The following is a 57,671-nucleotide window of genomic DNA, read 5'->3' as shown; positions in this document are numbered from 1 at the left end:
GAATTCGCGCGTGTTCACGACCATGCCGGGCAGGCAGTAGAGCGGCACGCCGTCGCCCCCGTCTTGCAGGCAGACGGCGTCGTGCGCGCCTTCGAAGCGTTCGCGCAGCCGCTGCGCCAGGTGCGCGAGCGTGGGGGACTGCATGACATCGGCCAGGCTCGCCTGCGCACCGCCCGGCACCTGCCTGCGCAGGCGGGCGACCAGCTTGAGGCACAGGATGGAATCGCCGCCGAGCGCGTGGAAGTTGTCGTCGCGGCCGACGTGATCGACGCGCAACACCTCGCTCCACACCTTCGCGATCGCTTCCTCCAGGGGGCCGCGCGGGGGCGCGCTGCGGGCCTCTGCGCGTTCGGCGTCCCCGGGAACGGCAGCGGGCAGCGGCAGGGCACGGCGGTCGAGCTTGCCGTTGGGCGTGAGCGGCAGCGCGGGGATGGGCAGGATGTGGTCCGGCACCATCCAGGCCGGCAGCGCCGCCTGCAGCTCAGCGTGCAGTTGCGCCTGCAGCGCGCCGGGATCGGTGGACGCAACGGCATCGGCGGGCACCACGTAGGCATGCAGGGCCATCGCGCCATCGGTTTCGCGAGCCCGCGCGACCACCACCGCATCGGCCACGCCGGCGCACTCGCGCAGGCGCTGGGCGACCTCCGCGGGCTCCACGCGCCATCCGCGGATCTTGACCTGGTCGTCCGCGCGCCCGAGGAATTCCAGCGCGCCGTCGCGACGCAGCCGCACGCGGTCGCCCGTGCGGTAGAGGCGCGTGCCGGCCTCGAAGGGCGAGGCGACGAACCGTTCCGCCGTGGTGCCGGGTCGGCCGGCATAGCCGCGCGCGAGCCCGCGCCCGGCCAGGTACAGCTCGCCGGGCATGCCGGGCTGTACGGGCTCCAGGCGGGCATCCAGCACGTGGGCCCGGATGCCCGGCAGGGGCCGGCCCAGCGGCAGCGCGGTGAACCCGCGCGGGCCCTCGTCCGGCGGCGCCGCGGGATGGGTGAGCACGCCCACCGTGGTTTCGGTGGGGCCGTAGTGGTTGAGGATGCGCAGGCCCGGGCGCAGCGCGCGCACGGTGCGCAGCAGTTCGTCGTCGGCCGTCTCGCCGCCCAGCACCAGGGTATGGCGCGGCAGCGCCGCGGCGGGATGGCGCGCATTCAGCAGGCCGCGCAGGTGGCTGGGGACGATCTTCAGCACATCGGCGCCGCAGCGCTCCATGCCGGCCGCGAACGCATCGGGGTCGAACGCCTCGGCCGTGGAGGGCAGGTAGAGGCAGCCGCCCGAGCACAGCGCGCCGAACAGCGCGGTGTGCCCCAGGTCCGCGCCCACGGTGGAGACCATCGCGAAGCAGCGGCCCGCACCCAGGTCCAGGCGCTGGAGCACGCCCTGGGCGTAGTTCGCCAGCGCGCCGTGGGGCACCACCACGCCCTTGGGCCGCCCGGTGGAGCCGGAGGTGTAGATCATGTAGGCGCCCTGCGAGGGGTGCAGCGGGCGGACCGAAGGCGGCGGCACGGTGGCCGCCGTGCCGGACGCAATGAAATCCATGCGCCACTGCGGCACGCCTTCCGGGGGGTGCGGGAGATCGCCGATCAGCAGGGCGGCGCCGCAATCGTGCAGCAGCTCGTCGCGCCGGGCAGGCGGCAGCGCCGGGTCCAGCGGCACGCAGACGGCCCCTGCCCGCATCGTCGCGAGCCAGGCCAGCACGAACTCCGGGCCGCGCTCCAGGCACACGGCCACGCGGTCTTCCGCATTGATGCCGTGCACCTCCAGACGCTGGGCCCACTCGGCGCTCGCGCGATCGAGTTCCGCGTAGGTGATCGTGCTCCCGCTGGCGGTAATGGCCGGGGCCGCAGGATTGCGCAGCGCGGCGGCGGCGAAGGCGTCCAGCACGCTCGCGCAGGGCCATGCGGTCTCCTCGCCACGTAGTTCCGGCACGGGCGGCAGCGCCGCCTGGCCGATGGCCGGGATGCCGCCATCGGCCGCCTGCCGCGCCAGCAGGCGCAGCCCGTCGGACAGGCGCAGGACGGTGTCGCGGTCGAACAGGTCGGCCGCGTAGGCGATGCCGAACGAAAGGGTGTCGCCATCGTCCAGCACGTCCACGCTCAGGTCGAAATGCACCTCGTCCACGGAGATGCTCCCTGCCGCCGCGGCCTGCTTCTGCGCCCCGCGCGGTGCGGCCTGCTGCTGGGTGGACTTGACCTGAAACAGCGGGTGCAGGCCGGGCACGCGCGGCACCGAGAGCGCGTCCACCAGCATGTCCAGCGGCACTTCCTGGTGGGCCTTGGCCTCCACGAAGCGGTCGCGCACGTGCTCCAGCCACTGCGCAAAGGACCAGGCCGGATCGGCCTGCAGCCGCAGCACCAGCACGTTGGTGAAATGGCCCACCACGCCGGCCAGTTCGGGCCGGTCCCGCGTGGTGGTGGGCACGCCGATGCACAGGTCGTCCTGGCCGCCCAGGCGGTGCAGCAGCAGCCCGAGCAGGGACAGGCAGACCAGGTAGGGCGAGGCCGCATGTGCTCGGCCCAGCGCGCGCAACGAGGCGGACACGGCCTCGTCCAGCACCGCCGTGACCATGCCGCCCTGCGTGCCGCGCCGTGCGGTGCGCGGCCGGTCCAGCGGCAGCGCGGTCGCGAGCGGCGCGTCGCGCAGGCGTTCGCGCCAGTGGCCTATCTGGCGCTGCAGCTCTCCGGCTTCCATCCAGTGCCGCTGCCAGGCGGCGTAATCCGCATAGCCCAGCGCTGCCGCGCCCGGCGCCGCCGGGCCTGGCGCCGCTTCGCCCGATGCGGCGAGCAGCGCGCGCAGTTCGGACAGCAGCAGGCCGATGGACTGCCCGTCGGCAGCGATGTGGTGCACGCACAGCACCAGCTCGGGCGCGCCTTCGGGGAAGACATGCAGGCAGGCCCGGAAGACGGGGCCGCGCTCCAGGTCGAAGGGCTCCATGGCGAAGGCCTGGGCCTGCGCGGCCAGGGCCTCCTGCGCCTGCGCGCGCGGCATGTCCCATGCGCGCACCGACCAGCCGAAGCGCTGCTGCAGGTCTTCCCGCTGCACCGGCTGGTCCTGCGCGTCGCAGCCGAAGCAGGTGTGCAGCGCGGCGTGGCGCGCCACCAGCGTGGCCAGGGCACGGTGCACCGCGGCGGCATCCGGCGCGTCCGGCACATCAGGCAGCGCCATGCGGCCGGCGAGGTTGTAAGCGGGCGACGCGGGATCGCGCTGCCACGCGAGCCACAGGGGCCGCTGGGCGTAGGCCATGGGGGCTTCGCCGGCGGCGGCCCTGGGCACCACGGGCAGCGCCTCGAAGCCGATGCCGCTGGCACGCAGCCGCTCCAGGAACACCTGGCGCTTTTCAGGGGTGAGGGCCGCGAAGCGGCGCGAGAGCTCGTGCATTTCGGTGGTCATGCGATGGTCGTCTTTCCCGTTCGTGATTCAGAGTTCCAGTTCCCCCAGCAGGGCGTCGATGCGCCGGGCCGGGTCGCTGGCCGCGGCGGCGCCGTCCACCTGCGGCGCCGCGCCGTCGGCCGCGAGGCGCGCAGCGAGATCGGCGAGCACCGGCACCTCGAACACCGTGCGCAGCGCCACGGTGCGCCCCCAGGCCCGCTGGATGGCGGCGACGAGCTGCACCGCCAGCAGCGAGTGCCCGCCCCGCTCGAAGAAGTGGTCGTGCCGGCCGATGGCATCGACCTGCAGCACCTCGCGCCACAGCGCGGCCAGAGCCGACTCCACGCCGTCGCGCGGCGGCTCGCCGGGCGCACCGGACCCGGGCAGGGCCTGGGCGGCTGAAGGCAGGGCCCGGCGGTCCACCTTGCCATTGGGCGTGAGAGGCAGCCCGTCCGACACCAGCACCGCGGCCGGCACCATGTAGTCCGGCAGGGACTCCCCGAGGCGCTCGCGCAGCAGGGCGATGTCGATCGCGAGGCCGGGCTGGGCGCTCACGTGGGCGACCAGGCGCGCACCCCCCGGCCCCTGCTCCGCCACCACGACGGCCTCGCGCACTTCCGGCTGGGCCAGGAGCCGGGTCTCGATCTCGCCCAGCTCGATGCGGAAGCCTCGCACCTTCACCTGGTGGTCCACCCGGCCCAGGTATTCCAGTTCGCCATCCTCGCCCCGGCGCACGCGGTCGCCGGTGCGGTAGAGGCGTTCCCCGGGAGTGCTCGGCGAGGGGTGCGCGACGAAGCGCTGCGCGGTCAGCGCGGGCTGGCGCAGGTAGCCACGGGCCAGGCCCGCGCCGCTGACGAACAGCTCGCCCGGCACCCCGGGCGGCACGGGCCGCAGGTCTGCATCGAGCACGCACAGGCCGAGGTCGGGAATCGCCGTGCCGACCGGGCTGCGCTGCGGCTGCAGGTCGGCCCGGGTGATACGGCGCCAGGTGACGTGCACTGTGGTTTCGGTGATGCCGTACATGTTGACCAGCTCGGGCCGCGCGTCGCCGAAATGCGCGATCCAGGGCCGCAGCCGCTGGGGATCGAGCGCTTCCCCGCCGAAGATGACCACGCGCAGCGAAAGCTCCGGCATGCCGGCCGGCGGCGGTTCGTAGGTGGAGGGAAGGCCCACCAGTTGCCCGAAGGCGGACGGCGTCTGGTTGAGCACGGACACGCGCCGCGTGCGCAGCAGCGCCAGGAAGTCCTGCGGGGAACGGCTCGCCCAGTAGGGAACGATGACCAACTGCCCGCCCGTACAGAGCGCACCGAAGAGCTCCCACACGGAAAAGTCGAAGGCGCAGGAGTGGAAGAGTGTCCAGACGTCCTCGGGGCCGAAGCGGAACCAGCCGTCGGTGCCGCGCAGCAGGCGCACTACCTGGCGATGGCACAGCTGCGCCCCCTTGGGCCGCCCCGTGGAGCCCGAGGTGTAGATCACATAGGCGAGGTGGTCGGGATGCACCGCCACATGCACTGGCGTGTCGGGCCAGGCGCCGGTATCGCACTGCGGATCCACCACGGCCAGGCCCGCAGGCAGCGGCGAGGTGTCCCACAGGCCATCCTGCGTGACCACGCAGGCCATGCCGCTGTCGCCCGCCATGTAGGCGATGCGTTCCGGGGGATAGTCGGGGTCCAGCGGGACATAGGCCGCGCCGGACTTGAGCACGGCCAGCAGCGCCACCACGAGGTCGATCCCCCGGCCAAGCGCGACGCCGACGCGGGCTTCAGGCCCGGCGCCTGCGGCGCGCAGCCGGTGCGCCAGGCGGTTGGCGCGTCGGTCGAGCTCGCCATAGGTCAGCGCATCGTCCTCGAAGCGCAGCGCGACGGCGTCCGGGCGCAGGCGGGCCTGGCGCTCGAACAGGCGGTGGATCGTGTCGTTGCCGTCCACTGCCACGGGAGCCGGGGCTTGGAGTGCGTCCGGCAGGGCCAGCACATCCAGCGAGCCCAGCACGCGGCCGGCATCCTCCGCCAGCGCGCGCAGCCCGCGCACCAGCTGGTCTGCCAGCATGCCGGCCGCAGCGGCATCGACCCGCCCGGGGTCGTGCCGCAGCTGCAGCGTCAGCACCGGCTCGAGCAGCGCCAGCAGCGTGACCGGGTAGTGCGTTTCCTCGCGCTGAGCGGCCACCTCTGCCTCCAGGCCCGAGGGCAGCGCGTGCAGGGCGCCATCGACGGGATAGTTCTCGAACACCAGGAGCGTATCGAAGAGCCCGGCGGCATCCGTGCCCATCCACCGCTGGATATCGTAGAGCGGCGTGTGCTCGTGTTCGCGCATGTGCAGGCCCTGCGCCTGCAGTTCCCGCAGCCATTCGCCCACGGCCGTGCCGGACCGGGGGGTGCAGGCCATGGGCAGCGTGTTGATGAACAGGCCCACCGCACGCTCGGCCCCCGGCAGCTCCGCCGGGCGGCCCGCCACGGTGGTGCCGAAAACCACCGTTTCCTGGCCGGCATGGCGCTGCAGCACCAGGGCCCAGGCCGCCTGCACCAGCGTGTTGAGGGTGATGCGCTCGCGCCGCACGAATCCCTGCAGGCGCGCGGTTTCCTCCTGCGTGAAGGACTTCTGCACCTGGCCGGCGTCCGGCCGCGCGGACCCTCCATCCCGCACGGAGGGCGCGGAAGGTGCGGGGCGTGGCAGGCACCGGGCCAGGAGGGTCGGCTCTTCCACATCGCCCAGCGCCCCGGTCCACCAGGCGCGGTCCGCCTCGGCGTCGCGGTGCTGGAGCCAGCGGATGTAGTTCCTGTAGCGGCCGGCCGGCGCTGTATCGGGCTCGCCAGCATAGTGGCGCAGCACTTCGGCCATGAGTTGCGAGGTGCTCCAGCCGTCCAGCAGCACATGGTGCATGGTCCAGATGAAGTGGTGGCCATGCTCGCCGGTGCGCACCAGCGCGAAGCGGATGAGTGGTGGCTGCATGCCGGGGAACCCGGCTGCCAGCTCCTCCTGCGCCACCGCGTCCAGAAGGGCACGCATATCGCGCGCGTCGCGTACATCGCCGCGCGCATCGATCTCCCGCCACGGCAGCCTGCCGGCACGGGCCACCCACTGCAGGGGCCGGGCGCCCTGGGACAGCACGCCGCTGCGCAGCACCGCGTGGCGCTCGAAGGCCGCCTCCCAGGCCGCGTGCAGCCGGTCCGTGTCGAGGTGGCGGAAGTCGATGCGCAACTGGTTGCGGTAGGCGGCCGCATCCGGGTCCAGCAGGGTCTGGAAAACGAGGCCCGCCTGCAGGGGCGATAGCGGGTACAGGTCTTCCACCTGTGCCCAGTCCAGCCCGAGCGCGTCCAGGCCCGCCTGGTCCAGCCCCGCGAGCGGGAAATCCGAGGGCGTGGCGCCCTGCGGCGCCTGCGCGCAGTGGTCGATCAGCGCCCGCAGCTCGCGCTCGAAGTCCGCCATCCAGCCGCGCACCGCGGCGGCATCGTGGCGCGCGCCGCTGAACAGCACATCCATCGACAGCTCGCCCGCGAGCACGCGGCCGTTGACGGTGAACTCGTGGGTGAGTGGAGCGCCGGCATCCACGAAGGGGCCGGCCGGCTCGGGCGCCAGCGCCCAGCCGCCCGCGCCTTCCTGCGGCCGGGCGTCGAACTGGCCCAGGTAGTTGAACACCACCTGAGCGCGCTGCAGCGCCTGCAGGGCTTCGCGCTGCTCCGGCGTGCCGAAGTGGCGCAGCGCACCATGGCCCACGCCGTGCCGGGGCACGGCGCGCAGGTTTTCCTTCACGCGCCGCACGGCGTCGCCCAGCGGCCCCCGCGCGTCGAGCGCCACGGGGTAGAGCGAGGTGAACCAGCCCACGGTGCGCGACAGGTCCACCGCGGGGTCGAGGTCCTCGCGGCCGTGGCCTTCGATCTCCACCAGCACGCGGTCGTGGCCGCTCCAGCGGCACAGTGCGCGTGCGAGGGCGGTGAGCAGCAGGTCATTGGCCTGGGTGCGGTAGGCCGCGGGTGCCTGCGCGAGGAAGGCCTCGGTGGCGCGCCGGTCCAGGCGGATGGAGACGGACTGCTGCTGGGCCGCGGTGCGCGGGCCTTCGGGCCGCGCGCACGGCAGCTCCGCCGGGCAGCCGGCCAGGGCGGCCCAGTGCGCCAGTTCGTCGGCGTGGTCCTGCCCGTAGCGCTGCAGCACGGCTGCCCACTCGCCGAGACCGCTGGAGGCCGGCGGCAGCGCGGCCGGTGCGCCCGCGAGGCAGCGGGCGTAGGCCTGCTGCAGGTCGTCCAGCAGGATGCGCCAGGACACCCCATCGACGATGAGGTGGTGCATGGCGAGCAACAGCCGCGCATCGCCGCCCGGCAGGGCGACGGCGACGGCGCGCAGCAGCGGGCCGCGCTCCAGGTCGAGGCTGGACTGCGCCTGCTCGCACAGTGCGCTGAGCTGGGCGGGGCCGTCCGCCGCGCGCACCCACAGTACGTCGTCCCATTCGGACAGGGCCGTGGCGGTGTCCTCATAGCGCTGCGTCCATACCTCCCCTGTCGCGCCCTGCTGCCGCGTGTAGCGCAGGCGCAGCGCATCGTGCCGCTCCGCCACCGCGCGCAGCGCGCCGCGCAGGGCCTGTGCCTGCAACGGAGCGGGGCTGCGCAGCAGCACGGCCTGGTTCCAGTGGTGGCGGGCCGGCATCGGCATGGCGAAGAAGTCGCGCTGGAACGGCAGCAGCGGCACCTCGCCGCGCGCCGGGCCGGCGGGCCGGGCCTCGCCGGAAGGCAGGCGCTCCACGACGGCCGCGAGCTGGGCGATGGTCTGCCGCTCGAACAGCTGGCGCGGCGTGGCGCGCCAGCCGGCCAGCCGCAGCCGGGCCACGATCTGCAGGCTGAGAATGGAATCGCCGCCCAGCTCGAAGAAATTGTCGTCGCGGCCCACCTCGGCGCGGCCCAGCACCTCGCACCAGACGCGGCCGACGGCCTGCTCGGCTTCACCACGCGGCGCCCCGCCCGCCTGGGAGGCCGCGGCCTCGGGCGGCTCGGGCAGCGCCTTGCGGTCCACCTTGCCGCCGGGGCCCGTGGGCAGGCGACCGAGCACGACGATGGCCGACGGCACCATGTAGTCCGGCAAGCTGCGCTCCAGGTGCGCGCGCAGGGCGCCTTCGTCCAGCGCGGTCCGTGTTGCGGGCACGGACGCCGGCACCGGGGCGACGTAGGCGACCAGCCGCGTGCCCTGCGCGGTTTCGCGCGCCACGACCACGGTCTCGCCCACGCCCGGCGCCGCCCGCAGTGCGGCCTCGATCTCGCCCGGCTCGATGCGGAAGCCCCGCACCTTCACCTGGTGGTCCGTGCGGCCCAGGTATTCGAGCTGGCCGTCCTCGCGCCAGCGCACCCGGTCGCCGGTGCGGTAGAGGCGTCCACCGCCGCCGGACGGATCGGCCACGAACCGCTCCGCCGTGAGGCCGGGCCGGCCGCCATAGCCGCGCGCCAGGCCCGTCCCGCCCAGGTACAGCTCGCCGGGCACGTGGCGCGGCACGGGCTGCAGGTCGGCATCCAGCACATGGGCGGTGCGGCCCGGCATCGGCTGGCCGATGGGCGCGTAGGCCTGGGGGAAGCAGGCGAGCGCATCCACCTTCCAGAGCATGGGCGTGACCACGGCCTCGGTGGGCCCGTAGCCGTTGATGAGCAGGCGCGGCCGCAGGTGGCGGCGCACGGCATCGAAGCCTTCCCGCGGCATCGCTTCGCCGCCGAAGGAGATCAGCTCCAGCGCGGGCGCATCGCCCCCTGCCCGCCCGGCCCAGTCGGCCAGCTGCCCCAGGTAGGCCGGCGGAAAGCCCGCATGCGTGATGCCGCGCGTGCGCAGGGCCTCCAGGGTCTCTTCGGCGGTCCAGAGGGTGTCGTCGCGCAGCACCACGGCGGCGCCGCAGGTGAGCCCGGTGAACAGCCGCTCGTGCGCGCCGTCGAAGGCGAAAGAGAGGAAGTGCAGTTCGCGCGTGCCCGGCCCCATCTCGTAGCAGGCGGCGGTGTCCACGCAGTGGGCCGCGAAGGGGCCGTGCTCCACCAGCACGCCCTTGGGCAGGCCGGTGGAGCCGGAGGTGTAGATCACGTAGGCCAGCTGGCGCGGGCCCACGGGCACATGGGGGCCGGTGTCGCACGCGCCGGGTTCGTCGTCGCTGGCAACACAGGCCACGCCGGGCGGCAGCGGGATGCGTCCCACCAGCGCGCTTTCGGTGAGCAGCAGCGCCATGCCGCTGTCGCGCGCCATGTGGGCCAGGCGCTCGGCCGGATAGGCCGGGTCCAGCGGCACGAAGGCCGCGCCGGCCTTGAGGACGGCCAGCAGGGCGGCCACCAGCTCGGGCGAGCGCGACAGGGCGACGCCGATGCGCCGCTCCGGCCCGGCGCCCAGCGCAGCGATGCGGCGCGCAAGGTGGTTGGCCCGGCGGTCCAGCGCGCGGTAGCTCCAGGCAGTGTCCCCGGCCTCCACGGCCACCGCATCGGGCTGCCGCCGCGCCATGCGCTCGAACAGGCGGTGCACGGGCTCGGCATGGGGCTGCGCGCGCGGGCAGTCGCCCCATTCGTGCAACTGGCGCGCCTCGCCACCGGCCAGCAGGGGCACGTCGCCCACGCGCGGATCGCCGCTGCCTTCCAGCACCTGCTGCACGGCCGCGAGCACGGCTTCGTAGTGGCCCGCCATGCGGCGCACCGTGCCGGCTTCGAACAGTTCGCGGGCGTAGTGGAACTCCAGCCGCAGGCCGCCCTGACCGTCCTCCACGGCGCCCAGGATGAGCTCGAACTGGGCGGTCTGGCCCGGGATGTCCCAGCGCTCGAGCGCGAGGCCCGGCAGGCCGCCCAGCGCGCGGTGGTCGTGCTGCTGGTAGTTGAACATCACCTGGAACAGCGGCGGCGCGGCCAGGCTGCGGCCGGGCTGCAGCGCCTCGACCAGTTGGTCGAAGGGCAGGTCCTGGTGGGCCTGGGCTTCCAGGGAGGCGTCGCTCACCGCGTCCAGCGCGGCGGACAGCGGCGTGCGGCCATCGACCTGCAGGCGCAGCACCTGGGTGTTCACGAACAGGCCGACCAGGCCCTCGGTCTCCACGCGGCCACGGTTGGCCACCGGCACGCCCACGCGCACGTCGTGCTGCCCGCTCCAGCGGTACAGGGCCGCCTGGAAGGCCGTGAGCAGCGCCATGAACGGGGTGATGCCGCGCGCCTGCGCCGCGGAGCGCAGTGCCCGGACACGGTCCGCGGGCAGGTCCCAGGCATGCAGGGCCGCCCGGTAGCGGCCGTCGGCACGGCGCGGATGTTCCGCGGGCAGTTGCAGCACCGGCTGCTCGCCGCCCAGCCGGGAGCGCCAGTATGCAAGCTGGTGCTCCTTTTCACCCGCCTCCATCCACTTGCGCTGCCAGAGGGCGTAATCGGCGTACTGCAGCGCGGCAACGGGCTCCGCAGGGGCGCCCTCGCCCGCATGGCGGGCGCGGTAGCGCTCCGCGAACGATTCGACCAGCACGCGCAGCGACCAGCCGTCCGAGACGATGTGGTGCATGGCGACCACGAGCCGGTGCTCCTCCACGCCCGTGCGCAGCAGCCAGACCCGCAGCAGCGGGCCCTCGCCCAGGTCGAAGGGCGTCTCGCAGCAGGCGCGGGCGGCGGCCTCGGCGCGCGCGCACCGCTCGGGCTCGGGCAGGTCCGACAGGTCGATCCGGTGCACGCCGAACTCCACGGATGACAGCACCTGCTGGTGGGGATGCCCCCCGGCATCGGCGCGGAAGACCGTGCGCAGCGCGCCATGCCGCGCGATCACGTCGCGCCAGGCAGCCTCCAGCGCGGGCAGGTCGATGGCGCCCCGCAGCACGAACGCCCCGGTAATGTGGTAGGCCGAGCCCTGCGGCTCCATCTGCCACAGGAACCACTGGCGCATCTGCGCATACGACAGCGGGGCCTGTCCCGGCTCCGCCCCACCGTCCTGCGGCTCGCGCGGCAGGATGGGGAACTGGCCCATGGTCAGCCCTTCTTCGTGCATCTTCGCGTAGGCGGCGCGGCGCTGCGCATCGGTCAGCCCCATGAAGCGCCGGGCCATCCGGGCCTGCGGGGAAAGTGCATCCATATCGCTCATCCGGCAATCTCCATATCGTCGAGGAAGGCATCCAGGCGCGACAGCGCGTCTGCCACCGGGCGCTGCGGGCGCGCGGCATCCACGCACTTCGCCAGGTCCGCCAGCACGGGGTACAGGAAGACGTCCCGCACCGAAATCTCGGCCTGCAGGCCCGAGCGCACGCGGGCGACGAGCTGCATGGCCATCAGCGAATGGCCGCCCTGGGCGAAGAAGTGGTCGGTGCGGCCGGCGCGCGGCAGCGCCAGCAGTTCGCACCACATGCGCGCCAGCGCCTCCTCCACCTCGCCCTGCGGTGCGGCATAGTCGGCCGCGGAAGCGGGCTGCAGCGAAGGCAGCGCCTTGCGGTCCACCTTGCCGTTGGCATTCAGCGGCAACTCCGGCAGCACCGCGATCTGCGAGGGCACCATGGCCTCGGGCAGTTCCGCGGCGAGCCGCGCGCGCAGCGCCTCGCCGTCCAGGGTGGTGCCCGCATGCAGGCTGCAGTACGCCACCAGCGCCGTGCCCGCGGGCGTGGACGCGGCCACCGCCACGGCTTCGCGCACGTCGGAGCAAGCCAGCAGACGCGCCTCGATCTCGCCCAGCTCGATGCGCTGGCCGCGGATCTTCACCTGGTGGTCCAGCCGGCCCAGGTATTCCAGGGCACCATCCTCGCGCAAGCGCACGAGATCGCCCGTGCGGTAGAGCCGCGCGCCCGGCTCGAACGGGTCGGCCACGAAACGTTCGGCCGTAAGGCCCGGCCTGGCGGCGTACCCGCGCGCGAGCCCGGCGCCGCCCAGGAACAGTTCCCCCGACGCGCCCGCCGGCACGGGCTGCATCGCGGCATCGAGCACGTGGGTGCGCAGCCCGGCGATGGGCCGGCCGATCGGCACCGGGCCGCGCTCCTGCGCATGGCAGGTCCAGTGCGTGACGTCGATGGCGGCCTCCGTCGGGCCGTAGAGGTTGTAGAGCGCCGCACCGGGCAGGCGCTCCAGCACCTGGCGGCGCGCCTCGGCCGGCAGCGCCTCGCCGCTGCACACGATGCGACGCACGCTGGCGCAGGCGCCCGCGCCCAGCTGCGCCAGCAGGGCCTGCAGCATGGAGGGCACGAAGTGCAGTGTCGTCACCGCATGCCGCTGGATGAGCGCCTGCAGTTGCACGGGCTCGCGGTGCGCGCCCGGGGGTGCCACCGCCAGGCGTGCGCCCACGGCGAGCGGCCAGAAGAATTCCCACACCGACACGTCGAAACCGAACGGCGTCTTCTGCAGCACCGTGTCGCCCGGGCCCAGGCCGTAGGCCTGCTGCATCCACGCGATCCGGTTCGACAGCGCGCCGTGGCGGTTGGCCGCGCCCTTGGGCCGGCCGGTGGAGCCCGAGGTGTAGATCACGTAGGCCAGGTGCTCGGGATGCAGTGCCACGGGCGGGCACGCGGCTTCCGCGCCATCTTCAGGCGGTGCATCCTCCAGGGGCAGCAGGACCACGGGCTGCGCCATCGCCGCCGGCAGGCAGGCGCGGTGGGCGGCATCGGTCAGCACCAGCGCCGGGGCGCAGTCGCCGAGCATGTAGGCGATGCGGTCCGCCGGCAGCTCGGGGTCGAGCGGCACGTAGGCGCCACCGGCCTTCAGCACCGCGAGCAGCGCCTCCACCATGTCCGTACCGCGCGCGAGCGCCACGCCCACCAGCGTCTCCGGGCCCACGCCGCCGGCGCGCAGCCGCTGCGCGAGGCGGCTGGTGCGCGCGTCGAGCTGCGCATACGTCCACTCGCGCTCGCCAGCCACCAGAGCGGGCGCATCGGGCGTCAATGCGGCCTGGCGCTCGAACATCCGGTGCACGGGCAGGTCCATGTCCACGGCGCTCCCGCCCGCCGACCATGCCTGCAGGCGCGCACGCTCGGCATCGCCGAGCATGGCGACCTCGCCGACGCGGCGCTCGGGGTCGTAGGCCAGCGCATCCAGCATGCGTTCGTAGTGGCCGGCGATTTCCGCCATCTCCTGCGGTGTGAACTTCGCCGCGTCGTAGCGGAAAGCGGCCCGCAGCCCGCCGTCCGGGTCTTCCATGGTCTCCAGCGTGAGCCCGAACGGCGCCGCGCGCAGCCCGGGATCGACGCGGCGCACGGCCAGCCCCGGCCAGCCCGCCAGGGGCCGGCCGCCCTCGCCCAGGTGGTTGAACATGCACTGGAACAGTCCGCCGCCTGCGTGGCCGCGCTCGGGCCGCAGCACCTGCGCGACGTGCTCGAACGGCAGGTCCTCGTGCTCTCGGGCCTCCAGGGCGGTCGCATGCACCTGCGCCAGCAAGGCAGAGAGCGGCATCTGCGGTGCGGGCCGCGCCTGCATCACCACCGTGTTGATGAAAACGCCGGCCATGTCGGCGGTCTCCGGGCGGTTGCGCCCCGCCACGGGCACGCCCACGCGCTGTACCGCGTGCCCGGCATGGCGGAACAGCACCGCATGGAAGGCTGCCAGCAGCACGCAGAACAGCGTGGTGCCGTGCGCGCGGGCGCGTTGGCGCAATGCCTGCGCCAGCGGGGCGGGTACGGCCAGCAGGTGCTGCGCGGCCACGGTCTCCGGTGCGGGAGCCCCCTGCGGCGAAGGAGACGCAGCGCCCCGGCCGATCTGCAGCACGGGCGCTTCCTCCGCGAGCTGCCGGGTCCAGTAATCCCGGTGCCGTGCGGCCTCCGGCCCCTGCAGCCACTGCCGCTGCCAGATCGCGAAATCCACGTAGCGCAGCGCCGGGGGCGCATCGGACGGCGCACGGCCCTCCAGCGCATCCGCATAGCCTCGTGCCCATTCGTCGAGGATGCGCTCCACCGTCCAGGCATCGGAGGCGATGTGGTGCATCATGAACAGCAGCCGGTGCTCACGCGGGCCCAGCCGGGCGAGCGCGCAGCGCAGCAGCGGGCCGCAGCGCAGGTCGAAGGGCTCCGCGCACACCTCGCGCGCCAGCGCCTCCAGCCTGGCATCGCGATCGGCCGGCGCCCACCCGGAAACGTCGGTGCAGGGCAGCGGCACCTCCCGCGCGGGCTCCACGCGCTGCCAGGGCATGCCATCGTCGCCTTCGCCGAAGACGGTGCGCAGGCCCTCGTGGCGCCGCACCAGGGCCTGCAGCGCCGCATGCAGGGCGGCGGCATCCAGCGGGCCGTCGAAATCCAGACCTCCGCCCACGTGGTAGGCCGTATTGCCGGGATCCATGCGCCAGAGGAACCACTGGCCCTGCTGGGCCCAGGACAGGGGCGCCTCGGCCCCCTCCGGCACGCCGCTGCGCGGCAGCGCATCCACGGCGAGCACTGGAGGCGGCTCCGCCCCGCCGGGAGTGGGGGACCTGCCGCTCAGCCGCTGGCGCAGCAGCGCCTGCTGTTCGGGAGAAAGGCGCGCGCGGCGCTCGGAAAGAAGAGGACTGTCGCTCATGTCAATCGGCCTGCAGGGAAACGGAAGAAGGTGCGGCGCCGCGCTCGATGTCCTCGATCAGCCGCAGCTCCACAAGCTGCGCCAGGTCGGCGATGCGCGGGGCCTTGAAGAAGGCCGCGGGGTGGATGTCCACCGCATAGGCCTTGCGCACGCGGGCCAGCAGGCGGATCGCCAGCAGGGAGTCGCCGCCGAGTTCGAAGAGGTTGTCGTCGGCGCCGATGCCGTCGATGCCCAGGGCCTCGGTCCACAACGCCGCGAGGTTGTGCTCCAGCTCGCCCTCCGGTGCACGGTAGGGCGTGGACAGCACCGGGCGGGGGTGCGCGGCGCCGCCGCCAGAAGACGCCGCAGGATGCGGCGCGGCCTCCAGCGCATCGACGAGCCCGTCCAGAGGGCGCAGGCGCTGCGCGAGCGGCGTGACCGACACCAGCGTCTGCGGCTGCAGCGGCCCGTTCACCACCCGGTCGAACACCTCCATGCCCGCGCGCTCGTCCAGGCCCATGCCCTCGGGCACGTCCATGTCGGCACCGACGCCCACGTCGCGCCAGGCATCCCAGTTGACCGAGAACACCGGCCAGGGGATGTCGCGCCGGCTGGCGGTGGCGAAGGCATCCAGCCAGGCGTTGGCGGCCGCGTAGTCGCTGCGGCCCAGACCCCCGACCCAGCTGGCGACGGAAGAGCACAGCAGCACGAAATCCACGGGCTCGCCGCGCAGGGCCTCCACCATGGCCCGCGTGCCCTGCGTCTTCGCGGCGAAGGCTGCGTCCACCTCCGCCCGCGTGCGGGTGGCCAGCATGCCGCCGCCCGGTTCCATCACGGCATGCACCACGCCGGTCACGCCACCGAAGCGCGCATGCACGGCCTGCAGCGCGCCGCGCCATTGCGCGGCATCGGTGACGTCGGCCGCCACCGCCATCCATTCGATGCCGTCCGCATCCATCGCCTGCAGCTGCACGAGCCTGCGGCGCTGGGCAGCGGGCAGGTCCGCCTGCGCGAGCAGTCCCTTCCATTCCCCGCGCGGCGGCAGTGGCGTGCGCCCCAGCAGCACCAGCCGCGCGCCGTGGCGCCGGCCCAGGTGCCGCGCCAGCGCGAGGCCGACACTGCCCAGGCCGCCCGTGATCAGCACCACGCTGCCCTGACGCAGGCGTTGCGCGCAGGCCGCGGGTGCCGGTGCGGGCTCGTAGGTCTTCACCCAGCGCTGCGCACCACGCCAGGCCACACAGAACTCATCGGCCGGGCGGGCCGGCTCGCCCGCCAGCGCTTCGGCCAGTTGCGCCTCGGCGGCACTGCCGGCGTTCGGCACCAGCACATCCACCACGCGGCAGGCGATACGCGGCATTTCCTGGCCCAGGACGCGCGCCAGCGCCGCCACCGTGGCCTTGCCGGGCTCCAGCGGCTCGTTGCCGGCCACTTCCTCGGCCTGGTCGATCACGACGGTGAGCGACAGTGGCTCGTCCCGGCCCGCGTCCTCGCGGCCCTGTGCCAGGGCCAGGAGGCTGAAGTAGCCGCGCTCCCAGTCCTCCTGCAGCCCGCAGAAATGGAAGGCATGCGTCACCGGTCCGAGCGCGCGCCAGAGCGCCGCATGGTCGCCTCGCTCGTCCGGCCGCAGCGCGAAGCCGCCACTGCCGTCCTCCCTGAAACCTTCGGCCACTGCCACCTGAACCACGCGCGCTCCGCGCTCCGCCAGGCGCTGTGCCAGGCGCTCCGCGAGCGGCAACCCTGCGCCGCCCAGCAGCAGCGCCGTATCACCCGGGCCGGGCCCGGCGGCCTGCGGCACCGCGCCGCTGCGCTGCCATGCGGGCAGGTAATAAATGCCCTGCGGCTGCGCCGCGGATGCATCGCCCTGCGGTCGCGGCGCACCGGCCTCCACCCAGAAGCGCTGACGCTGGAACGGATAGGTGGGCAGCGGCACGTTCCGGCGCCGTGCGCCGCCGCGCGTGGCAGGCCAGTCGATTTCCACCCCCGCCGTCCACAGGCCGGCCAGGGCCTGGGCCAGTTGCTGCGCATCGCGGTCCCGCTGCTGCGGATGGGCCAGGCTGGCCCAGATGCCGGCAGCCGTCGCCGCCTGCGCATGCCGCCGCGCGAGCCCCGCCATGGATTCGCCGGGCCCTGCCTCCAGCACCACGCGCCCCGGCTGCGCTAACACCGCGTCCAGCCCCTCGTGGAAGCGCACGGTGCCACGCAGGTGCCGCCCCCAGTAGGCCGGGCTCATGGCCTCTTCGGCCGTGATCGGCCGGCCGGTGACGTTGGAGAGGAAGGGAATGCGCGGCGCATGGCGCGGCACCGCGGCGATGCGCCGCTCCAGCTCCGCCACGATGGGCTCGACCATGCGCGAATGCATGGCCACGGCCACATGCAGCCGGCGGGGCGCATGGCCCTGCGCGCGCAACGCCCCTTCCGCCGCCTCGATCGCGGCAGGCGTGCCGGACAGCACGCAAAGCGCATCGCCGTTCACGGCGGCCAGGTCGCAGCCAAGGGATAGCAGCGGGGCGATATCCGCCTCCGGCAAGGGCACGGCCGTCATCGCGCCTGCGGGCAGGCCGGCCATGAGCCGGCTGCGCCAGATCACGATGCGCATCGCATCCTCGGGCGCGAAGACGCCGGCCAGGCAGGCCGCGACATATTCGCCCAGGCTGTGGCCCAGCATCAGCGCGGGCCGCACGCCGCACGACATCCACCATTGCGCGATCGCGTACTCGACCGCGAACAGCGCGGGCTGCATGCACTCGACACGCGCGAGCCGTTCGGCGGACTCGGCCTCCCGGCCGGGCGCGGGATGGATCAGCTTCCGCAGATCCATCCCGGTCTCCTGCCGCAGGACGGCGGCGCATGCGTCCAGCGCCTGCCGGAACACCGCGCTGCGCCGGTCGAGCCCCTGCGCCATGCCGATGTGCTGCGCGCCGGAGCCGGGAAACAGGAACACCACCTCCGGCGCGGCAGCCGGCACGCGCTGCGGCACGGGCAGCGGCGCCTCCAGCCGCTGCGCCGCCAGGCCGGGTTCGTGCGCCGCCACGGCCGCCCGCCAGGCCCAGGCCCGGCGGCCGCACTGCAGCGTGTGCGCGATGTCCGACAGCGCCTCGGGGGCCGCGCCGCGCAGGTGGGCGGCCATCTGCCCACGGGATGCGTGGAGCGCGGCCTCCGTGCGCGCCGACAGCGGGAGCACTTCCCACTCCAGCTCCCGAATGTCCCCTGTGTCCTCCTTACCCTCCTGGCCCTGCCCTGCCTGCCCCTCCACGGAGCGGCCCGCGCGCAACATCGGCGGTGGCGCCTCTTCCAGCACCACGTGCACGTTCGTGCCGCCGATGCCGAACGAACTCACGCCCGCGCGGCGCGGAAAGGCACCCCGGGGCCATGGAGCCGCTTCGGTATTGACGTAGAAGGGACTGGATGCGAAATCGATGCGCGGGTTCGGCTGCCGGCAGTGCAGGCTCGGCGGCAGCTGCGCGTGCCTCAGGGCCATGGCGGCCTTGATGAGCCCCGCCACGCCCGCCGCTGCGTCCAGGTGGCCGATGTTGGTCTTCACCGAGCCGACCGCGCAGAAGCCGCGGCGCTGGGTGTCCGCACGGAATGCCTGCGTGAGCGCGGCCATCTCGATGGGATCGCCCAGCGCCGTGCCCGTGCCATGGGCCTCCACATAGCCGATGGTGTCCGCCGAGACACCCGCGACGAGCTGCGCCGCACGGATCACCTCGGCCTGCCCGTCCACGCCGGGCGCGGTGAAGCCGACCTTGGCCGCGCCGTCGTTGTTGGCCGCACTGCCCTTGATGACGGCATGCACCGTATCGCCGTCGCGCAGCGCGTCTTCCAGCCGCTTGAGCGCGACCACGCCCACGCCGCTGCCGATCACCGTGCCGGCGGCATCGGCATCGAACGCGCGGCAATGCCCGTCGGGCGACAGGATCGCGCCGGCCTGGTAGCGGTAGCCGCCCTGCTGCAGCAGGTTCAGCCACACGCCACCTGCCAGCGCCATGTCGCATTCGTGGCCCAGCAGCGACTGGCAGGCCATGTGCACGGCCACCAGGGACGTGGAGCACGCCGTCTGCACGCTCACGGCCGGGCCACGCAGGTCCAGCTTGTAGGCCACGCGGGCGCAGAGCGAGCTGGGCGCATTGGCGCCCATCAGGCCGAGCACGTCGGCGATGCCCGAGCCCGCGTCCAGCCCGGCCGCGGGCAGCAGGTGGCGCATGAGGTACACGCCCGGCCCTTCGCCGCCGTACACACCCACCTTGCCGTCCCAGCGCGCCGGATCGCAGCCGGCATGCTCCAGGCATGCCCAGGCGCTTTCCAGGAACAGCCGCTGCTGCGGATCGAGCTGCTCGGCCTCGCGCGGCGTGAAACCGAAGAATTCCGCGTCGAAACGGTCGAACCCATCGAGCGGCACGCCCGCCTTCACATAGTCGGGATCGCGGCGCAGCGCCTCGGGCACGCCCAGGGCCTCGAGCTCCGCATCCGAATAGGTCCTGACGGAGTCCAGGCCATCGCGGATGCGCTGCCAGAAGGAATCGACATCCGGCGCGCCGGGAAACCGCCCCGCCATGCCGACGATCGCGATCTCCAGGCCACTGGGAGCCTGCGAAGAGATCATGGAAGAGTCAATGGGCACATTCATTCCCGGCCTCCTTGGAGATGCGCGCGGCGCTGCAGCAGTGCTGCCCGCTGCCGGCGCGCACGGTCGTCGGCAAATTGGGAGGCAGCGGACGCGCCGGAATGCGCCGGGCCGCCCTCGCCTTCGCTCTCACCCGCGGCCAGGTCGATGCGGCGCGCGAGCGATTCCACCGTGGGGTGCTGGAACAGGTCCACCAGCGCGAGCCGGCAGCCCCACTCATCCTCCAGCCGGCGGTGGGTACGCACCAGCAGCAGCGAGTGGCCACCCAGGTCGAAGAAGTTGTCCTGCAGACCCACCGACGGCACGCCCAGCAGCTCGCTCCACAGCGTCGCCAGCCGGTGCGCCGTGCTGCCCTGCGGGGCAGCGGGCTCGCCGCTGCCCGTGCCCCCGGCAGGCGCCGGATCGGGCAGCGCGGCCCGGTCCACCTTGCCGTTGGCATTGAGCGGCAGCGCATCCAGCACCACGATGGCACGCGGCACCATGTAGCCGGGCAGCCGCTGCGCCAGTGCCGCACGCAGCGCCACGGCATCCCCCGCGCCGGCTACGTAGGCCACGAGCGACTCGGCACCTGCAGCGCCGCGCACCACGGCCACCGAGTCCTTCACGCCGGCCTGCGCGCGCAGCGCCGACTCGATCTCGCCCAGTTCGATCCGCAGGCCGCGCAGCTTCACCTGGTGGTCGATGCGCCCCAGGTATTCGATCTGCCCTTCGGCATTCCAGCGCACCCAGTCCCCGGTGCGGTACAGGCGCCCGCCCGCCCCTTGCGGATCGGCCACGAAGCGCTCGGCCGTCAGGCCCGGCTGCCCCAGGTAGCCGCGCGCCAGCAGGGCCCCGCCAATGTAGAGCTCGCCGGCCACGCCCTGGGGCACCGGCTGCAGCTGCGCATCGAGCACCCAGGCCTGCGTTTCGCTGATGGGCCGCCCGATGGGCACGGGCCCGGCTTCGTCCCGGCAGGTCCAGCGGGTGACGTGGATCGTCGTTTCCGTGGGCCCGTAGAGATTCTGCAGCGTCGCGCCCGGCAGGCGCCGCAAGGCCTCGCGTTGCAGGGTTTCGGGCATCGCCTCGCCCCCGCAGATCACGTGCCGCAGGCGGGTGCGGTGCTCGATGCCCGGATGGTCCAGAAAGGCTCGCAGCATCGATGGCACGAAGTTCAGCGTGGTGACCTGGTGGCGCTCGATCAGTTGCACGATGTGCTCCGGATCGCGGTGCGCCCCGGGCGGCGCCACCAGCAGGCGCGCGCCGGCCGTGAGCGGCCAGAAGATTTCCCAGCACGACACGTCGAAACCGAAAGGCGCCTTGTGCAGCACCGTGTCCGACGCGGCCAGCCCGTAGGTGCCCTGCATCCAGGCCATGCAGGTGTGCAGCGCCGCATGGCGCACGGCCACGCCCTTGGGCCGCCCTGTGGAACCGGAGGTGTAGATGACATAGGCGAGCTGCTCTCCATGCACCGCGATGCCGGGGTTCTCCGCATCGCCGGGCACGGCGCCGGGCAGATCCCCCTGGCCCTCCACGCCGATCACGCGCACGCCCGGCAGCGCCGGCACCTGCCCGGCCGTCGCCGCATGCGACAGCACCCAGGCGGCGCCGCTGTGCTCCAGCATGTCGCCCAGCCGCCCGGCCGGAAGTTCCGGGTCCAGCGGCAGGTAGGCGCATCCCGCTTTCATCGCCGCCAGCATGCCCACGATCATTTCGGTCGAGCGTTGCATGCAGATGCCCACCAGCGACTGCGGCTGCAGTCCCCGGCGCAGCAGGTGGTGCGCGAGGCGGTTGGCCCGCGCATTCAACTCTCCGTAGCCGATGGCTTCATCGCCGAACAGCAGCGCCGTGGCCTGCGGCTGGCGCGCGGCATGCGCCTCCAGCTGCCGGAAGACCGGCACGGGCGGGCTCTCGCGGTGGTCATTGCGGCCCCAGGCGTCCAGCTGCGCGCGCTCGGCGGGCGCAAGCCACTCCACCGCGCCGGCCGGTTGTTCCGGGTGTTCGGCCATCGCCTGCAGCAGGGCCAGGAAATGGCCGGCCAGCCGCTCGATGGTGGCAGGCTCGAACAGCTCGGCCGCATGGACCCAGGTGAGCGACAGCGCCCCGGTGCCGCGCTCGCGCGCCTCCAGCACCAGCTCGAATTGCGCCTGCGGCCCCTGCAGCGGCTCGGCCCGCACGGCGAGCCCCGGCACCGCCTGCAGCAGCCGCTCGTCCTCCGCCAGGTGGTTGAGCATGACCTGGAACAGCGGGCTCGCGCCCGCGCTGCGCTCCGGCCGCAGCGCCTCCACCAGCCGGTCGAATGGCAGCTCCTGGTGGGCCTGCGCGCCGAGCACCATCTCGCGCGCATCGCGCAGCACGCCGAGCAGCGTGGCCTGGGGCCCCACCGTGCCGGGCAGCACCAGGGTGTTCACGAAAAGGCCGATCAGCCCGTCCACGCCGGGCACGCCCCGCTGCGCCACCGCCGCGCCGACACGCACGCGCGGCTGGCCCGTGTACCGGGACAGCAGCACCTGCAAGGCCGCCAGCAGCACCATGAAGGATGTCGCGCCCTCGCGCGCCTGCAGCGCGCGCAGGCCCTGCACCACCGCCGCCGGCACCTCGAAGGCATGGCGACGCGCGGTGTAGGACGCGCGCGGCGGGCGCGACTGGTCCGGCCGCACCTCGCAGGGCGTCGCGTGCCAATCGGCCAGCCGCTCCTGCCACCATGCCCACTGGCGCTCGCCCTCGCCGGCTTCCAGCCGGCCGGCGGCCCAGGCCGCGTAATCGATGTACTGCAGCTGCGGCATGCCCCGCGCGGCCAGGCCCTGGCGGCGCGCGCCATAGGCCTCCAGCCACTCGGCGGCCCAGAGCTGCATCGATGCACCGTCCGAAAGGATGTGGTGCATCACCACGGCGAGCACATGCGTGCGCGCATCCAGGCTCAGCAGCGCCACGCGCCACGGCGGGCCCTGCAGCAGATCGAAGGGCCGGGACTTTAGCGCGTCCAGCCGCTCGCGCACGGCATCGTCGCGCTCCGAGCAGGCGGTGCGGCCGAGGTCCGCCGCCTCGAACGCGATCGCCGGCATCTCCTCCACGCGCTGGAACGGCACGCCATCCGGGCCTTCGCCGAACACGGTGCGCAGCGACGCCTGCCGCCGCGCCACGTCCTCCAGCGCGGCCTGCGCCGCAACGGTATCGAACGCCCCGTCGATCCACAGCGCCGCGCCCACGTGGTAGGCGGCCTCCGCCGGTGCCAGCTTCCAGAGGAACCACTGGCGCGCCTGGGCATGCGACAGCGGACGGTTCCCGCCGCGCAAGGCCGGCGGCAGCGGCTCCACGGCGCTCGCGACCGCACTGGCGCCGGCGCTGCCCGCCGGCCCCGCGGCCATGGTCGCGCGCAAGGCCTCCACGCATGCGCCGAGCCGCGGGTGGTCGAACAGCACGCGCGGCGCGAACGCCACGCCGAAGCGCTGCGCGATGCGCGCCGCCGCCTGGGTGGCCGCGAGCGAATTGCCGCCCAGCACGAAGAAATGCGAGCTGCGGTCCAGCGCCTGCGACGCCGCGGTGCGCAGCACGTCCTGCCAGATGCCCGCCACCTCGGCTTCCAGCGCATCCAGGGCGCCGCCGGACGAGGTCGCCTCCTCCTCCTGCCCGCCACCGCGCACGAAGCGCCCCCACTCGTGGATGGCGTAGGCATCGGCGCTGCGCTCCGCCCACGCCGCGCGGCAGGCGCTGCGCTGCAGCTTGCCGCTGGTGGTCTTGGGCAGCGTGCCGGGCTGCAGCAGCAGCACGACCGACAGCGGCTCGCCCACGGCCTCGCTCACGGCCGCGCTCAGGGCCTCCACCAGCGCCTGCGGCGGCACCAGCTTCTGCATGCCGCGCGACACTTCCACCGCCGCGCCGATGCCCTCGGCCTGCGCGCCCTGCACCGGGAACACGGCCACGCGGCCCTTGCGCACCGCCTCCACCTCGGCCTCGATGGCCCGTTCCACGTCCTGCGGATAGACGTTGTGGCCGCGCAGGATGATCAGGTCCTTGGTGCGCCCGGTCACCACCAGTTGCCCGTCATGCAGGAAGCCCAGGTCGCCCGTGCGCAGCCAACGCCGGCCGCCATGCTCCACGAAGGTGGCGGCCGTCGCCTCCGGCTGGCCCCAGTAGCCCGCCGCCACACTGGGCCCGCACGCCCACACCTCGCCCACGCCCCCCGCATCGGCGGGGGCGAGCGATGCCACGTCCATGATCTGCACGGCATGCCCGCTCGCCGGCCCCCCGCAGCCCACGAGCAGCGGACCCGTGCCCGCATCGTCGGGTTCCGCCGCACCCACGGCCAGCGCCTGCGCGGAAAAGCCCCGCGCCCACAGGCCCTGCCCGGGGCGCGCACCGGTCACATAGAGCGTCGCCTCGGCCAGGCCGTAGCAGGCATGCACCGCGCCCGCGCGGAAACCCTGCGCCGCGAAGCGCTCGGCGAAGGCCGCCATGGTGTCGGCCCGCACGGGCTCCGCCCCGCTGTAGGCTACGCGCCAGTGCGACAGGTCCAGCCCCTGGGCCTGCGCGTCGCTGATGCGCTCCAGGCAGAGACGATAGGAGAAGTCGGGCCCGCCGCTGACCGTGGCGCGGTGGCGCGACACCAGTTCCAGCCATCGCGCCGGGCGCTCCAGGAAATAGCGCGGCGACACCAGCACCAGCGATGCGCCGCAGTAGAGCGGCTGCAGCAGCCCTCCGATCAGGCCCATGTCGTGGAACAGCGGCGCCCACGAGACGAAACGGTCCTCCGGCCCCGTTGCCATGCCCTCCTGGATGGCGCGCTCGTTGGCCATCAGGTTGCCGTGCGTCACCATCACGCCCTTGGGATGCCCCGTGGAGCCGGACGTGTACTGCAGGAAGGCCAGGTCGTCGTCCGCCGGTTCGTGCGCACGCCAGGCGCCCGCGAGTGCCAGGTCCACCGCGTCGCCCGCGATCACTTCCAGGCCGGGGAAGCCGGCGCGCACCATCGCCTCCCACTCCGTCGTGGTCAGCACGCAGGCCGCGCCGCAGTCCCGCGCGATGCCCTGCAGCCGCGCCAGGTGCTGGGGCCGCTGCGATTCCGGCGGGAACACCGGCACCGCGACGATGCCGCTGTGAAAGCACGCCAGCATGCTGGCGGCATAGTGCTCGTCGTTGTCCTGCAGCACGAGCGCGCGGTCGCCCGGGGCGAACCGCTGCTGCAGCCGCGCGGCCAGGGCGTGCACGCGGCGCGTGAACTCCGCATAGGTCAGCGCCACTTCGCGCCGGCCGCCCCGCGGCTCATCCACCACCGTGAGCCAGACCGTGTCCGGCTGCTCTTCGGCCAGCGTGCGCAGCCGCTCGACGAAATTGCGCGGCGCCGCCGCCTCCGCGTCCAGGGCCGCGGACAGTGCCAGGTCCTTCGCGTTCATGCGCCCGCTCCCAGGTTGCCATGAGGCCGCGCCATGGCCACAACCACCTTGCGCGGCCCCTTGAAAGGCGCGCGCGCATGGGCCGCCAGCATGTTGTCCAGCATCACCACATCGCCCTTCTCCCAGGGGAAGGACACGGTCTCGGCGTCCAGCACCGCGCGCACCTCGTCCATCAGCGCGTCGGGCATGGGCGAGCCATCGGCGAAGAAGGTGTTGCGCGGCACGTTGTCGATGCCCAGCACCTCTTCCAGCACCTCGCGCTCTTCCGCGTCGCGCGCGGAGATGTGGAACAGGTGGGCCTGGTTGAACCACACGGTCTCGCCCGTGACGGGGTGGACCTCGATGCCCTGGCACAGCTGCCGCGTGCGCAGCCCGCCGTCGTCCTTCCACTCCCAGGCGATGCCCGCCTTCGCGCAGAACGCCTCCACCGCGTCGCGGCGGTCCGTGTTGAACACCTTCTGCCACGGCACGTCCATCTCGCCGAAATTGCGCACGTACAGCACTCCCGGCTCGAAGAGGCGGCGGATGCGCTCGGGCATGCGCCGGTGGATGGCCCGGCTGTCCGCGATCGGCGTTTCGCCCCCTTCCGGCGCCGCCGTCACGCAGTGGAACCAGATGCGCATGGGCCACTCGCGGGTGTAGGCCTGCTCGTTGTGCAGGGGAATGGTCTGGTGCGCGGGATACTCCGTGGAGGTATAGACCCCCGCCCCGGTGGAGGCCTCCACGGCCGAGCGCGGCGTCGAGGCGAATTCGTACTTCAGCAGCGGATCGCCGAAGGCCGCCGCGAACTGCTGGAAGGTCTCCACGGCCGGCACGTCGAAACCGCGCAGCAGCACCCCGCCCACGGCCGGCAGTGCCTCCTCGATGCGCGGGCGCAGGCGGCCGAAGGCATCGAGCAGACCCTCCCCGGGCCGGTTCGGCGTGATCAGCAGGGGCAGTTCGGACCCTTCGGGCGCCTGGCGCCTGAATTGCATCGGCATTTCATTCATGTGGAACTCCTCGTGCGCGCAAAGGCGCTGCCAGCCCGCGGCGCCAAAGGCAGCCCGGGAAACCAGAAAAGGAAGCGGGAAAAAAGGTGGCCGCGGTCAGGCGGTGGCCGCCAGGGGCTGCGCGCCGCGCGTCGCCCCCGGTGCCGTCATGCGCTCGGCCAGGGTCCGCAGGAAGCGGTCCTCCTCCTCACGCAGGAAGAAATGCCCGCCGTCGAACCAGTCCAGGGTCGAAGGGCCGCGCGTCTCGCGCGCCCAGGCCTGCAGCTCGGCCGCGGCGATGCGGTCGGCGCGCCCGCCGAAGACGTGGATGGGACAGGACAGCGGCGGCAAGCCTTGCGCACCCTCCGGGCGACGGAAGCCGTGGCACAGGCGGTAGTCGGCACGCAGCACGTCGAGCGTGATGCGCAGCAGCTCAGGCTCGGCGAATACGGCCTCCGGCGTGCCGCCCTGCTCGCGCAGATCCGACATCAGGCGCGCATCGTCCAGCGGCTCCGCATAGCGCTCGCCGCTGCGCAGCGCAGGTGCGGCGCAGCCCGATACGGCCAGTGCCGCAGGCACGGCACCGCCCAGGGCCGCCATGCGACAGGCGACGCCATAGGCGAGCAGCGCCCCCATGCTGTGGCCGAAGAGCGCGAACGCGGCACCACCGGCGGCGCGCAGGCAGCCCTCCGACAGCGGGCCGACGAGATCGGCGTACGACCGCGCGAACGGCTCGCCCATGCGCGCGCCGCGGCCGGGCAGCTCCACCGGCACCACCCGCAACCCGGGGGGCAGGCGCCGCTGCCAGCGCAGGTACATCGTCGCGCTCGCGCCCGCGCAGGGCAGGCACAGCAGCACCAGGTCCGCGTCGCTCGCCATGGCCATCGCCGTCAGGCCGCCGCGGCGGTGGAACCTTCTGCCGCGGCCCCGGCGTCCTGCTGCGCCATCCAGTCGCGCAGCGACTTCGGCCGCATGTCGGTCCAGGCGCCGTCCACGTAGGCCACCACGGTCTTCTTGTCGCCGCGCACGCCGTCCACGGCCTTCCAGCCCTCGGGCACGGCCTTCCAGTGCGGCCAGATCGAATACTGTTCCTCGTGGTTGATCAGGACGATGAAGGTTTCGTCCTCGCGGTCGAAGCAGCTCGTAGACATCGGTGCATCCCTTGTGCGGTTGAACATCCAGCCCCGCCGCGCGGCTCCCGACACGGGGAGCGCATGGAAGCGGGCCTGCCTTCACAAGACGGTTGGCGGAGCCATCTGTTCATCGCGGCCGTCGCACGGGCCGCTGCCGCACGCTTCAGGAACGACCAGGGGGAAGGGCCGGGGGGACCGGGTCCGTGCCGTTTTCGCCATCGGCACCGGCGTCGCCATCTCCATCGCCGGCACGGCGCGGCACCATGCCGGCCAGCCTCCACAGCTGCGTGGCCTCTTCGTAGCGCTGGCGGTGCAACGGGTCCGCCTGCAGCCACGCGGCCAGTTGGGCGCGCGCGGCGTCGTCGAACGTCTCGTGGTCGAATTCGCGCTGGACCCAGGTCCAGGCCGCATCCCAGGCGGGATCTTCATCGGGGGAAGCAGTCATGCACCGAGCCTAGCGCATCCCGACAGTAGCACTGCCGCCAACGGCGGCCTGCGCGCCGCGCCGGCCGCCCCGTCAGTCCGCCCCGTCAGCCCGCCTTGGGGGCCGGACCGGGGTCACTGGCTCGCCATCATGTGGACGCGGCAGCGTGCCACCGCCTTCGCCGCTTCCGCGATCAGGCCGTTCACCAGCCCCAGCGCGCAGCCGAGGCGTTCGGCGATCTGGCGCTGCGTGAGGCCCTCAATGCGATAGAGCTCGAACACCATGCGCGTGCGCGGCGGCAGCTGCGAGAGCACCTCGTCGATCGCGTGGATCACCTGCTGCTCGCACATGCGGCGGTCGGGGGAGCGATGGCATGGCACGTCGATGGCCTCCACGTCCACGTCGAAGGTGCGGTAGCTCGCCTCCACGCGGTGCCTGCGGCAATAGTCCAGGGCCAGATTGCGCACCACCTGGCAGCAATAGCCGATGGGCCGCTCCGCCACGCGCCCGGGCCCCTCCGCGAGCTTGAGGTAGGCGTCCTGCACCACGTCGTCCGCCAGATCCTCGGTATTGACGATCTGCCGCGCCACGCGCCACAGCTGCGCACGGTGGGCAACGAATACATCGGCCAGGGAAGGTTCGGACAACGGCAAGAAGGACATAAGCATCGCTTTCCTGGAATGGGCGGCGGCGGTTCCGTCGCGCGGAAAGCGATGATACAAACAAAATAAGTAATGCGAATTATTTGTATTTATAAAGTTTTGGTACTTGCGTAAAAAATGTTTCGCTTCCATCCACATGCCACAGCGGGAAGCCTGTTCCGCCCTGGGGGATGGGGCGTTTTTACTGAATTACCGGCAAAATAAACAGCAAAAATAATAAAAAGCTTAACTATTGGAGAATTATCAAACAATTTGTTACCATCCGCAACGACGAAACCTCCCACCATGAAGCTCACCACCCGCCCCGTCGTCCTCCTGTCAGTGCTCTGCGCCACCCTTGCCATCCCCGGCATGCTGGGCCTGTACGGCATGGGCAAATCCAACGAGGGCCTGCACTCCGTCTATGGGGACCGGTCACTCCGCTGACCTCGCTGAAGGCGGTCTCCGACCTGTATGCGGTCAGCGTGGTGGACGCCGCGCACGAAGTCCGGGACGGCGCCCTCACCGGCCCGCGCAGGGCTCTCCGCCCGCCGGGTTCCCGCAAGGCTGCGGGCCGGAAGCGGGAACGGGCGTGCGGCCGGGCAGGCCACGGCACAAATGCGTATATTGCGACCTCGACAGTGCGCCCCGTCCACGGGGTGCAGGCACGCCTTCCACCGCCCCACCGCACAGGCCATCGCATGAGCACCAGGAACAGGACGCCCCGTTTGCCCGCAGCCCCCGCCTCCCCATCCCGGCCGGACGCCCGGCGCCCCGCGGCCGGCGCGGACATGCAGTCCGCCGACCACGCCCTCGTGCTGCAGGGCGGCGGCGCACTCGGCTCCTACCAGGCGGGGGTGTACGAGGCATTGTTCGACGCGCATCCGGCCCTCGACTGGGTCGCGGGCGTATCGATCGGCGCCATCAATGCGGCGCTCATCGCCGGCAACGCGCCGGAACACCGCGTGGCGCGCCTGCGGGAGTTCTGGAGCCTCGTGTCCTCGGGCTTCGGGCAGCAGGTGCCGGGCCATCTGGGCGATCGCGCTCTGCTGAACCAGTGGAGCGCCGCCACGGCGGTGCTGTTCGGCATTCCCGGTTTCTTCCAGCCGCGCCGGGATCCCACCCTGCTGCTGGGCGCCTCGGCACCCGTCACCAGCTACTACGACACCAGCCCGCTGCGGGGCACGCTGGAGCGACTGGTGGATTTCGACCGCATCAACCACGGCGAGATGCGGCTCAGCGTGGGCGCCGTCAACGTGCGCACCGGCAACTCGGTGTATTTCGACAGCACCGAGCAGGCGATCGGCCCCGAGCACATCATGGCCAGCGGCGCCCTGCCCCCGGGGTTCCCGGCGGTGCACATCGACGGCGAAGACTACTGGGACGGCGGCGTGGTGTCGAACACGCCGCTGCAGTACGTGCTCGACGTGCATCCCTGCACGCGCCCGCTGGTGGTGCTGCAGGTGGACCTCTTCAGCGCCCGGGGGGCCGTGCCCGCCACGCTCTCGGAAGTGTCGCAGCGCCAGAAGGACATCATGTACTCCAGCCGCACGCGCATGAACACCGATGCGCTATCGGCCAACGTCAACCTGCAGCAGGCCCTGGCCGACCTGATTGGAAAACTGCCGCCCGCGCTGCGGGACGACCCGAGCGTGGAAACCCTGCGCGCGCAGTTCACGCACGCGCCCATCGACATCGTGCACCTGATCTACCGCGGGCGGCCCTACGAGCGCGACTCCAAGGACTACGAGTTCTCCCGCGCCACGGTGCTCGAACACTGGCAGGCCGGCATGCGCGACATGCAGGCCACGCTGGCGCACCCGGAGTGGCTGCGCAGCGAGGCCCGCAACGGCGTGACCACCTTCGACCTGAGCGAACCCGGCACCGCCCGCGTGCGCCATCCGGCGGTCGGGACCGGCGGCCTGTAGGACGCGGCCCCGTCACGCTGCTGCTTAAGCCGTTTCTAAGCGGCATTGACAAGACTGGCGGCGAAGATCCCACCCGCCCTCCCAACCCTTCCATCCGAAAGTGCCCGCATGAAGATCGAAGACGTCCGCCAGCAGGCTTTCGCCATGCCCCTGACCAGCCCCGCCTTTCCCCCGGGGCCCTACCGCTTCATGCGGCGCGAGTTCATGGTCATCACCTACCGCACCGACCTGGACGCGCTGCGTGCCGTGGTGCCCGAGCCGCTCGAAGTGACCGAGCCGCTCGTGAAATACGAATTCATCCGCATGCCCGACTCCACCGGCTTCGGCGACTACACCGAGTCGGGCCAGGTGATCCCCGTGCAGATGCGCACCGAACGCGGCGTGGAGCAGGGTGCCTACGTGCACGCGATGTACCTCAACGACCATCCCCCCATCGCCGGCGGGCGCGAGCTGTGGGGCTTTCCCAAGAAGCTGGCCACCCCGGCGTTCAGCTACGAGACCGACGTGATCGTCGGCACGCTGGACTACGGCCGCGTGCGCGTGGCCAACGCCACGATGGGCTTCAAGCACCGGCAACTGGACCCCGGCCCGGTGCTCGCCGGCATCGCGCAGCCGAACTTCCTGCTCAAGATCATTCCCCACGTCGATGGCACGCCACGCATCTGCGAATTGGTGCGCTACCACATGGTCGATGTGACCCTGCACGGCGCCTGGACAGCCCCGGCCTCGCTGGAGCTGCATCCGCACGCGCTGGCGCCCGTGGCCGACCTGCCGGTGCGCAAGGTGGAATCCGCCGTGCACTACATCGCCGACATGACGCTGGCGCTGGGCACCGTGGAGCACGACTACCTCGCCTGATCGGCCCGCCCTCCCCCGATTCCATCCACCCGTTCATCAACCCCCGAGGACAATCCCATGCAACTCAAGGACAAGGTCGCTTTCATCACCGGCTCGGCCAGCGGCATCGGCAAGGAAATCGCCACCCTCTTCGCGAAGGAAGGCGCGAAGGTCGTCATCGCCGACCTGAACAAGGACGCCGCCACCGCCACCGCGGATGAACTGAAGGCCACCGGCGCGCAGGCCCTGGGCGTGGCCGTCGATGTGACGGACGAGGCCCAGGTGGACGCCGCCGTCGAGGAGGCCGCCAAGGCCTTCGGCGGCATCGACATCCTGGTCAGCAACGCCGGCATCCAGATCGTGCACCCGGTGGAAGAGTTCAGCTTCGCCGACTGGAAGAAGATGCTCGCCATCCACCTGGACGGCGCCTTCCTCACCACGCGCGCCTGCCTCAAGCACATGTACGCCCAGGGTCGCGGCGGCAGCGTGATCTACATGGGCTCGGTGCACTCCAAGGAGGCCTCCAAGCTCAAGGCCCCCTACGTGACGGCCAAGCATGGCCTCATCGGCCTGTGCAAGACCGTGGCCAAGGAAGGCGCCGCCAAGGGCGTGCGCGCCAACGTGATCTGCCCCGGCTTCGTGCGCACGCCCCTCGTGGAAAAACAGATACCCGAGCAGGCCAAGACGCTGGGCATCACCGAGGACGAAGTCGTGAAGAACGTCATGCTCAAGGAGACGGTGGACGGCGAATTCACCACCACCGACGACGTCGCGCGCGCCGCCCTGCTGTTCGCCGCGTTCCCCACGAATGCGCTGACCGGCCAGTCGCTGGTGGTGAGCCACGGCTGGTTCATGCAGTGACGGCCGCGGGCCGCGCGGGCGTGTGGCGCGGCGGCTAGAAGGCATGCCGGATGCCGATGTCGGTGCCGCGCCATGCCGCGTTCGCCACGCCCGGCACCCCGCCCCCGCTCAGCGCCGCGCCGCCGGAATTGCCGATGCGCGAGAACGTCGTGTACACCGCCGTGCGCCTGGAGAGGTTGTGGACATAGCCGATCGCCGACTGGGTCGCCTTGCGCTGCACCGCGGCGTTGTCCCCGATGCGGCTGTGCGACGCCGGGATGTAGCCCCGCCCCACCGGAAATTGCGCACCCACCAGGAAGCCCGATGAGCGGCTGGGCGCAGGCACGCCATCCTTGCGGTCCTGGAAGAGCTGCAGCATCGGCCTGGTGACCTTGAAATCGTAGGCCAGGCCCGCGTTGGTCGTGGACACGTCGCCCGAAGCGAGCGACGTTCGGCCGTGGGCGATGGCGACATTCAGCGGGCCGGCCGCGTAGCCCAGGCGCACGCCCGCGTAGTTGCCGTCCCGCCGCGTGCCGTTGGCCGCGCCGGAGCCGTTCTCTCCCATGGCGTACATCAGCTGTCCGTAGAAGCCTTTCATATTCGGCAGGAGGTAGCCGACCGAGTTGGAAGCACGCAGCGCCGTCTGCACCGTGGACACCTTCGACAGGCTGCCCTGGATGATGTTGACCGCCGACCCCGCGCCCGCCGTGCCGAACGGATCGAACAACGTGAGGTTCCAGTAGGTCGGCGTGAAGTCGCGGCCGAGGCGCATTTCACCCCACTGGGTACTGCTCAGGCTGACGGTGGAGCGGCGGTTGAACGCCAGGCCGGAGGACGTGGCGGCCGTCTGGTTGTTGGCCGACGTGACGCCCCCCGTGCCCGTGTCGATATTCAGCCCCATGTCGAGCACGAAACCCGCGGACAGCCCGCCGCCGAGGTCCTCCACGCCCCGGAATCCCAGGCGGCTGATCTGGTTGCCGCCGCTGCCGTTGAGGCGGTTCACCGAAGCGCCGCCCTGGCTGGCGTGCTGGACGGTCGCATCGATGGCGCCGAACACGGTCAGCGATGATTGTGCGAAGGCCGGCAGGCCCGGAACGACCGTGGCCGAGAGGGCGGCGGCGCTCAGCAAAGTCTTTGCATGCATGGGTTGTCCTCGTTACTGGTGCTCTGAAGGGAGGGAGCGGGTGCTCTCACTCCGGCTTGAAACCGGCATTGCGCAGCAGCTCGGCGCCCTGCGTCACTTCGTGCGCGATGTACTGCCGGAACTGCTCGGGTGATTCGTTCACCGGCTCGATGCCCAGGTTGGCGAACGCACCCGAGCGGGCCAGTTCGGACACGGCGGCGCTGGCAGCCTTGTTGAGCACCGCGATGCGGTCGGCCGGCGTGCCGCGGGGTGCCCAGAGGCCGTACCAGGAAGCGTAGGAAAACTGCGGCATGCCGCTTTCGGCGAACGTCGGCACCTGCGGCAGCAGGGGGCTGCGCGTCTTCGCGGTGATGGCGATAGGCTTGACGTTGCCCGACTTGGCCATGGGCAGCAGCGACACCATCGAGTCGAGCAGCAGCTGCACCTGGCCGCCCGCCACATCGATCAGAGCCGGCTGGGTGCCCTTGTAGGGAACGTAGGTGAAGGACACCTTCCCCTCCTTGGCGAGCAGCAGGGTGGCGAGGTGGCTGGGCGCACCGAACGCAGGCAGCGCGGCGGTCCAGGCTTCGGGCTTCGCGCCGGCCGACCGGAGCACCTCGGAGAGTTTCTTTTCCGGCTGCTGCGGCGAGATGATCAGCATCAGCGGCGCTTCGCCGATGCGTGCCACGGGCGCGAAATCGGCCTGCGGGTCGTAGGGCGGATTCTTCATCACCTGCCGCGTATGCACCTGGGTCGCTGCGGAAAAGAGCAGCGTGTAGCCGTCCGCCGGCGCGGTCTGCACGAAACGGCCTCCCACGGTACCGCTCGCGCCGGCCTTGTTCTCCACGATGACGTTGGTGCCCAGCTGCTTGCGCATCTGCTCGGCCAGCAGGCGTGCCGCGCTGTCCACCCCGCCGCCCGCCGCGAACGGGACGATGATCCGGACCACGCGGTCGTTGTCGGGAAAGTGGGCAGCAGCGGCTTGTGCCATCGCGCCGGACGCGGCGCATGCCGCCGCGAGAGCCGTGAAGGCCCGCAGCCATTGGCGTTTGTTCATGCTTGTCTCCTTGAAATTTCTTGTGAAGCCGAAAGGAACCGGACCGGAGCCACCCTCATCGGGGCGGGCGCCGCGCGTGCCTGCGCACGAGGATGTCCAGGGTGTCCGACAATGCATCGCCGTCCACCCCGCGGGTGATGAAGACCAGGCGCGTGCGGGTGTCGCCCGAAGGCCAGGCAGGCAGCCGCTCGGGCGGTGGGAACAGGTGCTGCACGCCGTGGACCAGCAGCGGGCGCCGCGGGTCGTCCGTGGTGTGCACCAGCCCCTTGACGCGCAGCAGGTCCGCCCCGCGCGACGCCACGACCACGTCGAGCCAGTCCGCGAATGCCTCCAGCGGCAGCGGCACATCGCGCACCAGCACGAAAGAAGCGATGCCGCCGGCATGGACCGGCTCCGCAGCCCCGGCCAGGGCCGTGGCGCGCGATGACGGCGGCCGGTACGCCAGGTCCTGGCACGCCTCGCGGCCCGCAGGCGCCGGCCCGCTCATCAGCTCCAGCAGCGCGCCGATCTGCGCGGCAGGCCCCTGTATGACGGGCGCATCGGGATTGACGCGCTCCAGCGCCTGCAGGGTGGCGCCCGCGCCGTCTCCCTCCTCCGGCAGCAGGTCGGTCTTGGTCAGCACCAGCAGATCGGCCACGGCCGCCTGCCGCGCGGCCTCCGCATGGGCGGCCAGGGTCCGCAGGCCCAGCACCGCATCGACCGTGCAGGCCACGCCGTGCAGCGCGAAGTGGCGCGAGACCGCCGGGTCGCCCATCAGCACCCGCAGGATGGGTGCGGGGTCGGCCAGGCCGCTGGTCTCTATCAGCACCTGCCGCAAGGGCGGCCCGGGGCGCTGCGAGAGCGCGCACAGGGCCTCCACCAGGTCGCCGCGCACGGCGCAGCACAGGCAGCCGTTGGCCAGCAATACGGTGTCTTCGGTGGTGTGCGTGATCAGGTCGTGGTCGATGCCGACCTCGCCGAATTCGTTGACGATGACGGCCGTACCCTCCAGCTCCGGCAGGGACAGCAGGCGGTTGAGCAGCGTGGTCTTGCCGCTGCCCAGGAAGCCGGTCAGCACCGTGACGGGCACGCGCGCGCCGCCAGCCGGCTCCGCCGACAGCAGGGCCGAGAAGTGGCCCGCCATCTCAGGACTCCGCCTGCGAGCCGTGCAGGCTCGCGAACGAACGCAGGCTGCGCTCCAGCCGCGCCAGGATCCATTCGGCGCCGCCGGGCTCGACCGCGCCCTCGCCCAGCCGCTGCAGCAGCAGGCGCACCGGCTCGGGCCGGGACGCGGCCGGCCCCCAGGCATCGAAGAACGCGGCCACCGCCGGCTCGCCCGAGCGCAGTCCGGCGTCCTGCAGGTAGTCGAAGATGTCCAGTTCGAAGTCCTCGAGTCGCAGGCTGATGCCGCCCATGCCGCAGCCGCATGCGCCGCCCAGCGCGACGTGGCGCATCGCCAGGTCGCTCCAGAGGCGCAGCAGCGTGTCGGCGCGCTGCATGATGCAGTCGCTGGCTTCGGCCACGGTCACTGGCCGTCCCGGGCAGCGGTAGGAGCGGCGGCGGTGCCGGCGGCCGGGCTGCGCGGCGCGGCGCGCAGGCGCTGCGTGGCCCCCGCGTCGGCCCGGCCTTGCGCATCGATCACCACGCGGTACACCTCGCGGGCCACCTCGGCGCTCACATAGCCTTCGCGCACGTCTTCGGCCACCTTGTCGAGCTCGCGGTCCAGCGGGTCGCCGAAGCCGCCGCCGCCGCCCGACAGCATCTTGTAGGCGTCGCCGCGCTCCAGCCGCACGTTGAAGATCTTGGCGTTGGCATGGTCGGTCTTCCATTCGCCCTTGTGGCGCACGGCAAGGCCGTTGCCCATCGCATCGCCGCCGCCTTCCAGGCCCCATGGCTTGCAGTGGACGCGGTCGATGCGGGTGGTCACGGTGAAGGGCGAGAGCGCCTGCACCACCATTTCCGCGCCCAGCCCGCCGCGGTACCGGCCGGCGCCGGCGGAGTCCTTGCGGATCTCGTACTTCTCGACCAGCACGGGGTACTTGGCCTCCAGCTGCTCGGTGGGGCTGTTGTGCGTGTCGCCGTCGTTGATGCAGACGGTGACCGAGACGCCGTCTTCGCGGCTCTTGGCGCCCCAGCCACCGCCCAGCGGGCCGATGCCGACGATGAAGAGTCGCCCGTCCTCCGGCGAGATGCCGTGGATGTTGGGGAACACCAGGTCGGCATGGTGGCCGGCGATGGATCGGTCGGGAATGGCCGGCGCCAGCGCCTTGAAAATGGTGTCGATCACCGTCATCGGGAAGGTCATCCAGACCCGCATCGGGTAGGGCCGCTCGGCGCTGACCACCGTACCCATGGGCATCACCACCTTGAGCGGGTGGAAGCTGCCGTCGTTGACCGGGTAGTCGGTGGGCGTGGTCAGGCACTTGTAGGCCACCTGCGCGCAGGCAATGCCGGTGGTGAAGCCCGAGTTGTAGAATCCGCGCACCTGCCTGGAGACGTCCGACAGGTCCACCGTCATCTCGTCGCCCTGCACCGTCACCTTGACGCGGATGGGGATGCGCTTGCCGATCTCCAGGCCGTCGTCGTCCATGAAGGACTCGGCCTCATAGACGCCGTCGGGGATGGACAGCGTGTTCTTGCGCGCCACCGCCTCGGAAGAATCCATGATCTGCCGGATGGCACCGTCGACTGCATCGGCGCCATAGCGCTGCAGCAGTTCCACGTAGCGCCGCTCGCCGGTGGTGATGGCGGTGATCTGCGCGCGCAGGTCACCCAAAGCGCGCTCGGCCAGCCGCACGTTCATGGCGATGATGTCGATCAGGTCCTGGTTGACCACGCCCTCGCGCTGGTACTTGACGATGGGGATCTGGATGCCTTCGCTGAAGATGTCGGTGGTGACGTTGCCCAGCGTGCCGCCCACGTCCAGCCAGTGCGCCATGCAGCAGGTGAAGCCTTCGAGCCTGCCCTCGTGGAACACCGGCATGGTGAAGGTGAAGTGGTTCAAGTGGCTGCCGGTGGTGTAGGCGTCGTTGGTGACCAGGATGTCGCCGGGCAGGATGTTCTCGTAGCCGAAGTGGCGGATCTTGGCTTTCACGGTTTCCGACATGCCGCGGATGAACATCGGCAGGCCCAGGCCGATCGAGACCGTGTCGCCCTCCTTGGTGAAAAGGCCGACGGTGAAGTCCAGCGCCTCGTAGATGATGAGGTTGTATGCCGTGCGGGTCAGGTTGGTCTTCATCTCCTCCGTCACGGCGTAGAGGCCGTTGCGGATGATCTCGACGGTGACCGGATCGACGGCGGCGACGGTGCCGGCGGCCGCTGCGGGGGTGGTGTAGGTGCTCATGTGCGGTCGCTTCCGATGGCGATTTGCAGGTTGCCGAGTTCGTCCACGCGCAGCGCGTCGCCGGGCTGCACGACGGTGGTGGAGGCGTGCTCCTCGATGAGGGCGGGACCGGAGATCCGGTTGCCGGCGCGCAGCAGGTCGCGCCTGAAGACCGGCGTTTCGGCCCAGCCGCCCGTGCGGAAGTACACCGGCTTGACGGTGCGCAGCGCGTCCGCCCCGGGCTTGGCGCTGCCTTGCGCCACCTGGTGCTTCGGCGGCTTCTTCATGGTGCCCAGCACGGTCACGCGCAGGCTCACCAGGTCGGCGGGCTCCCCGGGCGCCGAAGTGCCGTAGCGCACCTTGTGCAGTTCGTCGAACTGGCGCTTGATCGCCGAGCGATCGCGGCTTTCGAAGAAGGCGAGCGGCAGGTCCACGGTGACCGCATGCTCCTGGCCCACGTAGCGCATGTCTGCGGCGCGCTCGATCACCACGCCATCGGCCTTCACGCCGGACTGCTCCAGCGCGGCGCGGCCCTCGTCTTCCATCTTTCTGTACGCCTCCTCGATCTCGTCGAAGGACACGTCATTCAGCTTGCGGAACACCGAGCGCACGTAGTCGTAGCGCAGGTCGGAGAACAGCATGCCGTAGGCCGAGAAATAGCCCGGCGCATACGGGATCAGCACCTTGCGGATGCCGATCTCGCGCGCGATGGCCGAGGCGTGCAGCGGGCCCGCGCCGCCATAGACCACCATGGTGAAGCTGCCGGCGTCCAGGCCGCGCTCGGTGGTCACGGCCTTCACGGCATGCGACATCTGCGTCACCGCGATGCGCAGGATGCCGTCGGCCGCCTCCGTCGGCTCCAGCCCCAGCGGCGTCGCGATGCGCTCGGCCATCTGGCGCTGGCAGCCCGCCAGGTCGAGCTTCAATTCGCCGCCCAGGAAGTTGTCGGCATCGAGCCGGCCCAGCACCAGGTTGGCGTCGGTCACCGTCGGCTCCTGGCCGCCGCGGCCATAGGCCACCGGGCCGGGGATGGAGCCCGCGCTCTGCGGGCCCACCCGCAGCGCGTTGCCGGTCTCGACGCGGGCGATGGAGCCGCCGCCGGTGCCGACCTCATGGATGTCCATCATCGGGATCTGGATGGGCAGCGCGCGTTCGTAGCCGCCGATCAGCGCCGAACCGGTCGTGAGCGGCCGGCCTTCGCTGATCACGCCGGCCTTGGCGGTGGTGCCACCCATGTCGAAGGCGATGGCATCGCCCATGCCCAACTGCGCGCAGATTGCCTGCGCGCCGATCACGCCGGCCGCCGGGCCGGACTCCAGCATGCGCACGCAGCCCACGCGGGCATGTTCGATGGGGAACAGGCCGCCGGTGGACTGCACGACGTAGAAATCGCCGCCGAAGCCCTTGGCCGAGAGGTGCGTTTCCAGCTGGCCCAGGTACTGCGACACGCGCGGGCCCACATAGGCATTGGCCACGACGGTGGAGACGCGCTCGAATTCGCGGTATTCCTGGCTCAGCTCGTGCGAAGCGGAGACGAAGGCATGCGGCAGCTCTTCCTGCAGGATGGCCTTCACGCGCTGCTCGTGGGCCGGGTTGCGGTAGGAATGCAGCAGCAGCACGGCCACGGCCTCGATGCCCTGGCCCTTCAGTTCCTTCGCCAGCTCGCGCACCGCTGCCTCGTCCAGCGGCTTGTGCAGGCTGCCGTCGGCGCGCAGGCGCTCGGCCACCTCGAAGCGCAGCGAGCGCTTCACCAGCGGCTGGTGCTTGTTGAAGAACAGGTTGTAGGCATCGGGCCGGTTCACGCGGCCGATCTCGTAGATATCGCGAAAGCCTTCGGTGATCAGCAGTGCGGTGTTGGCACCGTTGCGCTCCAGCAGCGTGTTGATGGCGATGGTCGAGCCGTGCAGGAAGAGGTTGCCGTCCTTCAGGTCGATGTCCGCGCTGTCCAGCGTGGACTGGATGCCGTTGACCAGGGCGCCGTGGGTGGACAGCGCCTTGCCGAACAGCAGCTGGCCCGTGGCCTCGTCGAAGGCCGCCATGTCGGTGAAGGTGCCGCCGATGTCCACGGCGATGCGCAGGCTGCGCGCGTTGGGGGTGGAATTGCTTGCCATCTGCTTCGCCGCGCCTCAGGCGTCCGTTCCGATGCGGTTGCGGAGAATGCCCAGGCCGGTGATCTCCACCTCGACCGTGTCGCCGTGCCGCATGTAGCGCGGCGGCTCTCGGCGGTCGCCCACGCCGCCGGGCGTGCCGGTGGCGATCACGTCGCCGGGCGAGAGCGGCGTGAAGCGCGAGACGTATTCGACGATGGTCGGGATGTCGAAGATCAGATCGCCCACGCTGGCGTGCTGCATCACCTCGCCGTTCAGCCGCGTTTCCAGCGTCAGGCGGGCCACATCGGGCACTTCGTCGCGCGTCACCAGGTAGGGGCCGAAGGGCGCGGTACCGGGGAAGTTCTTGCCCGGCGTGAACTGGTGCGTGTGCCGCTGCCAGTCGCGCACGCTGACGTCGTTGAAGCAGGCATAGCCGGCGATGTGGCCGAAGGCGTCGGACTTGGCGATATGGCGCCCGCCCTTGCCGATCACGAAGGCCAGCTCGCCCTCCCAGTCGAAGCGCTCGGAAAAGGATGGACGCAGCACCTCGTCGCCCTGCGCGGCCAGCGAATCGGTGAAGCGCAGGAAGAGCGACGGGTAGTCGCTGTCGGCCCGCTTGGTTTCCGCCACGTGGGTCTTGTAGTTGAGGCCCACGCAGATGATCTTGCCGGGCTGGGGAATCACCGGCAGGGCGCGGGTGTCGGCCGCGCGCACGGTGCGTGCGCCGGAGGCGGTGGCTTCGCCGAGCGCGGGAAGTGCCTGCGCCGCCAGCACGGAACGCAGGTCGGGATGGAGGCGCAGGAATCCGTCGTCCGGCAGCAGGAAATCGTCGCCGCGCACGACACCGTAGGTGGCTTGGCCGGCGTGTTGGAAGGAGGCTATTTTCAAGGCGGTGTCCTCGGAAGGCTGGGAAGAAGGCGCCGCACGGCCCATCCACGATGGCCGCCCGGCACAGGCCTGTGCAATGTAGAAACTCGCCATCTATCTGTGCAGATAAGATTCAGAGCTTTCAGAATTGCCGAAACGCAGATAACCGGAAAACCCCGCATGAACATCGAGAGCGTTCGCCTGCTCCTGGAAGTCGCCGACAGCGGCAGCATCAACAAGGTGGCGGCACGGCGCCAGACGGCGCAGTCCCACATCAGCCGGCAGGTGAGCGAATTGGAGAAGCAGCTCGGTGCGGCACTGTTCGTGCGGACCGGGCGCGGCGTGGTGCCGACCGATGCGGGACGCAACGCACTCCCCCGGCTCAGGCGCTGGCTGCACGAGACCGAGGCGCTGTCGGAAAGCCTGCGCACCGAAGCCGGCACCCTGAGCGGCGAAGTCCGCCTGGGCATCATTCCCTCGGCGGCGCACCACCTCATGCCCTGCGTGTTCCAGCGGCTGCGGCAGGAACACCCGGGCATCCGGCTCAACGTCGTCGAGGCCCAGGGCACCGAACTCAACGCCATGCTCGACAGCGGCTCCGTGGATATGGCGATCGTCTTCCGCTTCCAGCCGCCGCGGGGCAGCGAGGAAAAAGTCCTGGCCGTGGCCCACACCTTCCTCGTCTCCGCTCCCGGCGACCCCCTCACTGCCCTGCCCGGCATCGATTTCCGCCGCCTCCAGGGACTGCCGCTGGTGCTGCCCCGGCGGCCCAGCCAGTGGCGCACCGCCCTGGACGAAACCGCCCGCAGCCAGGGCTTCAGGCTGGATGCCGTCGTCGAAGCGGACTCGCTGACGCTGCAGAAGGAACTGGTGACCTCGACGAAAGGGCTCTACACCGTGCTGGGCCCCTACTCCATCGCGCAGGAGCGCGCCAGCGGCCGGCTGCAGGCCAGCCGGCTACTGGAGCCCGATCTCTCACGCCTGGTGACGCTGGCCTTCCCGCGCCAGGGCAAATCGTCCCCGGCATCCCGGTGCGTGGCGGACATGATCAAGGATTGGTCCTGCCCGCACACGCCGTGCCATCACCCTTTCGACGGCGGAGACGCCTTCACGGATCCACCGGACAGCACGACCGGACGGAGCGCCCCCGCGCCTGCCGCCCGGGAGGCCGTTCACGGCGTTTTCGTCCAGTTCCGGCCATCGGCCGACCGGTAGGTGCCGCCGCTCGCGCAGCACCCGCCGGCCCCCAGGGCCATGCGCCCCAGCGTGGCCGTCACGCCGCCCGCATCGGCAGCCAGCGACTGGCGCTCGCACCGGGTGAAAAAGGGATAGGGCTCCGGCGCCAGCACCCGTTCCCACGCGCGCCCGCCGTCCGCTGCATCCTGGACGCGGAACACCTCGCAGTCGTGTACCACCAGGTGCACCGGCTGCCCGGCCAGCAGGCCCTGGAATACTTCGCCCGGGCCGGCCTCCCGCAGCGCCGCTTCCACCTCGCCCGCAGGCTCGGGAGGCGGCCGCCCGCAACCCGCCAGCAGGCAGGCGACCAGCAGAAGGCCCATGCGGCGACGCAAGGCCCAGGGCATCACCCGGGCTCCAGCGGGCAGGCGAGCGCGATGCGCCCCGCCAGCACGGCCCGCAATTCCGTGAGCGCCGCGATGCGGGCATCGATCTCGGACAGCTTGTGCACCAGCACCGCCGCCAGCGCGGGCGCAGGGTCCGGCGCATCCCACAGCTGCGGCAGGCGCTCGCCGATCTCCGCCAGCGTGAAGCCGAGCTGCTGCGCGGTGCGGATGTACTGCACCAGCATCACTGCCTCCGGCGGATAGTCCCGGTAGCCGTTGTCCTGGCGGCGCGCGCGGATCAGCCCCCGCTGCTCGTAGAAGCGCAGCGCCTCGCGGCTGAGGCCCGACAGTTCGGCCAGTTCTCCGATGCGCATGCGTGCAGCCGCCCCGCAGCAGGTGCGGAACGAAAAAAAGTGGTTGACCCTGAAGCTTACTTCAGGGTGGAAGCTCGCGCCCTCTTCCACCCCCCTTGCGAACGCATCGATGACTCCCTCCTCCTATCTCCGGATCGTGCGCGCCAGCGCCTGGTACGACCTGCTGGTCACCTGGCCCTTCGCCCTGCCCTGGACCTTCGCCTGGCTGTACGCGCAGCTCGGCGCCCTGGCGCACCACTGGCAACTGCCCGGCACCGTCCACCCGCTGGATGCCACGCACATGCTGCTGGCCAACCTGCTGGGCGCCGTCGTGGTGGCGTGGTCCCTGGCGAGGCTGCTGTCGCCGTCCGTCCTGCTGGGCCGCCTCGATGCCCTCGCCCGGCTGTTGTTCGCCGCGGCGCAGATCCATGCCGTGGTGCAGGGCGCCAGCGCGATCGTGCTGGGGTTCACGGTGTTCGAACTGGTTTTCGGCGCGATGCAATGCCTGCCCGTCACCCGGCGGCGCCGCGCGGATTCCTCGGGTTTTACAACTGCTTTCCCGCATTGAAGACAATAGCGGTCACACGGCCCGGCGCCAGCCCGGCCCACCCGCTGCCCGTCGCGCCCCATGGCGCCACCACAGACCCATGACCGAACCCCAAGAACTCCCCTTCCTCTCCCGCCTCTCCCTGGCCATCGGCAGCTTCTTCGCCCTGCTGGGTGACGGCCGCCTCGCCGCGCGCGTGCAGGCGCTGCGCAGCGGCGCGCCGCTGGCCAGCGAAGTGCCGCCACCCGCTCCCGCACCGGCCCCCGTGCAGGCGCCCCCGCCCCCGCCGCCCGCCCCGGTGCCGGCCCCCACGCCCGTGCGCGCCACCGCCAATGTCGATGCCGCCCTGCAGCTGCTGGCCCTCCTGCAGCGCGAATCGCGCTTCGTCGATTTCCTGCAGGAAGACATCGGCGCCTATTCCGATGCCGACGTGGGCGCCGCCGCGCGCCTGCTGCACGGCGGCGCGCGCAAGGTGCTGCAGGACACCTTCGATCTCGAACCCGTGCGCACCGAAGCCGAAGGCAGCCGCCTGACGCTGCCGACCGGCTTCGACGCCGCCACCGTGCGCGTCACCGGCAACGTGGTCGGCCAGCCGCCGTTCACCGGCACCCTGCAGCACAAGGGCTGGCACGCCACCGCCGTGCGCCTGCCCGCCCTCACCGAAGGGCACGATACCCGCGTGATCGCCCCCGCGGAGGTCGAACTGTGAGCCCAGCGAAATACGCCATCGGCATCGACCTCGGCACCACGCACAGCGCGCTCTCCTGGGTCGATCTGCACAGCGAGGGCGCGGCGCCCGAGATCCTGCCCGTCGCCCAGCAGAGCGGTCCCGGCGCCGTGCAGGACTATTCCCTGCTGCCCTCCTTCCTCTACGTGCCGCACGACAGCGAATTCGCGCCCGGCGACCTGGCCCTGCCCTGGAACGCCGCGCCCGGCCGCATCACCGGCGAGTGGGCCCGCAGCCACGGCGCGCTGACGCCGATCCGCCTCGTCTCCAGCGCCAAGAGCTGGCTCGGCCATGCCGGCGTGGACCGCCGCGCCGGCATCCTGCCGGCCGACGCGCCCCCCGAGATCGAGCGCATTTCGCCGCTGGCCGCCAGCACGCACTACCTGCAGCACCTGCGCGACGCCTGGAACCACCGCCACCCCGAGGCGCCGTTCGAGCAGCAGTCCGTCACCGTCACCATCCCCGCATCGTTCGACCCGGCCGCGCGCGAGCTCACGGCCGAGGCCGCCCAGGCCGCCGGCTACCACGGCATCACCCTGCTGGAAGAACCCCAGGCCGCGCTCTACAGCTGGATCGCCGGCAGCGCGGGCGACTGGCGCAAGCAGGTGCAGGTGGGCGACGTGATCCTCGTCGTCGATGTCGGCGGCGGCACCAGCGACTTCTCGCTCATCGCCGTCACCGAAGACGCCGGCAACCTGCAGCTCCACCGCGTGGCCGTGGGCGAGCACATCCTGCTCGGCGGCGACAACATGGACCTGGCCCTGGCGCACGGAGTCGCGCGCGGCCTGGCCGCCGAAGGCAAGCAGCTCGACCCCTGGCAGATGCGCGCGCTCACCTACGCCTGCCGCCTGGCGAAAGAACAGCTTCTCAGCGAACCCGGCCTGCAGAGCGTGCCCCTGGTCGTGCCCAGCCGCGGCTCCAAACTCATCGGCGGCTCCATCCGCACCGAGCTGCAGCGCGAGCTGCTTTCCACCATCCTGCTCGAAGGCTTCTTCCCGGCCGTCGAGAGCAGCGCCCGGCCCGTCGCCCGGCCGCGCGCCGGCCTCACGCAGATCGGCCTGCCCTATGCGCAGGATGCCGCCGTCACCCGCCACCTCGCCGCGCTGCTGGGCCGCCAGGTCGGGGCCACGGCGCAGTTGGCGGGCTTTGCGCAGCCCGAGGGCGCGACGTTCCTGCACCCCACGGCCGTGCTGTTCAACGGCGGCGTGTTCAAGTCCGGACTGCTGACCGAACGCGTGCTCTCCACGCTCAACGCCTGGCTCACCGCCGACGGCGCGCCGCCCGCCCGCCTGCTGCAGGGCGCCGACATGGACCACGCCGTGGCGCGCGGCGCCGCCTACTACGGCCAGGTGCGCCAGGGCCGCGGCATCCGCATCCGCGGCGGCACGGCCCAGGCCTACTACGTCGGCATCGAATCCAGCATGCCCGCCGTGCCCGGCCTGGAGCCGCCCGTGCAGGCCCTGTGCGTCGCGCCCTTCGGCATGGAGGAAGGCTCCGAGGCGCCGCTGCCGCCGCAGCAACTGGGCCTCGTGGTCGGCGAATCCGTGCGCTTCCGCTTCTTCGGATCGTCCGTGCGGCGCGACGACCAGCCCGGCACCCTGCTGGATTTCTGGTCGCCCGAAGAGCTGCAGGAACTCGCGCAAATCGAAGCCACGCTGCCCGCCGAAGGCCGCGCCGCGGGCGAGGTCGTGCCCGTGCAGCTGCGCGCGCGCGTGACCGACATCGGCACGCTGGAACTGCTGGCCGAGGCATCCGGCGGCGCGCAGTGGAAGGTGGAGTTCGACGTCCGCGACGCGTGATGGCGCCCGCCTTCCGCATCGGCATCGACCTGGGCACGACCCACACCGTGCTCGCGTTCGCGCCCCTGGGCGCGGACGACATCCAGGTCTTTTCGATCCCGCAGAGCATCGCGGCCGGCGAAGTAGCGCCAAGGCCCCTGCTGCCCTCGCTGCGCTTCCATCCGGCCGAAGGCGCGCTCGCGCAGGCCGACCTGCCCCTGCCCTGGCCGTCCCAGGAGCCCGCCATCCTCGGCGCCTTCGCGCGCGAACTCGGCCAGCAGACGCCCGGCCGGCTCGTGGCCAGCGCCAAGAGCTGGCTGTCGCATCCCGCCGTGGACCGCACCGCCGCCATCCTGCCCTGGGGCGCGCCCCATGGGGTGCCCAAGGTCTCCCCGCTGGAGGCCAGCGCCAGCGTCCTGCGCCACCTGCGCCACGCCTGGGACCACGCCCACCCCGACGCACCGCTCGCCCAGCAGCCCACCGTGCTCACCGTGCCCGCTTCGTTCGACGAAGGCGCGCGCCAGCTCACCCTGCAGGCCGCCGCGCTCGCCGGCCTGGGAGCCGTCCACCTCATCGAAGAACCGCAGGCCGCGTTCTACGACTGGGTCTTCGCCCACCGCGCCGACCTGGCCAATCAACTCGCCCACACGCGCCGCCTGCTCGTGGTCGATGTAGGCGGCGGCACCACCGACCTGACCCTGATCGACGTCACGCTGGACGCCGCCGGCCAGCCCCAGCTTGCCCGCACCGGCGTGGGCGACCACCTCGTGCTCGGCGGCGACAACATGGACCTCGCGCTCGCGCGCTGGATCGAGCCGCGGCTGTCGGGCGGACCGGCGGGCCAACCCGGCCAAACGGGCCAGCCCGCGAACGCCCCGCTCTCGGCCATCCAGCTCGCGCAGCTCACCCAGCGCTGCCGCAGCGCCAAGGAGCGCCTGCTCGCCACGGACGGCCCCGCGGAGACCACCGTCACGCTCCAGGGCAGCGGCAGCCGGCTGATCGGCGGCGCGCGCTCCGCCACCCTCACGCGCGCCGACGTGGACCGGCTGCTGGTCGAAGGCTTCTTCCCGCGGGTGGCTGCCGATGCGCAGCCCCTGCGCGCCCGTAGCGCCCTCGTCGAATTCGGCCTGCCCTACGCCCACGACGCCGCCATCACCCGCCACATCGCCGCCTTCCTGCAGCGCCAGGGCGGCGCCCTGCCCGACACCGTGCTGCTCAATGGCGGTGTGTTCCACGCCCGGGCCCTGCGCGACCGCCTGCTCGCCGCCCTGCGCGGCTGGCAGCCCGCCGGTGCTCCGCCCATCCGCCTGCTGGAGGTCGATGCCCCCCGACTCGACGCCGCCGTCGCGCGCGGCGCCGTCGCCTACGCCATGGCCCGCGCCGGCAGCGCGCCCCGCATCCGCAGCAGCGCGGCCCGCGCCTACTACCTCGCGCTCGATGGCGGCCAGGGCGTCTGCGTGCTGCCGCACGGCACGCCCGAAGGCGACACCGTCCGGCTCGCGGACCGGCGCTTCCGCCTGCGCCTCGGCCGGCCCGTGCGCTTCAACCTGGCCACCAGCGCCACCGATCGCCACCACGGTGCGGGGGATCTCGTGGACTTGCAGGACGGCGACGAAGGCCTCCAGTGCCTGCCGCCCATCGCCACCGTGCTGCCCAAAACGCAGGCTGGCGGTGCCGCACAGGTCGAGGTGCAGCTCGAAGCCCGCATCACCGACGTCGGCACGCTGGAAATGCACTGCGTGGCCGTGAACGCCCCGCATCCCCAGCGCTGGCAACTCGAATTCCAGCTGCGCGGCGATGCGGCCACGCAGGATGTGCATGACGATGGCGATGCAGGTGCCGATGCGCATGCCGGAACCAAGCCCCCTTCCGCCACATCCCCAACCAAGGCCACAGCCATTCATCCCCGCCTGCCCGAAGCCCTCGCCGCCATCGACCGCGTCTATGGCGGCAAGAAGCAACAGGGCGTGGACGCCAGGGAAGTCCGCCAGCTGCGCGCCACCCTGGAGCGCCTGCTCGGCGACCGCGCCACCTGGGCCACGCCGCTATTGCGCACCCTCTTCGGCGCCCTGCTGCAGCGCGCCAAACACCGCCGCCGCTCCGCCCAGCACGAACGCACCTGGTTCAACCTCGTCGGCTTCACCCTGCGCCCCGGTTTCGGCGACCCGCTCGACGGCTGGCGCATGCAGCAGATGTGGGAGCTGTTCGGCCCCGGCATCGCCCACAGCGACGACAGCCAGCAATGGTCCGAATGGTGGACCCTCTGGCGCCGCACCGCGGGCGGCCTGGATGCCGAACAGCAGCAGATGGTCTACGACGTCATCGCCTACTACCTGCAGCCCCCCGGCGGCACCGACATCCCCGCGCCCGACGGCCCGCGCATGCAGGCGCCAGACGAACTCCTGCGCATGGCGGCCTCGTTCGAACGCATCCAGCCGGCCGACAAGGCACAGTTCGGCGGCTGGCTGCTGCAGCGGCTGAAGCAACAACAGCGACAGCAGCAACCGCAACGCCCCACGGCCGAACTCTGGTGGGCCCTGGGCCGCCTGGGCGCGCGCCAGCCGCTGTACGCCAGCGTGCACCATGTGCTGCCCCCCGCCACCGTGCAGGGCTGGCTCGCACAGATCGAGGCCGACATCGCGCCGGACTGGGCGCGGCACGAGGCCGCGGCCTTCGCCGTGGCACAGATCGCGCAGGCCACGGGGGACCGGGCGCGGGATCTGCCGGAGGAGGTTCGCCTGCAGATTGCTGCGCAGCTGGAGGCGGCCCATGCCGCGCCGGGCTGGGTGGCGATGGTGCGGGAGGTGACGGTGCTGGATGAGGCGGACCAGCGGCGGGTGTTCGGGGAGGCGTTGCCGCCGGGGCTGGTGTTGGTGCGCGGGTGATCGGGAACGGCAGGCGCCGCGCGCTACCGTTATCGGGCTGCGTTGCTCTGCCCGCCGGGTCTATTCGCGGATGACGAACTCGAAGACTCGCCTGGTCCGGGCATAGGTCTCTCGGGTCTGCTACAGCACGTCGTTCAACACGGCAAAAACGTCAGTATTTCCTGAGCGGCCTCACCATGCTTTTTATGTGCGACAGAAGCTCAAACCTAAACGGTGGCGCGGTTCGCGCCTTCAAAGCGGCAGCTTACTGCAGTACATTTGCAGCACCGCCATGAGGACGCCATGACAGCAAGTAAGACCGCCACGCTCACGCTGCGCATAGAGCCCGGGATCAAGCAAGCGCTGCAGCGCGCCGCCGAACTTGAGCACCGTTCCATCGCCAACATGGTAGAGGTGCTGATCCGGGAACACTGCAGGGTCAAGGGCATCACTACGGGCGAAGCCACCAACAACAAGCGTGTGGCTAAAGGAGCCACTTTGTGATCAACACGGTTAGCCAAGCATGCCGTTTCAAGACGGCTATCTACGAGTAACGAACTGTGCTTGGAGTTTAGCTACATGACTATGAACGCGGACTACCTCGACTCGCACGAGCGGCACCTTACGGATGCTGACCTCCTGCATGCCAGCAGCCTGTGGGCCAATGCGGATCATCTCTATGGTATGGCGGCGGAGTGCGGATTAAAGCGGATCATGCAGGCATTCGGAATGCCACTCAAATCAACTACGGGCAGCCCGCAGCAGAGAGCAGACTGGGTTCATGCCGACGGCATCTGGGCGCGCTTCGAGAGCTACCGTTCTGGGCACCACCAGGGTGCTGCCTATGTCCTGCCGAAGACAAGCCCGTTTAGTGATTGGGATGTATCACAGAGGTATGCGCATCGATCGAACTTCGACCAGACGCGTGCCGACTCGCATCGGACCGGCGCCAACGTCGTGCGAACACTCATCCAAAAGGCAAAACTAGAGGGGTTGTGCTGACATGGCATCTTTTGATCAGATCCTTCCGGTTACTACCCAAGTTCTTAACGCGCATGCAGCGGCAGTCAGCCAAATTTCCTGGCTGCTGGTCAATCGCGATCTGAATGGCCGCGTGAGATTGATCGCACCGGTTTCGCTGATGGATGACTCGGCGAAGTTCATTGAGCTCCAGGCGCTGTATCGGTCGCTGGCTGCAGAACTTGGCACACACGCGTACCCGCCCGACGAGGGCATTCTTTTTGAGGAGCACGCCGAGCACGCTTGCCAAGGGATCAACCCCTTCCCGCTCTCTGGCTTCAGCAATGTGAAAGTACTGGATCGCTTGGCAACGGATACGCGATGGGAAAACATTGCGAATGTGGCGGCTGGTGCGCCACGGTTCGTCTTCTTCTCGATCAAGGGGGGAGTCGGTCGCTCCACGGCTTTAGCAGCCAGCGCGTGGTCATTGGCCAGACAAGGAAAACGCGTGCTGGTGCTGGACCTTGATCTGGAGTCGCCAGGATTGTCCAGCGCGCTGCTGCCGGCCGAGCGACAGCCGACGTACGGGATCACCGATTGGCTGGTGGAAGACTTAGTCGAGAACGGCGACGACTTGCTTGCTGATATGTTTGCAACCAGCGACCTCGTGACGGCCGGCCCTATTTACTTGGTGCCCGCCCACGGTCGTGAGCCGGGCGAATACGTGTCAAAGCTGGGGCGAGTATGGATGCCCAAGGTCATGAGGCCCTCGGGGCGTCAATCGTGGTCTGAACGCTTGAATCGGCTGATCGACAGCCTTGAGAACCGGCACCGGCCAGATGTGATTTTGATTGACTCTCGGGCAGGCATAGACGAAGTCGCGGCGGCGTGTGTAACGGATCTCGGTGCGCACACGGTTTTCATGTTTGCCATACAGGGACAGCAGACTTGGACAGGTTATCAATCACTATTTGCTCACTGGCAACAGCGTGGTGTCATTCGCGACATCCGCAATCGTCTGCAACTCGTAGCGGGAATGGTGCCCGATGATGACCGTCGGACTGAGTATTTGGCGGCATTGAGGGCAGATGCGTACGCGCTGTTCGAGAGCACCTATGACGAGGTGGAGCCTGGCAAGGTCAGCGACTGGAATTTTGAAGAAGACGATGACAACGCTCCGCACTCGCCATTGGCGATACGTTGGAATCGCGGCTGGTATGGGCTGCTCAGCCTACAGCAACGGATGGTGCAGGTGGACGAGGCCGAGGTGGCCAATGTGTATGGTGCGCTATTGGACTTCTTTGGCCGCGCACTCAACACGGAGAGAGGCGAATGATTGACACAAAGCTCATTCGTGAGGCGATCCTAAAAGCACCTTTTGAACTTGACAACAAAGGCGAGGAACCTCATCCGGGAACACTTTACGTCCCAATGGCACATCGCAAAGCATTAGCGCGAGAAGCTACACTGGTAATCGGCGCGCGTGGCGTGGGGAAGTCGTTCTGGACCTCGGCGCTGAGCAACGATACGCTCCGCCAGCAGCTTCGCGCTTCGGTGCATGACCTAGCAGACACTTCGGTCCGCATCGGTTTCGCGGTGAATTCAAACTTGGACGCCTATCCGGACCGAGGCACATTCCGCCAACTACTCAACCTCGGTCATGAGCCAGAATCAGTTTGGAACGGCGTCGTAGCGCGATGGCTAGCCGGAATTACCGGTGCGGCGATACCCAGGGCCTCGTGGGTAGAAACTGTGGAGTGGGTTGTGCAGAACCCCGAGTCGTTCGCGCGCAACGCCGAGACTGCCGACCAGCTCCTCGCCGCTCAGGGACAGTTCGGCTTGATCGTGTTTGACGCATTGGATCGCACAAGCACCGACTGGGACATGATGAACCTTATCGTGCGTGACCTGCTACAAGTTGCGTTATGGATGCGTGGCTTTTCGAGGCTTCGGGCCAAAGTGTTCCTGCGACCAGACCAGTTGGACCGCTCGAAGACCAGCTTCGTGGACGCATCCAAGCTTCTTCAGACAGACGTCAACCTGACCTGGGAACGCAGCGATCTTCACGCGATGATGTGGCAGCGCCTTATTAATGCCGACGCACATCACGGACAGTTGATGCGCGAACTGCTGTCCTCGGTACTACCGAGCAAGGATGCGCCAAAGAGGGAAGGGATGGCTTGGCAATTGCCAGCATCGCTGGCTACAGAAGCGCCTTACCAACGACGGTTGTTTGAACAGCTTGCGGGCGACAAAATGGGGAGAGACGCTAGGCGTGGGGTGCCCTACGTGTGGAGTGTTAGCCACCTAGCCGACGGACACGGCTGGACATCTCCACGATCATTTCTCGCGGCGATCTATGGGGCAGCCGAAGACAGCCAGCAACGCTACGCCGAACACCCATTGGCGCTGCACTACGAAAGCATTAAGCGAGGAATTCAGAAAGCCTCCCAGATTCGCGTAGAACAGGTCGCCGAGGACGATCCATGGGTGCCTGAGGTAATGGAGCCTCTTCGGGATCGAAATGTGCCCGCCGACTACGAAGTGATTCGCCAGCAATGGAACGGCGCATTTCCCAACGGCCCGGCCGACCTTCACTCTGTGCATCTCCCTCCACAGCATCGTGAAAAGGGATGGGACGGCGTGCGAATGGATCTTGAACGGCTTGGCATCTTCGTGACAAGAAAAGACAAGCGTGTGGACATGCCTGACTTGTACCGCGTGGGCTTTGGCTTAGGACGTAAGGGCGGCGTGAAACCGGGACACTGACTCGGTGCCGATTCGGCGGGTTTCGTCGCGCACATATCGGCTGGAGCCGCGAATTGGCCGCTGGTTCGTCATCTCCAGCACCATCACGCCAGCCATTAGCGAGGCATGAGTCGCCGCCGCAAGCTGGCGACCACGCCGCTAATGGCCAGCGCCTTGACCTGCGAGAGCACGATGCTGGCCACGGCGCCAACGAACAGCAAGGGCGTGGACACGCTGCCATGGCGCCGCAGGCAGAACTCAGCACCGCCGCGCATCATTACCTCGATCCAATGCCACAGGTGCCCGCCGCGCAGCCCCAAAGACGCCCCCGTTGTAGCCGTTGCCCTCAAACCTCGAGCACCGACCGCATTGCCCCCTCCTCCCTGCCCAATCTAGGCCCAACGACAATGCGGCATGCAGGCAAGACGCCGTGGGATGAATTCGCTCCAACTATGGCGGCCGAAGAAACTCCTGCTCAGATCAGTAATGTCCAATCTTCCCTCTCCCCTCCTCCACACCCTCCCCAACGGCGTCCGCCTCCTCGCCCTCCCCATGCCGCACGTGCAGAGCGCCAGCGTGGGCGTGTTCCTGCGCGTGGGCTCGCGCGACGAGACGCCGGACACCAACGGCATCAGCCACGTGCTGGAGCACATGGCGTTCAAGGGCACGGCCACGCGCTCGGTGCAGGCGATCAACCTCGATGCGGAGCGGCTGGGCGCGGACGTGAACGCCTACACGGGCAAGGACAGCACGGGCTACTTCATGACCGGGCTGGGCCAGCATGCGCTGCAGTTGCTGGGCATGACGGCGGACATCGTGCTGCACAGCACATTCCCCGAGGCCGAGCTGCAGCGCGAGCTGGACGTTATCCGGCAGGAGGCGATCGAGTACGACGAGGACCCGGAAGACAGCTCCAGCGATCTGCTGGACCGCGCGCTGTGGGGCGACGATCCCATGGGCATGCCGGTGATCGGCACGGTGGAAAACATCGAGGGCTTCACGCGCGATGACCTGGTGCGGCATGTGCAGCGGCACTACGTGGCCGGCAAGACCATCGTGGCGGCTGCGGGGAATTTCGATGTCGATGCGTGGATGCGGCGCGCAGGGGAGCTGTTCTCGGCGATGCCCGCCTCGCCGGCCGACGGTGCCGGATCGCAGCCGCCCGCGCCCGCTCCGCACGTCGGCCAGGCCGTGGCGCGGCGCTTCACGCAGGTGTCGCAGGTGTTCCTGAACATCGCCTATCCGCTCGGGACCTCGGGGCCGGAGGACATGGGCACGGGCACCGGAATGGCCATGCCGCCCCGGCGCTGGCGCCTGGCCGCGGCGCTGGCGGCCAACCTGTTCGGCGGTGGAATGTCGGCGCCCCTGGTCGATACGGTGCGCGAGCGGCTGGGCCTGGCCTATACGGCCGATGCCACGATCGACAGCGGCGATGCCTGGCTCAATTTCGTGGTGCATGCCGTCACCACGCCGGACAAGGTCGAAGAGCTGGTGCGTGCCACGGGCGAATTGCTGCATGCGCAGGCGGCCGCCATCGATCCGGTGCACCTGGAGCGCGCAAAGAACCAGCTCACGGTCTCGCGCGTGCGCGCCAGCGAGCGGCCCTTCGCGACGATGGAGCGGGCCGTGGAGGAGGTGTTCGCGCACGGCACCGTCACGCCGCTGGCCGACACGATCGCGCTGATCGGCGGCACCCGCGCGGACGAAGTGCGGGAGGTGTTCGCACGCATGCTCGCCCATCCGCCGGCGCTGTCGATCACGGGCAAGGGCGTGAGCGCGAAGTCCGCGCGATGGCTGGCGGCATCGCTGGCCGCGAGTGGCCGCCAGGCCGCATGACCGCACGGCCCAAAGGCATCACGGCAGGCCGCGCCGTCCATCCCCCGGTTCGCTCCCCTGCAGCGCCTTCCGTCGCACCACGCTGGCGCCACCGCGCGCGAGCCACCAGATTGGCGGCATGGACCTCCTGTACACGATCCTGAAGTTCGCGGTACTGACCGTGCTGGTCGCGTCCACCGCGGAGGCCGCCGTGCTGTCGCTGCGCGCGGCCGGGCCCCGGTACGACTGGCACGCGAGCGGGGTGTCGCTCATCGACTTCCTGGTGCGAGAGTACCCCCTGCGCTGGCTGCTGCCGCTCGCGTTCTGGAGCCAGGCGATGGACTGGCTCTACCAGCACCGGCTCTGGACGCTGCCCATGGACCACTGGACCGGATGGGCCGCCTGCTTCCTCGCCCAGGAGTTCTGCTACTACGGGTACCACCGCGCCGCGCACCGCGTGCGCTGGTTCTGGTGCACCCACGCGATCCACCATTCGCCGAACGACCTCAACCTGTCGGTCGCCTACCGCTTCGGCTGGACGGGCAAGCTCACCGGCACACTGCTGTTCTTCATGGCCGCGCCCCTGCTCGGCATGCCGCCGAAGGTGATCCTGGTCATGCTGTCGCTGAACCTGCTGTACCAGTTCTGGATCCACGCGACCTGGATCCCCCGGCTGGGCCCGCTCGAATGGATCCTGAACACGCCCTCGGCGCACCGAGTGCACCATGCGTCCAACCTCGAATACCTGGACGGCAACTACGGCGGCGTGCTGATCGTCTTCGACCGGCTGTTCGGCACCTACATCGCCGAGCGCCCCGACCTGCCGTGCCGCTACGGCCTCGTCCGCCCGGTCACGGGCTGCAACCTGCTGAAAATCGAGTTCGACCAGTGGCGCAGCCTGTGGCGGGACCTGCGCGGCGCACGCTCGGTGGCCGAGGCGCTGGGCTACCTGTTCAAGCCCCCGGGCTGGCACCCCTGCGGCGCAGGGGAAACCACGGAGGATCTGCGCCGTGCCGCGCTCAATGCACCGGCCGCCCCAGCCGCCGGCTCGCCCGAGAAATCGCGTAGTTCACCAGGCAGTACAGCGCCGCCACGATGAGGTACACCGGCACCAGCGAGTGGTAGTTGGCGATGAGCACCCGGGCGTTCTGCATCAGCTCGCCATAGGTGACGACATAGCCGAAGGTGGTGTCCTTCACCACGATCACCAGTTGCGCGACCAGGGCCGGCACGATGTAGCGCAGCGCCTGGGGGAACACGATGGCAAAGAACACCTGGGTTTCTTTCATGCCCAGGCTGCGCGCGGCATCGGTCTGGCCGCGCGGCACGGCGAGCACGCCCGAGCGATAGACCTCGGCCACCACGGCGGCGGTACTCAGCCCGATGGGCAGGGTCAGCATCCAGTAGGTACTCAGCTTGATGCCGACCGACGGCAGCACCAGGAAGCACACGTAGATGAGCAGCAGCGTGGGCGTGCCCCGCAGGAACTCGATGGCTGCGACCGCCGGCCAGCGCACGAGCCGGTACCGCGCCAGGCGCCCCGCCAGCAGCACCAGGCCGAGGGAGAGCGCGATGACCGCGGCCATCGCCGCCGAAGCCAGCGTGCCGAGCAGGCCCTTGGCCAGGAAGGTCCAGGTCGTCGGCCAGGCGAAGAATTTCCAGTAGCGGGCATCGAGCTGCCCGGCGGCATGGAAGCGGAGCGCGACGCCGGCCGCCAGCAGGAGCAGCACGCCCGCCGCGACCGCGCTCATCCCGCGGGTGAGGGTGCGGGCACGGGGGTTCGGCGCGCCGAACAGGATGTCTTCGAGGGACCGGTTCATCGCAGGATCCGCAGCTTCCGGTCCAGGGCGGCACCCGCCCAGGCGATGAGCAGCCCGGAGGCCACATACATCGCGGCCGCGACGGCGAACGCGGCCATGCCGGCGGCCGAGTCGGTCGCGATCTTGGAGACCAGCGTGGTGAGCTCCCGGCCCGGGAAGGGCACCTGCGACGCGAGCGAGGTGGACAGCATCAGCGCGATGAGCAGCGATGTCATCGGCTGCACCACGGAGCGCATTGCCTGGGGCAGCACCACCGACCAGATGATGCGCGCGGGCCGCATCCCCAGGCTGAGCGCGGCCTCGATCTGCCCGCCGGGGATGGTGTTGACGCCCGAGCGCACGTAGTCCGCCGTGAACGCGGAGCAGACCAGCACCAGCGTCAGGACCACGCTGGGCTCGTAGTCGATCACGAACTCGAGATCGGGCAGCGCGAACACGATGAAGATCAGCAGCGCCACGCCGGGGATGTTGCGGAAGGTCTCGACGTAGAGGGTGAGCACCCAGCGCAGCGGCGGCAGCGGAAAGAGCCGCAGCATCGCCACCGCCATGCCCAGCAGCACGCCCGGCACGAACGACAGCGCGGTGAGCTTCCAGGTCAGCAAAAGGGCCTGCCAGAAGGCAGGCCCGTGGTCGGCCAGGAGCTTGGCAACCTCGCCCATCGGTGATTCAAGGCAGCGCGGGCGGAGTCGGGACGGCCGTGCTGCCGGTGCGCTGGCCGATGGCGATCGTCCAGAGCTTCGCCCAGGTGCCGTCGGCCTCGATCTTCTTCAGGAACGCGTTCACGAAGGCCACGCCGTCCGAGCCCTTGGGCAGGCCGATGCCGTACGGGTCCTGCGCGCCGAAGGGGGCTCCCGCGAGCTTCGCGTCGGCGGTGCCGAGGCTCAGGGTGTTGAGCAGCAGCGTGTAGTCGGTCACGTAGGCATCCACGCGCCCCTGGCGCAACCCGTCGAGGGCCTCCTGGTGCGTCTGGAACTCCTGCACGGTGCTTTTGGGCGCGAACTGCGCGAGGATCGCCGGCCCCGTGGAGCCGGCCTGCGTGGCGACCTTCTTGCCGCCCAGGTCGTTGACCGACTGGATCGCCTTGTTGTTCGACTTGACCAGCACCCCGGCCTGCGAGGTGTAGTACGGGCCCGCGAACGAGATCTTCTCGGCGCGCGCCGGGGTGATGGAGTAGGTGGCCAGCACCATGTCCACCTGGCCGTTGATGAGCACCTGCTCGCGCGTGGACGAGTTCACCTGCGTGAACTGGACCTTGGACGCGTCGCCCAGGATGTAGCGCGTGAGGAGCTGCGCCAGGCCCGCGTCGAAGCCGCGCATCCTGCCGTCCTTCTCGTTCAGCAGCGAGAACAGGTTCGAGGTCTGGGTGCCGCCCAGGCGCAGCGTGCCGGCCTGTTTGATCTTGCCGGCCCAGGGGCTCGCGGCGATGGTCTCGGCGCTGGCGACGGGGCCCTGCGCCACCAGCGCGTCGAACGCCGCGGCATCGATGGGCGTGCCCTGGGCGGATGCCGCGCCGCTGCCGGCGATCGCCAGCGCGGCCACGGTGGATTTCAGGAGGGATTTGATCGACATGGGCATGCGGTCCTCTGGATGTGGGTTGCTCGGGGCAATGTATAGCATGGGGAATGCCCGTCCATGGAAACCTCGCGCCTGCGCGTCCTACATGACACCGGGAAATCCGACGACATGCTTTCTCAGAGCGTGTTATGAACTTTGCTTCCTGAGCGCGGAGCCGAGGGTAGAGTTTGCAGATGCCCCGCAAGCCCTACCCGACAGATGTCAGCGGCGAAGAATGGGGCTTCGCTGCACCCTACCTGACCCTGATGGACCAGCGCGCGCCCCAGCGCGAGCACGATCTGCGCGAAGTTTTCAATGCCCTGCGCTGGCTGGTGCGCGCAGGAGTGCACTGGCGGATGCTGCCCAACGATCTGCCGCCCTGGGAGGCGGTCTACCAGCAGATCCGCCGATGGCTGGACGCGGGCTGCTTCGAGGCGATGGTCTCGGACCTGCGCTCCATCATGCGCGTGGCACAGGGGCGCCAGGGTCAGCCCAGCGCCATGGTGATGAACGGGCGCACATTGCAATCGAGTTGCGAGAGCGGCCCGCGCGCGGGCTACGACGGCTACAACGCAAACGCGGCAGCAAGGTACATATGGCCGTGGACACGCTGGGCCACCTGCTGGCGGTGCATGTCACGCCGGCAGACGAACAGGAGCGTGCGCAGGTGCAGCGCCCGTGCGAGGACGTACAGCAGGCCACGGGCCACACGGTACAACTGGCTTGGGCCGACCAGGGCTAGACGGGCGACACCGCATCCAAGGCGGCGCAGGACAATGGAATTGACCTGCAGATCGTGAAGCTGCCCGAGGCCAAGAAGGGCTTTGTGCTGCTGCCGCGCCGCTGGGTGGTGGAGAGAAGCTTCGGCTGGCTGGCGAGGTTTCGCAGGCTCTCTCGGGACTACGAGCGGCTACCCGAAGTGCTCGGCGGGTTGCATTTCCTGGTGTTTGCGGTGCTCATGTTGCCCGCCGCCGCG

38 protein-coding genes and 1 pseudogene (1 of these 39 running past the window's edge) are annotated in these 57,671 nt (G+C 70.7%); 16 read left to right on the top strand and 23 right to left on the bottom strand.

The annotated features are described in order from the left end of the window. From BLR05_RS01725 to BLR05_RS01680, 10 genes are all read right to left on the bottom strand, one after another. A protein-coding gene (locus BLR05_RS01725) for a non-ribosomal peptide synthetase (RefSeq protein ID WP_092831986.1) crosses the window boundary here: on the bottom strand, positions 1-3,381 show its 5' portion. 735 nt of this gene lie to the left of the window's left edge; only the first 3,381 of its 4,116 coding nucleotides appear in the window; the start codon lies at positions 3,379-3,381; its stop codon lies beyond the left edge, outside the window. 27 nt (positions 3,382-3,408) lie between these two features. Beyond that, positions 3,409-11,406 (bottom strand): non-ribosomal peptide synthetase, encoded by a 7,998-nt coding sequence (locus BLR05_RS01720; protein WP_092831985.1) that lies wholly within the window; start codon positions 11,404-11,406, stop codon positions 3,409-3,411. After that, on the bottom strand, positions 11,403-14,786 hold the full coding sequence (locus tag BLR05_RS01715) for a non-ribosomal peptide synthetase (RefSeq protein WP_092831984.1): 3,384 nt from the start codon (positions 14,784-14,786) through the stop codon (positions 11,403-11,405). The genes BLR05_RS01720 and BLR05_RS01715 overlap by 4 nt, the downstream gene beginning before the upstream one ends. 1 nt (position 14,787) lies before the next feature. Then, positions 14,788-19,392, bottom strand: coding sequence for a type I polyketide synthase (locus BLR05_RS01710; protein WP_092831983.1), 4,605 nt, complete (start codon positions 19,390-19,392; stop codon positions 14,788-14,790). Continuing rightward, complete coding sequence (locus BLR05_RS01705) at positions 19,389-24,758, bottom strand: non-ribosomal peptide synthetase (protein WP_092831982.1); 5,370 nt, start codon at positions 24,756-24,758, stop codon at positions 19,389-19,391. Before BLR05_RS01705 ends, BLR05_RS01710 begins: the two co-directional genes overlap by 4 nt. After that, positions 24,755-25,747 carry a TauD/TfdA family dioxygenase gene (locus BLR05_RS01700; protein WP_092831981.1) on the bottom strand — a complete coding sequence of 331 codons (993 nt, stop codon included), beginning with the start codon at positions 25,745-25,747 and terminating at the stop codon, positions 24,755-24,757. Before BLR05_RS01700 ends, BLR05_RS01705 begins: the two co-directional genes overlap by 4 nt. Positions 25,748-25,843: 96 nt before the next feature. After that, positions 25,844-26,611 carry a thioesterase II family protein gene (locus tag BLR05_RS01695; RefSeq protein ID WP_092831980.1) on the bottom strand — a complete coding sequence of 256 codons (768 nt, stop codon included), beginning with the start codon at positions 26,609-26,611 and terminating at the stop codon, positions 25,844-25,846. Between the two features lie 5 nt (positions 26,612-26,616). After that, complete coding sequence (locus BLR05_RS01690) at positions 26,617-26,877, bottom strand: MbtH family protein (protein WP_013596032.1); 261 nt, start codon at positions 26,875-26,877, stop codon at positions 26,617-26,619. 145 nt (positions 26,878-27,022) lie between these two features. Continuing rightward, positions 27,023-27,304 carry a DUF4880 domain-containing protein gene (locus BLR05_RS01685; protein ID WP_225978958.1) on the bottom strand — a complete coding sequence of 94 codons (282 nt, stop codon included), beginning with the start codon at positions 27,302-27,304 and terminating at the stop codon, positions 27,023-27,025. 113 nt (positions 27,305-27,417) lie between these two features. Next, positions 27,418-27,951, bottom strand: a complete 534-nt coding sequence (locus tag BLR05_RS01680) for a sigma-70 family RNA polymerase sigma factor (RefSeq protein ID WP_092831979.1) — start codon at positions 27,949-27,951, stop codon at positions 27,418-27,420. A 279-nt stretch (positions 27,952-28,230) separates the two neighbouring features. Between BLR05_RS01680 and BLR05_RS26435 the strand changes: the two genes are divergently transcribed. From BLR05_RS26435 to BLR05_RS01665, 4 genes are all read left to right on the top strand, one after another. Further along, positions 28,231-28,371, top strand: a complete 141-nt coding sequence (locus BLR05_RS26435) for an MCP four helix bundle domain-containing protein (RefSeq protein ID WP_167361173.1) — start codon at positions 28,231-28,233, stop codon at positions 28,369-28,371. Positions 28,372-28,625: 254 nt separating this feature from the next. Further along, positions 28,626-29,852, top strand: a complete 1,227-nt coding sequence (locus BLR05_RS01675) for a DUF3734 domain-containing protein (protein WP_092831978.1) — start codon at positions 28,626-28,628, stop codon at positions 29,850-29,852. A gap of 108 nt (positions 29,853-29,960) precedes the next feature. Then, a complete protein-coding gene (locus BLR05_RS01670; RefSeq protein ID WP_092831977.1) occupies positions 29,961-30,710 on the top strand; it encodes an acetoacetate decarboxylase in 750 nt (249 codons plus the stop codon). 57 nt (positions 30,711-30,767) lie between these two features. Beyond that, positions 30,768-31,550: a 3-hydroxybutyrate dehydrogenase gene (locus tag BLR05_RS01665; protein WP_019701179.1), complete on the top strand. Its 783-nt coding sequence runs from the start codon at positions 30,768-30,770 to the stop codon at positions 31,548-31,550. A 34-nt stretch (positions 31,551-31,584) separates the two neighbouring features. Here BLR05_RS01665 and BLR05_RS01660 read toward each other — a convergent pair whose 3' ends face one another. The 7 genes from BLR05_RS01660 to BLR05_RS01630 are packed head-to-tail and all read right to left on the bottom strand — an operon-like array spanning position 31,585 to position 39,988. Continuing rightward, positions 31,585-32,673 carry a porin gene (locus BLR05_RS01660; RefSeq protein WP_092831976.1) on the bottom strand — a complete coding sequence of 363 codons (1,089 nt, stop codon included), beginning with the start codon at positions 32,671-32,673 and terminating at the stop codon, positions 31,585-31,587. A gap of 46 nt (positions 32,674-32,719) precedes the next feature. Further along, positions 32,720-33,709, bottom strand: a complete 990-nt coding sequence (locus tag BLR05_RS01655) for a Bug family tripartite tricarboxylate transporter substrate binding protein (protein ID WP_092831975.1) — start codon at positions 33,707-33,709, stop codon at positions 32,720-32,722. Between the two features lie 55 nt (positions 33,710-33,764). Further along, a complete protein-coding gene (locus BLR05_RS01650; protein WP_092831974.1) occupies positions 33,765-34,832 on the bottom strand; it encodes a CobW family GTP-binding protein in 1,068 nt (355 codons plus the stop codon). 1 nt (position 34,833) lies between these two features. Continuing rightward, a complete protein-coding gene (locus BLR05_RS01645) occupies positions 34,834-35,217 on the bottom strand; it encodes a hypothetical protein (RefSeq protein ID WP_244160024.1) in 384 nt (127 codons plus the stop codon). Then, complete coding sequence (locus BLR05_RS01640) at positions 35,214-37,031, bottom strand: hydantoinase B/oxoprolinase family protein (protein WP_092831973.1); 1,818 nt, start codon at positions 37,029-37,031, stop codon at positions 35,214-35,216. Before BLR05_RS01640 ends, BLR05_RS01645 begins: the two co-directional genes overlap by 4 nt. Continuing rightward, the gene (locus BLR05_RS01635) at positions 37,028-39,121 is read right to left on the bottom strand and encodes a hydantoinase/oxoprolinase family protein (RefSeq protein WP_092831972.1); all 2,094 of its coding nucleotides are present in this window, start codon (positions 39,119-39,121) and stop codon (positions 37,028-37,030) included. The genes BLR05_RS01640 and BLR05_RS01635 overlap by 4 nt, the downstream gene beginning before the upstream one ends. 15 nt (positions 39,122-39,136) lie before the next feature. Next, on the bottom strand, positions 39,137-39,988 hold the full coding sequence (locus tag BLR05_RS01630; protein WP_092832159.1) for a fumarylacetoacetate hydrolase family protein: 852 nt from the start codon (positions 39,986-39,988) through the stop codon (positions 39,137-39,139). A 159-nt stretch (positions 39,989-40,147) separates the two neighbouring features. On the opposite strand from BLR05_RS01630, the gene BLR05_RS01625 reads away from it, so the two are divergent. After that, the gene (locus tag BLR05_RS01625; protein WP_092831971.1) at positions 40,148-41,182 is read left to right on the top strand and encodes a LysR family transcriptional regulator; all 1,035 of its coding nucleotides are present in this window, start codon (positions 40,148-40,150) and stop codon (positions 41,180-41,182) included. Here the strand turns inward: BLR05_RS01625 and BLR05_RS01620 are convergent. Further along, positions 41,140-41,550 carry a hypothetical protein gene (locus BLR05_RS01620; RefSeq protein ID WP_225978960.1) on the bottom strand — a complete coding sequence of 137 codons (411 nt, stop codon included), beginning with the start codon at positions 41,548-41,550 and terminating at the stop codon, positions 41,140-41,142. The two genes, BLR05_RS01625 and BLR05_RS01620, sit on opposite strands and share 43 nt — an antisense overlap. Continuing rightward, entirely contained in the window at positions 41,550-41,903 is a 354-nt protein-coding gene (locus tag BLR05_RS01615) for a MerR family transcriptional regulator (protein ID WP_092831969.1), read from the bottom strand. The genes BLR05_RS01620 and BLR05_RS01615 overlap by 1 nt, the downstream gene beginning before the upstream one ends. Positions 41,904-42,012: 109 nt before the next feature. On the opposite strand from BLR05_RS01615, the gene BLR05_RS01610 reads away from it, so the two are divergent. The 8 genes from BLR05_RS01610 (at position 42,013) to BLR05_RS01575 (ending at position 51,527) form a co-directional block, all read left to right on the top strand. After that, positions 42,013-42,450, top strand: coding sequence for a hypothetical protein (locus tag BLR05_RS01610; RefSeq protein ID WP_092831968.1), 438 nt, complete (start codon positions 42,013-42,015; stop codon positions 42,448-42,450). Between the two features lie 79 nt (positions 42,451-42,529). After that, positions 42,530-43,138, top strand: a complete 609-nt coding sequence (locus BLR05_RS01605; RefSeq protein ID WP_092831967.1) for a DUF2760 domain-containing protein — start codon at positions 42,530-42,532, stop codon at positions 43,136-43,138. Continuing rightward, positions 43,135-44,955: an Hsp70 family protein gene (locus tag BLR05_RS01600; protein ID WP_092831966.1), complete on the top strand. Its 1,821-nt coding sequence runs from the start codon at positions 43,135-43,137 to the stop codon at positions 44,953-44,955. Before BLR05_RS01605 ends, BLR05_RS01600 begins: the two co-directional genes overlap by 4 nt. Further along, positions 44,955-47,819, top strand: a complete 2,865-nt coding sequence (locus BLR05_RS01595) for an Hsp70 family protein (protein WP_092831965.1) — start codon at positions 44,955-44,957, stop codon at positions 47,817-47,819. The genes BLR05_RS01600 and BLR05_RS01595 overlap by 1 nt, the downstream gene beginning before the upstream one ends. Positions 47,820-48,101: 282 nt before the next feature. Next, positions 48,102-48,302 (top strand): type II toxin-antitoxin system antitoxin, encoded by a 201-nt coding sequence (locus BLR05_RS01590; RefSeq protein WP_092832158.1) that lies wholly within the window; start codon positions 48,102-48,104, stop codon positions 48,300-48,302. Positions 48,303-48,377: 75 nt separating this feature from the next. Continuing rightward, a complete protein-coding gene (locus BLR05_RS01585) occupies positions 48,378-48,800 on the top strand; it encodes a hypothetical protein (protein ID WP_208605966.1) in 423 nt (140 codons plus the stop codon). Between the two features lies 1 nt (position 48,801). Further along, a complete protein-coding gene (locus BLR05_RS01580) occupies positions 48,802-50,094 on the top strand; it encodes a KGGVGR-motif variant AAA ATPase (RefSeq protein WP_092831964.1) in 1,293 nt (430 codons plus the stop codon). Then, positions 50,091-51,527 carry a hypothetical protein gene (locus BLR05_RS01575; RefSeq protein WP_092831963.1) on the top strand — a complete coding sequence of 479 codons (1,437 nt, stop codon included), beginning with the start codon at positions 50,091-50,093 and terminating at the stop codon, positions 51,525-51,527. The genes BLR05_RS01580 and BLR05_RS01575 overlap by 4 nt, the downstream gene beginning before the upstream one ends. Before the next feature lie 95 nt (positions 51,528-51,622). On the opposite strand, the gene BLR05_RS26430 is transcribed toward BLR05_RS01575, so the two are convergent. Further along, positions 51,623-51,781, bottom strand: a complete 159-nt coding sequence (locus BLR05_RS26430; RefSeq protein WP_167361172.1) for a hypothetical protein — start codon at positions 51,779-51,781, stop codon at positions 51,623-51,625. 211 nt (positions 51,782-51,992) lie between these two features. Here BLR05_RS26430 and BLR05_RS01570 point away from each other — a divergent pair, with 211 nt between their 5' ends. Next, a complete protein-coding gene (locus tag BLR05_RS01570) occupies positions 51,993-53,342 on the top strand; it encodes a M16 family metallopeptidase (protein WP_092831962.1) in 1,350 nt (449 codons plus the stop codon). 118 nt (positions 53,343-53,460) lie between these two features. Next, positions 53,461-54,420, top strand: coding sequence for a sterol desaturase family protein (locus tag BLR05_RS01565; protein WP_092831961.1), 960 nt, complete (start codon positions 53,461-53,463; stop codon positions 54,418-54,420). Here the strand turns inward: BLR05_RS01565 and BLR05_RS01560 are convergent. The 3 genes from BLR05_RS01560 to BLR05_RS01550 are packed head-to-tail and all read right to left on the bottom strand — an operon-like array spanning position 54,341 to position 56,710. Further along, positions 54,341-55,141: an amino acid ABC transporter permease gene (locus BLR05_RS01560; RefSeq protein ID WP_092831960.1), complete on the bottom strand. Its 801-nt coding sequence runs from the start codon at positions 55,139-55,141 to the stop codon at positions 54,341-54,343. The genes BLR05_RS01565 and BLR05_RS01560 overlap by 80 nt on opposite strands. Continuing rightward, a complete protein-coding gene (locus tag BLR05_RS01555) occupies positions 55,138-55,800 on the bottom strand; it encodes an amino acid ABC transporter permease (RefSeq protein ID WP_092831959.1) in 663 nt (220 codons plus the stop codon). Before BLR05_RS01555 ends, BLR05_RS01560 begins: the two co-directional genes overlap by 4 nt. Before the next feature lie 7 nt (positions 55,801-55,807). After that, entirely contained in the window at positions 55,808-56,710 is a 903-nt protein-coding gene (locus BLR05_RS01550; protein WP_092832156.1) for a glutamate ABC transporter substrate-binding protein, read from the bottom strand. A gap of 179 nt (positions 56,711-56,889) precedes the next feature. Here BLR05_RS01550 and BLR05_RS01545 point away from each other — a divergent pair. After that, positions 56,890-57,671: pseudogene (locus BLR05_RS01545) on the top strand (IS5 family transposase); the annotation flags it as partial.

The sequence above is a fragment of the Paracidovorax cattleyae genome, assembly GCF_900104515.1.
Taxonomy (GTDB): domain Bacteria; phylum Pseudomonadota; class Gammaproteobacteria; order Burkholderiales; family Burkholderiaceae_C; genus Paracidovorax; species Paracidovorax cattleyae.
Note: the sequence above shows the minus strand (reverse complement) of the source record. Positions and strands in the feature narration are given on the sequence as shown.

What these genes read in the sequence shown, in the direction of transcription:
- BLR05_RS01720 (WP_092831985.1), bottom strand. Translation starts at nt 11,406, where the DNA reads ATGAGCGATATGGATGCACTTTCCCCGCAGGCCCGGATGGCCCGGCGC.
- BLR05_RS01715 (WP_092831984.1), bottom strand. Translation starts at nt 14,786, where the DNA reads ATGAGCGACAGTCCTCTTCTTTCCGAGCGCCGCGCGCGCCTTTCTCCC.
- BLR05_RS01710 (WP_092831983.1), bottom strand. Translation starts at nt 19,392, where the DNA reads ATGAATGTGCCCATTGACTCTTCCATGATCTCTTCGCAGGCTCCCAGT.
- BLR05_RS01705 (WP_092831982.1), bottom strand. Translation starts at nt 24,758, where the DNA reads ATGAACGCGAAGGACCTGGCACTGTCCGCGGCCCTGGACGCGGAGGCG.
- BLR05_RS01700 (WP_092831981.1), bottom strand. Translation starts at nt 25,747, where the DNA reads ATGAATGAAATGCCGATGCAATTCAGGCGCCAGGCGCCCGAAGGGTCC.
- BLR05_RS01695 (WP_092831980.1), bottom strand. Translation starts at nt 26,611, where the DNA reads ATGGCCATGGCGAGCGACGCGGACCTGGTGCTGCTGTGCCTGCCCTGC.
- BLR05_RS01690 (WP_013596032.1), bottom strand. Translation starts at nt 26,877, where the DNA reads ATGTCTACGAGCTGCTTCGACCGCGAGGACGAAACCTTCATCGTCCTG.
- BLR05_RS01685 (WP_225978958.1), bottom strand. Translation starts at nt 27,304, where the DNA reads ATGACTGCTTCCCCCGATGAAGATCCCGCCTGGGATGCGGCCTGGACC.
- BLR05_RS01680 (WP_092831979.1), bottom strand. Translation starts at nt 27,951, where the DNA reads ATGCTTATGTCCTTCTTGCCGTTGTCCGAACCTTCCCTGGCCGATGTA.
- BLR05_RS26435 (WP_167361173.1), top strand. Translation starts at nt 28,231, where the DNA reads ATGAAGCTCACCACCCGCCCCGTCGTCCTCCTGTCAGTGCTCTGCGCC.
- BLR05_RS01675 (WP_092831978.1), top strand. Translation starts at nt 28,626, where the DNA reads ATGAGCACCAGGAACAGGACGCCCCGTTTGCCCGCAGCCCCCGCCTCC.
- BLR05_RS01670 (WP_092831977.1), top strand. Translation starts at nt 29,961, where the DNA reads ATGAAGATCGAAGACGTCCGCCAGCAGGCTTTCGCCATGCCCCTGACC.
- BLR05_RS01665 (WP_019701179.1), top strand. Translation starts at nt 30,768, where the DNA reads ATGCAACTCAAGGACAAGGTCGCTTTCATCACCGGCTCGGCCAGCGGC.
- BLR05_RS01660 (WP_092831976.1), bottom strand. Translation starts at nt 32,673, where the DNA reads ATGCATGCAAAGACTTTGCTGAGCGCCGCCGCCCTCTCGGCCACGGTC.
- BLR05_RS01655 (WP_092831975.1), bottom strand. Translation starts at nt 33,709, where the DNA reads ATGAACAAACGCCAATGGCTGCGGGCCTTCACGGCTCTCGCGGCGGCA.
- BLR05_RS01650 (WP_092831974.1), bottom strand. Translation starts at nt 34,832, where the DNA reads ATGGCGGGCCACTTCTCGGCCCTGCTGTCGGCGGAGCCGGCTGGCGGC.
- BLR05_RS01640 (WP_092831973.1), bottom strand. Translation starts at nt 37,031, where the DNA reads ATGAGCACCTACACCACCCCCGCAGCGGCCGCCGGCACCGTCGCCGCC.
- BLR05_RS01635 (WP_092831972.1), bottom strand. Translation starts at nt 39,121, where the DNA reads ATGGCAAGCAATTCCACCCCCAACGCGCGCAGCCTGCGCATCGCCGTG.
- BLR05_RS01625 (WP_092831971.1), top strand. Translation starts at nt 40,148, where the DNA reads ATGAACATCGAGAGCGTTCGCCTGCTCCTGGAAGTCGCCGACAGCGGC.
- BLR05_RS01620 (WP_225978960.1), bottom strand. Translation starts at nt 41,550, where the DNA reads ATGCCCTGGGCCTTGCGTCGCCGCATGGGCCTTCTGCTGGTCGCCTGC.
- BLR05_RS01615 (WP_092831969.1), bottom strand. Translation starts at nt 41,903, where the DNA reads ATGCGCATCGGAGAACTGGCCGAACTGTCGGGCCTCAGCCGCGAGGCG.
- BLR05_RS01610 (WP_092831968.1), top strand. Translation starts at nt 42,013, where the DNA reads ATGACTCCCTCCTCCTATCTCCGGATCGTGCGCGCCAGCGCCTGGTAC.
- BLR05_RS01605 (WP_092831967.1), top strand. Translation starts at nt 42,530, where the DNA reads ATGACCGAACCCCAAGAACTCCCCTTCCTCTCCCGCCTCTCCCTGGCC.
- BLR05_RS01595 (WP_092831965.1), top strand. Translation starts at nt 44,955, where the DNA reads ATGGCGCCCGCCTTCCGCATCGGCATCGACCTGGGCACGACCCACACC.
- BLR05_RS01590 (WP_092832158.1), top strand. Translation starts at nt 48,102, where the DNA reads ATGACAGCAAGTAAGACCGCCACGCTCACGCTGCGCATAGAGCCCGGG.
- BLR05_RS01585 (WP_208605966.1), top strand. Translation starts at nt 48,378, where the DNA reads ATGACTATGAACGCGGACTACCTCGACTCGCACGAGCGGCACCTTACG.
- BLR05_RS01580 (WP_092831964.1), top strand. Translation starts at nt 48,802, where the DNA reads ATGGCATCTTTTGATCAGATCCTTCCGGTTACTACCCAAGTTCTTAAC.
- BLR05_RS01575 (WP_092831963.1), top strand. Translation starts at nt 50,091, where the DNA reads ATGATTGACACAAAGCTCATTCGTGAGGCGATCCTAAAAGCACCTTTT.
- BLR05_RS26430 (WP_167361172.1), bottom strand. Translation starts at nt 51,781, where the DNA reads ATGCGCGGCGGTGCTGAGTTCTGCCTGCGGCGCCATGGCAGCGTGTCC.
- BLR05_RS01570 (WP_092831962.1), top strand. Translation starts at nt 51,993, where the DNA reads ATGTCCAATCTTCCCTCTCCCCTCCTCCACACCCTCCCCAACGGCGTC.
- BLR05_RS01565 (WP_092831961.1), top strand. Translation starts at nt 53,461, where the DNA reads ATGGACCTCCTGTACACGATCCTGAAGTTCGCGGTACTGACCGTGCTG.
- BLR05_RS01560 (WP_092831960.1), bottom strand. Translation starts at nt 55,141, where the DNA reads ATGAACCGGTCCCTCGAAGACATCCTGTTCGGCGCGCCGAACCCCCGT.
- BLR05_RS01555 (WP_092831959.1), bottom strand. Translation starts at nt 55,800, where the DNA reads ATGGGCGAGGTTGCCAAGCTCCTGGCCGACCACGGGCCTGCCTTCTGG.
- BLR05_RS01550 (WP_092832156.1), bottom strand. Translation starts at nt 56,710, where the DNA reads ATGTCGATCAAATCCCTCCTGAAATCCACCGTGGCCGCGCTGGCGATC.